The following is a 56,698-nucleotide window of genomic DNA, read 5'->3' as shown; positions in this document are numbered from 1 at the left end:
TGCCACCGTCGGCGCGTCTGGGCGCCCGGCTACGCGCCCGGTCCTCCTCAAAGCGGCGGATGCGCGTGGGCTCGTCTGGTACACCAACTATCATAGCCGAAAAGGGCGGGAACTCTCGGAAAACCCCTTTGCCGCACTACAGTTCCACTGGGTCGAGTTGGAGCGCGTAGTCCGAATCGAAGGGCGAGTGGAAAAGGTGAGTGCCGCGGAGTCGGACGCCTATTTCGCCGAACGGCCGCTCGCAAACCGCATCGGCGCGTGGGCCAGCCCACAAAGCGAACCAATCCCCAGTCGCGCGTTCCTGCTCGAACGCGCAGCCCATTTTGCGGCACAATACGGGGTGCATCCGCCCCGCCCGCCGCACTGGGGCGGGTACCGCCTGATCCCCGATTACTGGGAATTTTGGCAAGGACGTCCCAGCCGCCTGCACGACCGCATCTGCTACCGCTTGCAGCCGAACGGCACGTGGCAGCGGCAACGCTTGGCGCCGTGACACGAAAGGAGGATCACGATGGTGCAATCGGTTGAAACGCGCGAAACCCCGCTCGACCCGCTGATCCTCGATTTCGCGCGCCCAGGGCGAACGCTCTTCTGGATGGGGTTCGTACTGGTGCAAGCGGCGATTCTCGTCGCCGTCTTCTGGGTGCCGCTCGAAACCGCGTTTCGCTACAACCCGATCTTCAACGGCGTGATCGTCGCGGTGCTTGCGGTCGGCATTCTGGTCGCGATGTTTCAAGTGGCGCGCTTGAACCGGGAAATCCGCTGGCTCCAGGCCTTTTCGCGCAACGAGAGCGCTCCGCCGCCGCGACTGTTGGCGCCGTTGGCACGGCAACTCACTCCGCTCGACCACCGTTCGATGCAACTGACGCCAACCGCAGCGCGCGCGATCCTCGACGGCGTACAGATCCGCCTCGACGAGCAACGCGACCTCACCCGTTACCTGACCGGTCTTTTGGTCTTTCTGGGTCTTCTGGGCACCTTCTGGGGGCTGATCGGCACCATCCGCGCGGTGGCCGAAATCGTTGCCGGGCTCGAATTGGGTGGCGACCCGTTGCAGGTTTTCCTGGCCCTCAAATCGCGGATCGAAGAGCCGCTCGGGGCGATGGGTACCGCCTTTTCCACGTCGCTTTTCGGTCTTGCCGGCTCGCTCCTCTTGGGCCTCTTGGACCTGCAAGCCGGCCACGCCGCCAACCGCTTCACCAACCAACTGGAAGAGTGGCTGGCCGGGTGGGTTCGCCTCAAACACTTCGGTTGGAGCGAAGAGGAATCGACGCCCGCCTATCTGGCTGCACTCCTTGACCAAACCGCGGAAAGCCTCGACAAATTACGCCGCCTGATGCAAGAACAGCAGGGGGTTGAACGCGACAGCGCCGCGCAACTCGTGGAACTCAACGCCCAAGTGGGGCGGCTGGTGACGCTGCTTTCCCGTGAGTCGCGCGAAATCGAAGCCGTCAACGAACTCCACGGCGAACTGCGGGCGCTCGTGCGGCAACTGGCGCAACTGCCGACGCAACAGCGGTTGCAGCTCGACGAACTGCGCGACGAACTGCGTCTCCTGGCCAAAGGGTTGAGCGCGCACAGTAACCTGCGCGCCCCGCGGTGAGGATACTCGGATGGCCCGCCTGAGGAACCGACGCCCGTTCGACTTCTGGCCCGGCTTCGTTGACGCGGCCACTTCGCTCATCATCGCGCTCACCTTCGTGCTCCTGATCTTCACCTTCGGCCAATTCGCGCTGTCGTTCGCGATCGGTGAGCGCGACGATGTCATCGACAAGCTTCAGCAACAGCTCCAAGCATTGGCGCTGAAGTTGGGACTTGCCGAAGAGAAAGGAGAGAAGCTCGAAGCCACCGTCGCGCAACTCAAAGCGACGCTCGCCACCACTGAGCGCGAACGCGACGCCGCGCAACAACGGATATTGGAGCTCGAAGGGCGTATGACCGCGCTACAGGGGGAGATCGACGCCAACACCGTGATTCGCAAAGAACTCGAAGGGAAAATCGCGCAATTAGAAACCGAGCGCGATGTACTCGCTGCCGAAAAAACCCAACTTCAAGCCGCGGTGCGCGAAAAGGACGACGCGCTTGCCGCGGCGCGCCGGCAACTCGAATCGGCCCGGGAAGAGATCGCGCAACGTACCGCGCGGGTGAGCGAACTCGAGCGCCTCCTAGCCGAACTCAACCGTCAGCTCGACGCGCTCAATTCGGCGCTTGCCGCAGCGGAAGCGAAAGCAACGGAGAAAGAGCGCAAACTCGTGGAACTCGAAAAAACGATCAACTTGGCGCTGATCGTTCGCTTGCGTGAACTCGAACATTACCGTTCCGAACTCTTCGCGCAACTCAAAGCAGCACTCGAGAACAACCCCAACGTGCGCATCGAGGGCGAGCGCTTCTTACTGGCCGACGACATCCTCTTCCCCAGCGGCTCGGCGGAACTCACCCCCGAAGGGCGAAAACGGATCGAACAGGTGGCGCAAGTGGTCAAGGCGCTCGCGCCAAAAATCCCGCGCACGCTCCCTTGGGTGTTGCAGATCGAAGGGCACACCGACCGCCGCCCGATCAACACCCCGCAATACCCCTCCAACTGGGAGCTCTCCACCGCACGCGCGATGGCGGTGGTGCGGGTTCTGCGCGACGCCGGTATCCCGCCCGAGCACCTGGCCGCGACCGGCTACGGCGAATACCACCCGATCGACCCGCGCGACACGCCGCAAGCCTACGCGCGCAACCGCCGCATCGAACTGCGCTTGACGACGCGGTAACCGCTGCTTTCCTTTGGACCGTTGCTCTCCTCAGGATCGCCGCCGTATCCGTCGGCTTGCGCCACCGCCCGGCTTACCACTGCGCCGCCGGTCGTAGTCCTGCTGCCGCCAAATCGCTCCAAACCGCGTCGCTCTTGAGATAGGCATATTCCCAGGCCCGCGCTGCAACCAGCTGCTCGACCTGCGCAAGCGGTGCGTCGGGAATCCCAGGGTGGAGAAAAAGGAGCGGCCGCGGCCCCGCGTGGCGCAAAAATGCCTGAAATTTGGTGCGAAATGGCGGCTTCTCCGCGAAATCGTGCGCACCGGCAAAACCGTCGTTGCGCGCAATGCCGTGGTGGTCGAGAAGCGTGCGCCACCGCCGCCCCAAGCGCGACAAAAAGGCCGCTTTCCCCACCCCCACCCCACGCGCGCGGATCGCAGCGATCGGTTCCACCGTGTCGCGTGCCCAAAAGGTGGTGGGGGAATAGCGCTCGAGCAAGAGTTCCAGCAACACCTCCCGCACCCCCGGTAACAGATGGACGTGTTGATGACCATCGACGAACGCGGGCGGCGCGCCCCACCGATCCTCGAACGCATCGAGTTGCGCGGTAAGTTCATCCCGAACCGCGGCAAGCGGCAGCGTACGCGTCCAGGCACGGGCAAGAAGCGCCTTGAGGGGCGGCAACCGACCGAAACGGACCAACCGTCCGTGCGTAAATGCCGGCTGCTGTTCGGTGAGGGTCACGTGCCAACCCACCGCGGCTCGGCCCGCTGCCACCGTACGCAGCACCAATGCGCCAGTAGGCCAAAAGGGCTGCCCCGGCATCACGCTCGTCGCGGTAATCGTTCCCTGGGCAATCAGTTCTATAATCGCATCGTTCACGCCTGGGGCCAGCCCGAAATCGTCGGCACAGAGCACGATCGGACGACCGGAAGCGCGCGTTTCCCCGTTGCGAACTTTTTCCTTTTCTTGGGTCATAGGCTGGGCAAACCCCTCTTTGTTCGTGTGCTGAGTCTACCGTAAGATGACACCGCTTCTCTCTGCCATCGTCCCTGTTTACAACGAAGCAGACGGCCTACCGCTTCTCTATGAACGCCTGAGCGCCGCGCTCGACGCAGCTGTCGCTCTACTTGAAAACGCAGCGTCACAGGAACCCGAACCGGATCGCTGGGAGATCCTTTTGGTCGACGACGGGAGTCGCGACGCCAGTTGGCAGGGAATCGTCGGTCTCACCGCGCGCGATCGCCGCGTCAAAGGGATCCGTTTTGCACGCAATTTCGGCAAAGAGGCGGCGATGGCCGCCGGACTGCATGCCGCGCGCGGTCAGGCGGTCGTGATCCTCGACGCCGACCTGCAACACCCCCCGGAATTGATCCCGCAGATGGTCGCACTGTGGCAACAAGGAGCTCAGGTCGTCACCGCGGTACGCACCGACCGGGAGACCGACCCGCTGTGGCGCCGCTCGCTCACACGACTCTTCTACCGCCTCTATCAAGCGATCTCCGAGGTCGCGCTCACCCCCGGCGGCGGCGATTTCCGGCTGCTCGACCGTCGGGTGGTCGCAGCCCTTAACGCGCTTCCGGAGCGCAAACGTTTCCTCAAAGGGTTGGCGAACTGGGTTGGTTTCACCCACCAGACGCTCCCGTTTCGACCTGCAGCGCGCCACGCAGGCCGTTCCGCGTGGTCGCTGCGCAAACTGTGGCGGTACGCGATCGACGGCCTCGTCTCTTTCACCACGCTGCCGCTGCACATCTGGTCGAGCATCGGCGCGTTTGTTGCCCTACTCTCGGGAAGCTACGGGCTCTACCTCATCGTTCGTACCCTCGTCTTCGGGCGCGACGTTCCGGGATACGCCTCGATCATGGTGGCGATCCTCTTTCTCTCCGGGGTGCAACTGATCAGCCTCGGTGTCCTGGGTGAGTATCTGGGACGCGTCTTCGAAGAAGTGAAACGGCGCCCGCTCTATCTGGTGGGCGAAGTCGCGAATCTCCCCGACCCGGGCGTCGCACCCAGCGCCGGCTTTGCGGCGCAGCCGGAACAACCTGAACCCAGATGATGGGCGCGCTGAGTAACGCCTTGGGGCGCGGGGGAGCGCGCTTACAGCTCGACCACTTCTCACCCATTCGGATCGCGCGCGTTGTGCTCTGGGTGGTGGCGCTCGCCTTCGTCGTCGAAGGCTACAACCGCCATACCCCCAGCAACGACGAATGGGTACAGCACACCTACGGCGAGCTCCTCTGGGATTTCTGGCTTTCGGGCACCACCGACAAGACCTTCCTCTCGTTCAGCAATCTCTATCTCTACGGCGGGCTCTTCGACCTCATCGCTGCGGCGGGAACACGCGCGTTCGGCTGGGAATGGTGGCCGTGGCGCCACCTCCTCACCGCAACCTTTGGCCTCCTGGCGCTCTGGGGCACGGCGCGGCTGGCTCGGCTCGTTGCCGGCAAAACGGGCGAAGTGATCGCCCTTGCGCTTACCCTGCTAACCGGACCGTTCTGGGGCGCGATCTTCACCCACACCAAGGATATTCCGTTTGCTGCGGCGATGGTCTGGGCGCTCTACTACACCGTACGTCTGGCGGACCACCCGGAGCGACTGGCGCTCCGCCACGTGCTCCTCTGGGGGTTCGCCACGGGGATCGCCCTCGGCATCCGCGTCGGCGCCGTGCTCATCCCCTTCTTTCTCGCTGCCGGGCTCGTGATCAACACCCTCTGGCCACGCCCCTGCGCCGAAACCCCGCCAGCCGATGGGTTTTTCAGCGAGAACCCGCCGTGGGGCACGAGGCTGCGAACACTCGCACACCGGATCCCTGACTGGCTCGGGTCGCTGCTCCCCGGGTGTGCGGTTGCGCTGGCGATTACCGCGTTTGCCTGGCCGTGGAGCGTCATGGGCTGGGACCACCTCTGGCTGGCGCTCACCAAATTCTCCCATTTCGCGTTCGATATCTATACCTGGGAAGACGGGGAGCGCCTACTCAATAGCCAAGTCAGCCGCTTTTACCTGCTTCGCTACTTGCTGGTCCGTCTGCCTGAAGGCGTATTGCTTGGCTTGCTTCTTTGGTTTTTTGGCGTTTACGGTTGCAAAAACCTAAGCCGATTCGCAGTAAAACGGCGAGCGCGCATGCGGGTCGTGGTCTTTGCGGCGTGTTTCGTACTCGCCTATGTTATCGCCACACGTCCGCCGCTCTACAACGGTATCCGCCATTTCCTCTTCCTCGTTCCTTGGCTGCTGGTCCTTTCGGCCGCCGGGTGGGCTGCGCTAAGCGAAGCGCTTGGCAAGGCCCACGGTTCTCGCCGCGTTCTAATGGCTGGCGTAGCGCTTGTGGGGTGCGCGAACCTCTTCTGGCTCGCCTGGGTGAATGCCACCCTCCACCCTTACGAACACGTCTATTACAACACCCTTGCTGGCGGCCTCGAAAAGGCTGATATTGCATGGGAAACCGACTACTGGAGTGACGCCACGCGCGCCTTGATCCCAGCGATCGAAGCTTGGCTGGCCCAGCAACCTCCCGGTACGGTCGCCAACCTCGCCTATTGCGGCGAAGGGTTTCAGATCGAACCGTGGTTACCGCCAAACGTGGTGATCGTCGATGATTGGGACGACGCCGACCTCTTTCTCTCCACCACCCACGACAACTGCCACTATGTGCTCGACGGCAGAACGATCGCGACGGTCGCTCGTCGCGGCGTAACCCTAGCGGTCCTCAAAGCGGTGCGTCAAGACCGCCCCTTCACCACGCCAATCCCATAAGCGATGCTTCGGGTGACACGAACGGTTTCGATGATGCACAGCTTACCCCCGAACCTGAAACGCATCACCCACTTCGCCTTCGCCAGTCTGTTTGGCACCGCGGCTCACTACGCGGTATTGATCGCGCTGGTCGAATGGGCGCACCGGACGCCGACCGAAGGAACTGCGCTCGGTTTTCTCGTCGGCGCGCTCGTCAATTACCTCTTGGCTCGGTGCTGGGTCTTTCCCGAAACCCGGAGCCGCCATCGCGAAGCTGTCGCCAAATTCCTCACGGTCGCGGCAAGCGGCTGGGGACTCAATACGTTTCTGATCTTCGCGGCGACCGCATGGGCGAACCTACCCTACCTTCCGGCGCAGGTTGCGGTGACCGGAACCCTCTTTTTCTGGCACTATTTTGCCAACCGCCTCTGGACCTTTCGCCGCTGATCTGGAATTTTCATCGCTGAAACCGAGGTGCGCAGGCACACCCCTGCACCCGCTTCCTTGCTGCTTTGCTGCTGCACTGCTTCGCACCTCGGTGCCCGCTCAATAGCGCCCCATCTGCCGCGCAATCGCTTGGAGCCGCGCGATCCGCTCCTCGGTCGAGGGGTGGGTCGCGAAGAGGCGCATCACGCCACCGCCACGCAACGGGTTCGCGATCATCATCTGCGCCGTTTCCGGGTGCATCTCCGCCGTGGGTAGCGGGATGCCCTGCACGTACGCTTCGATCTTCGCGAGCGCCGACGCCAACGCCAACGGATCGCCGCTGATCGCCGCACCACCGGCGTCGGCGCCGAATTCCCGGGTACGCGAAATCGCCATCTGGATGATCATCGCTGCAATCGGCGCCAGCAGCACGACCAAGAGCAGCAGGATCGGGTTCGTCGGCTGGCCGTTTTCGTCACGGCCGCCAAAGAACATCCCGAAGTTCGCGAGCGCCGAGATCGCACCGGCCACGGTGGCGCTCATCGTCGAGATGAGGATGTCGCGGTTCTTGATATGCGCCAGCTCGTGCGCGAGCACCCCGCGCAGCTCCCGTTCGTTCAGCAGTTCGAGAATACCGGTCGTGACCGCAACGGCCGCGTGCTCAGGGTTGCGCCCGGTGGCAAACGCGTTGGGTTGCGCTTCCGGGATAATGTAGACCTTCGGCATCGGAATCCCGGCGCGCTGCGCCAATTCCCGCACCATGCGGAAGAGGTAGGGAGAGGTGAGCTCGTCCACCTCCTGCGCGTGGTACATCGAAAGGACCATTTTGTCGGAAAACCAGTAGGCCCAGAGGTTGGTGAGCCCGCCGAAAAGAAGCGCAATGAGCATCCCTTGCTGCCCGCCGATCACCGCGCCCACCACGCCGAAGAGCGCGACGATCGCCGCCATCAACAATCCGGTCTTCAACCAGTTACCGAACATCGTCATCCTCCTCATCACCCATTCCGAGCTTTTCGCCCGCTTCGACCGCCGCACCGCGCAAAAATTCCGTTGCGGGCAGCCGTTTGCCGCCCGCACGCTGCAGCTCGGTAAGCCACAAGCTCCCTTCGCCGCACGCGACCCGAACCCCACGCGCCGGATCGACCGCCACCACCGTTCCAGGGGAAACCTCCGCCGCGTCAGGCGCCACCACTGCGCGCCACACCTTGAGCGGCTGCCCCCGCCAGCGCGTCTGCGTCCCCGGGTAGGGATCGAATGCGCGGATTTTGCGTTCGAGAAGCGGGGCAGGTTGTTGCCAATCGAGTTGCCGTTCGGCGGGATCGATTTTGTGGGCGTAGGTCACGCCTACATCGGGCTGCGGCTCTGCCGCGGCCAGACGCTGCGGCAAATCGGGTAAGACGTCGAGGATCGCCTGTGCCGCAAGTACGGCCAGTTTGTCGTGCAACGACCCGCCGGTCTCATCTGGTGCGATCGCCAGTTCGTACCGTGCGATCATCGGGCCGGTATCGAGCCCCTCGTCCATCTGCATCACCGTGATGCCGGTCACGGCGTCGCCTGCTTCGATCGCACGCTGGATCGGCGCCGCCCCACGCCAACGCGGCAGCAACGACGCGTGCAAATTCACTGCGCCATACCGCGGCCATTCCAGTACTGCCCGCGGCAGAATCAACCCGTAGGCTGCCACCACCAAGACGTCGGGGGGCGGTTCGGCAACGAGCGCCCCCCACGCTTGCGGCGTTTTGAGGGTCACGGGCTGCCAAACCGGCACACCCGCTTCCTGCGCGATCCGTTTCACCGGACTCGGCGTAGGCTTCATCCCCCGTCCGGCAGGTCGGTCGGGCTGGGTAAGCACGAGCGGTACCGCATACCCGGCTGCGACGATCGCGTGCAACGCGCGCGCCGCGAATTCGGGCGTCCCGGCAAATGCCACCCGCTCGATTCGGGCACCGGAATCCCGCGTCATGCCGTGATCCGCGCGCGCTTGGCGAGCTTCGCTTTGATCCGCGACTGCTTGAGCGGAGAGAGGTAATCGACGAACACTTTGCCGTCGAGGTGGTCGATCTCGTGCTGGATGCAGACCGCGAGCAGCCCTTCGGCGTCGAATTCGACCGTCTCGCCGTCGAGCGTGAGCGCCCGCACGGTGACCCGCTCGGCACGCTTCACTTTGTCGTAGATACCCGGGACCGAAAGGCACCCCTCTTCGCTGACCACTTCGCCGTCTTTCGCAACGATCTCCGGGTTGATGAAAGTCTGCAGCTGATCGCGCGTTTCGCTGACATCGACGACGATCACCCGTTTGAGGACATTGACCTGGGTTGCCGCAAGGCCGATGCCGTTCGCTTCGTACATCGTTTCGGCCATATCGGCTGCCAGTTGCCGGATCTCCGGCGTAACATGCTCCACCGCTTCCGCTTTGCGGTGCAAGCGGGGATCGGGGTAATGGAGGATCGGTAGCAGAGCCATCGTTGGGTCTTCCTATTGTCTCAAGAAAAAATTGTTTTAGAATGAGCGCGAAAACACAGGCGCAAAGGACAGGAATGGTTGGCATTATAAAGCGTTACGCGCAGTTGGTCACCGCATTGGCGCTGGTAGCGCCACCCGCGTTCGTGCGCGCGCAGACGGCGGAGGCAGGCGCGCGCGCCGTAGCCGCCCCTACAGCCGCGCCCGCAGTCCAACAGCATCATGAGCGCCCTGCCACACCGCCCCTCACACTGCGCGCCGACGCGCCGGAACTCTATACCGTCCAGCGCGGCGATACGCTGTGGGGGATCGCCCGGCGTTACCTCGACGACCCCTGGCAGTGGCCGACGCTCTGGGGCATGAATCGGGAAGCGATCGCCAATCCCCATCTCATCTATCCGGGCCAAAAATTGTTGCTCGACCGCAGGCAATTGCGCCTGCACATCGCGCAGCCGCTGCTTTATGAAAAGCGTTTCCCGTCGCTTCGTCACGCGCCGCTCGAAGCCGCGATCCCGACGCTTCCGCTCGCTGCGGTCAATCCCTTCCTCACCCGTCCCTTGGTCGTAACACAACGCGAACTCGCAAACGCCGGGCGCGTAATCGGTTTCGAAGAGGGACGGACGCTCGCCGGGCTCTTCGACCGGGCGTTCGCCGTCGGGGTTCCCGAAGAGGCGCGCCACGTGCAACTCTTTCGCCCCGCTGAGCCGATCACCCGGCGCGACGGCAAGACCCTGCTCGGCTTCGAGGCGCGCTATTTGGGTGAAGCCGAAGTCGCGTTCGGTGACGATCCCCGCCAAGGTGCCGTGCTCACGCTCACCAAAACGGTCGCAGAGATTCGTGCGGGGGACCGCGTGCTCGTTCCCGAACCCGAACCGCTGACCAATTTCGTCCCGCACGCGCCGGACCCCGACCTCGACGCCGAAGTGGTCCGTTTTTGGCGTGAGGCGCCGGAAAGCGGCGCGTACGAGGTCGTCTTGCTCGATGCCGGTGAAAACGAAGGGCTGGAGCGCGGCCATGTCGTCTCGCTCTGGCGTGACCGGGGTGCGATTACCGACCCCGAAACGAAGCAACCGGTGCCGTTACCCCCTAAACGGTACGGCGTTGCGATGGTCTTTCGCACCTTCCCGCACTTAGCCTACGCGCTGGTGCTCGAAACCACCGATTCCGTCCGTTTGGGAGACCGCGCGCGCGCGCCATGACGTCGCTCGAAGAAGCCCGTGCCTGGCTCACCCTCACGCTCAACCCCAAGCTCACCGCGGCAAACCTGCGACTGCTGCTGGCGCGCTACGGGTTACCGGAAGAGGTGCTCGCGCAGCCGCGTTCGCGGGTAGCCGCCGAACTGGGCGAAGCGATTGCGGCAGCGCTTGCAACGCCGCCCGCGGAAGCGCTCCTTGACGCGGCGCTCGCGTGGCTGGCGCAACCCAACCACCATTTGCTCACCCTCACCTCGCCCGGGTACCCGAAAACGCTCCTCGATCTGGCTGACCCGCCGCTCGTCCTCTTTGTTGTCGGCAACCCGGCGTTGCTGAACGGCGACGCGCTTGCGATCGTCGGTGCCCGGCGGGCCACCGCAGCGGGCAAAGCCACCGCGCGCGCGTTCGCCGAAGCGCTCGCGCAAGCGGGCGTCACCGTGGTGAGTGGCCTCGCGCAGGGGATCGACGCCGCGGCGCACGAAGGGGCGATTGCCCGCACCGTTGCGGTGATCGGCACCGGCGCTGACCGTGTCTATCCCGCCGCGCATCGCCAACTGGCGCAGCGCATCGCGCAACACGGCGCGATCGTCAGCGAATTTCCACTCGGCACCCCGGCGCTGCCGCACCACTTCCCCCGGCGCAACCGGTTGATCGCGGCACTCGCCCGCGGGACGCTCGTCGTCGAAGCCGCGGTCAATAGCGGCTCGCTCATCACCGCGCGGCTTGCGGCGGAACTGGGGCGCGACGTCTTCGCGATTCCCGGCTCGATCCACAACCCTTTGGCGAAAGGGTGTCACCGCCTGATCCGGGACGGGGCGAAACTGGTCGAGTGTGTCGAAGATATCCTTGAAGAGTGGCGATGGCAAACCCCGCCGCTGCCCTTTACCGCCCATCCTTCCGACACAGCGGCTGGCAACGGCGAAGCAGTCGGGGTCGGTGCGTCTGCTCGGCAGCGCACCCAGCAACCGGAATCAACACACCGGGACGACCCCCTCTGGCAGGCGCTGGGTTTCGACCCGGTGCCGTTCGACGCGCTCGTCGCGCGAACGGGGCTTTCCAGCAGCGAAGTAAGCGCCCGGCTCCTGGAATGGGAGCTCGAAGGGCGGGTTGCGAAACTCCCGGGTGACTGCTACCAACGCCTCTCCTAAACCCAACGCGAACGAACCCATCATCAGGAAACCCATTCATCATGAACGACACCACACCCCCACACGGCAAATGGCTCATCATCGCGGAGAAACCCTCGGTGGCCCAGGACATCGCGCGGGCGCTCGGTGGGTTCCAGCGGCAAAAGGATTACTATGAGTCGGACCTTTACGTGCTCTCCTCAGCCGTTGGCCACCTCCTCGAACTCAAGGCACCGGAAGGGGTCGAACCGAAGCGGGGCAAATGGTCGTTCGCGCACCTTCCTGTTCTGCCCGACCACTTCGACCTGCAACCGATCAAAAAGAGCGAAGACCGCCTGAAACTGCTCCTGCGCCTGGCGAAGCGCAAAGACGTGGTGGGCTTGATCAACGCGTGCGACGCCGGGCGGGAAGGGGAGTTGATCTTTCACTACATCGTCACCTACGGCAAAATCAAAAAGCCGGTGAAACGGCTGTGGCTCCAGTCGATGACGCCGCAAGCGATTCGCGCCGCCTTTGCCGAACTGCGCGACCACGAAGCGCTCACCGGTTTGCGGGAAGCCGCGATTTCGCGTGCCGAGAGCGACTGGTTGATCGGGATCAACGGCACGCGTGCGCTTACGGCGTTCAACTCGAAATCGGGTGGCTTCCAACTCACGCCGGTGGGACGGGTACAGACCCCGACGCTTGCGATGGTGGTCGAACGAGAAAAGGCGATCCGCGCATTCACCCCGCGCCCCTACTGGGAGGTTGAAGCCGAATTCGCGATCGCCTCCGGCACCTACCGCGGCCGCTGGTTCCGCGAATCGTTCCAAAAGGGGGACGACCCGGACGCAACGCCCTACCGGCTGTGGAGTGAAGAAGCAGCGCAGGCGATCGTCGATCGCTGTCGCGGGCAAACCGCCACGGTAGAAGAGCGCAGCAAACCCAGCCAACAGTCGGCGCCGCTCTTGTTCGACCTCACGAGTCTACAACGCGAAGCGAACAGCCGCTTCGGTTTTTCCGCGCGGCAGACGCTGGCGCTCGCGCAAGCGCTCTACGAGCGGCACAAGGTGCTGACCTACCCCCGTACCGACGCGAAAGCGCTCCCCGAAGACATGATCGCGACGGTGCGGGAAACACTGGCTCAGCTCCCGGAGACCTACCAGCCCTTCGCCGACAAGATCCTCGCAAACGGCTGGGTGCGCCCCAACAAACGGATCTTCGACAACAGCAAAGTCTCCGACCACTTCGCGATCATCCCCACTGGCGAGCGCCCCAAACACCTCAACGACGCCGAGGCGAAACTCTTCGACCTGGTGGTGCGCCGCTTCCTTGCGATCTTCTACCCTGCCGCGGAGTACCGCATCACCACCCGCATCAGCCGCGTCGGGGAAGACGCGTTCAAAACCGAAGGCAAAGTTCTGGTGCAGCCCGGCTGGCTCGAAGTCTATGGCAAACAGGGCGAAACGGACGACGAAACCGCAACGGGGACGCTTCCGCCGTTGCTGCCTGGTGAAACTGCGAAGGTTGCGGCGATCGAAGCCAAAGCCCTCACCACGAAACCGCCCGCCCGTTTCACCGAAGCCACCCTCCTTTCCGCGATGGAGAGCGCCGGTAAGCTCGTGGAAGATGAAGCACTGCGCGCTGCGATGGCCGAACGTGGCCTGGGAACGCCTGCGACCCGCGCCCAGATCATCGAAGGGCTGATCCAGGACCACTACCTGATCCGCGACGGACGCGAGCTCATTCCCACTCCGAAGGCCTTTTCTCTGATGACGCTCCTCAAAGGGCTCGGGATCGAACTCTTACGTTCACCGGAATTGACCGGAGAGTGGGAGCACCGCCTGGCCCTCATGGAAAAGCGCGAAATCCCGCGCGACGCCTTCATGGCGTCGATCCGCGAAATGGCCGCCGAGATCGTCGAACGCGCCAGACGGTACGACGCGGAAACGATTCCGGGTGACTACGCCACCCTGAACGCGCCATGCCCGAAGTGCGGGGGCGTCGTCAAAGAGAACTACAAGAAGTTCCAGTGCGAAACGTGCGGCTGGGGTTTCTTCAAGCAGATCGCGGGGCGGGAATTGAGCGCGGACGAAGCCGAAACCCTCATCCGCAATGGACGGGTGGGTCCGCTCGAAGGGTTCCGCAGCAAGCAAGGGCGGCCGTTTACCGCAGAACTCAAACTCGACGAAAACCACGAACCGAAATTCACGTTCGCAAACGAAGAGGAACCACTCGACCCCGAAGCGCAGCGCGAAGCGCTCGCAAACGCCGAGGTGATCGGTCCCTGTCCGAAGTGTGGCGATGCCGTCGTCGTCTGGCAAAACGGCTACCGTTGTCGTAATAACCTCACGCCGCAGCCTACGTGTGACTTTCGCCTTGCGGCGACGATCCTGCAGCAACCGATCGCCCCGGAAATCGCCGCCGAACTGCTGCGGGAAAAGACCACCCGCGTACTCGAAGGGTTCGTTTCGGCGCGGACCCGTCGCCGCTTCAAAGCGCAATTGACGCTCGATCCGACGGGTAAGGTGGGATTTCGCTTTCCGGAGTCAAAAACACCACGCCGCAAGGCCGTAGAGGAGCGCGCTCCAGAGTAGCATACTCGAAACCCCCAGCCCCACGAGCCAATTCGACCAGCGCTGTTTGCGCCGACGGCGGTGCAGGTAGAGCGAAACCGCCTCGGCGATGGAAAAGAGCGACAACAACACCGCCGTGAGGGTCGCGACGATGAAAAACGCCGCTTTCGGGCCGGTGAGGTATTGGACGCAGCGCCCACTGTTGTGGGTGAGTGCCACCAGTTGATCCCAGTCGAAGACGAACCACCAGAGCCCGAACAGAAAGAAAAGCAACCCCACCACGGCAAGCGCTACAGCCGCCCCCTGCGGCGTCGCGGTGGCGGCCGCCCAACCGCGCACCTCGACCCACCAGCTGAGTAACGCCTGCGTCACTGCGAGCCACCAGCCGCGCGGACGCGTCGTCGGCATCTCGGAGCGCGCTCTGCTTACGTTACCAGACGTTACCAGACCAGACAACGAACAGACGCTCACGCCAAGAGGCTGCGCAACATCCACGCCGTCTTTTCGTGGATCTGCAACCGTTGGGTGAGGAGATCGAGCGTCGGCTCGTCGTTGGCGCGTTCCACGGTTGGCACGATCTCGCGCGCCGTCTTACACACCGCCTCGTGCCCGGCAACCAAAATCCGGACCATCTCCTCCGCTTTCGGCACACCGTGGACTTCGGAAAGGCGAGTCAATTTCAGGTACTCCGACATGCTCCCCGGCGCCGGATGACCGAGCGCGCGGATCCGCTCCGCGATCTCGTCGAGTGCGTTCCACAACTCCGTATATTGCTCCATGAACATCGTGTGCAGCGTCTGGAACATCGGGCCGGTGACGTTCCAGTGGAAATTGTGCGTCGTCAAGTAGAGCACGAAGGTATCGGCCAAAAGTTTGGAGAGCCCTTGCGCGATCGCTTGCCGATCTTCCTGCGCGATGCCGATGTCGATTTTCGGTTCCATGATCACTCCTTTTCCGTTTCCTAACGCAACACGTTTCCCAGTTTATACTATAGCAGCACCGCCCCGCAATGCGAGCACGAAAAACCTATCACGACGATAGAGAACCACAGGGTGCTGGCGCGCCGCGTGTCGAATCGTCACTCCGCTGTCGAACTGCGCGTCGTTTCCCAGCACTCTCCCTGACTGGTGAGATAACCGTCCGCCAACGTCCCTGTCCGATGCACACCCGGTAACCCTGCTTCCCAAATCGCTTCGCGCAGCAGATCGACCGCGCGGTGGCGGGGGTAGGTGACCCGCCACGCCAGCACCACCCGGCGGTAGGGTTCGGGCGGTGCGAACGGCCGCACGGCAAGTAGCGGCGACAAGCGGCTGGCGTCGTCGGCCGCCGACGCGGGCAATACCGTGATCCCCAAGCCACTGGCGACCATCAGACGGATCGTCTCCAAGGAACTGCCGGCAAACGGCTCTTCAAGCGGGGATCGACGGACACACTGCGGGCAGATCTCCAACACCTGATCGCGAAAGCAGTTGCCCGGCCCCAAGAGCAACACCGACGCTTCGGCCAACCACGACGCCGGAATCGCTTCATGCACCAACCACGGATGGTCTGCAGGCAACAGCACGCGGAACGGTTCGTCATAGAGCGGTTGCGTGACGATTCCGGGTTCTTCGAACGGCAGCGACAACACCGCGACATCCAACGTCCCGCGCTTCAACGACTCCGCCAACTGGGCCGTGTACCCTTCCTCCAGAATCAGCGGCATCTGTGGCGCTTTTTCCCGCATTTTGGGAACCAGACGGGGAAAGAGGTAGGGACCGATCGTATAGATCGCGCCCACCCGCAACGGCCCCATGAGCGGATCGCGATGCGCTTGCGCGATCTCCTCCAGGCGCTGCACCTCGAAGAGCACCTTTTCGGCCTGCGCCACGACGTCGCGCCCCACTTCGGTGAGCCTCACATCGGCAGCGGTGCGCTCGAAGAGCAACGCGTCCAGCCGTTTTTCCAACTTCTTGATCGCCAACGACAACGTGGGCTGGCTCACACCACACTGCTCCGCCGCGCGTCCGAAATGGCGCGCATGCGCCAGCGCCACCAAGTAGCGCAATTCGTTCAACGTGATGCCCGCCATCGCTTCGCGCTCCTGGAACTCTCCGTACCGAGTAGGATTCTAACCTGCTGGTATGATCACACCACGTTTGTCTGCAAAGGAACGCAATATGGATGGAATCCTGGCCCGTTATCCCCGCACGAACCTTTCCCGGCGCGCGGCAGCGCTCTGGGTCACCGCAGCCGCAGCGCTGTTGCCGCTCTATGCGCACGCTCACCCGCACGCATCCGCGGCACTCACCCCGGCCTTTTTCGGCAGCGACACCCGGCAAGCGACGCTACCCGATTTTGCCGACCTTGCCGAAGCGGTCAAACCCACCGTCGTCAACATTTCGGTGAAAACCACCGTCGAGCGAACCGGCTTTCCCGGCGCGATGCCGTTCCCGTTCGAAGAGGGGGATCCGTTTTACGAATTTTTCCGCCGCTTCGGGATTCCGATGCCGATCGTTCCCAACCCGCACGGCCCGGGGGGCGCCCCCGAAGTGCGGCGTGGCGTGGGTTCAGGCTTCATCATCAGCAGCGACGGCTATATTCTGACCAACGCCCACGTCGTCTCCGATGAAGAGGGGGGTAAGACGGAACTCACCGTGCGCCTTGCCGACGGCCGTGAATTCCCCGCAAAGGTAGTGGGAGTCGACAAACGGACCGACGTCGCAGTGGTCAAAATCGACGCGCAGAATCTCCCCACGGTCCGTTTCGGGGATCCCCAAAAAGCGCGGGTGGGCGAATGGGTGATCGCCGTGGGCGCGCCGTTTGGGCTTGACCAAACGGTCACCGCCGGAATCATCTCCGCGAAATCGCGCCGCTTGCCCGACGAGACCTACGTACCATTTATCCAAACCGACGTCGCGATCAACCCCGGGAACTCCGGTGGACCGCTCTTCAACCTCAAAGGCGAAGTGATCGGCATCAACAGCATGATCTACTCGCGCTCCGGCGGCTATATGGGGATTTCGTTCGCAATCCCCATCGACGTCGCGCTCAAGGTCAAAGACCAACTCATCCAGTACGGTCGAGTGCAGCGCGGCAAACTTGGCGTGGTGATCCAGGGGATGGACGAGGCGCTGGCGCAGAGTTTCGGTCTTGAAAAACCTATCGGCGCACTGGTGACACAAGTCGAGCCGGGGAGCCCCGCTGCCCGCGCCGGAATCGAAGTGGGTGACATCATCGTCGCGGTCGATGGCAGCGAGGTGAAGGATTCGGGTGACTTGCCGCGGATGATCGGCGAACGTCGTCCTGGGGAGAAAGTGGCGATCGGGCTCCTTCGCCAAGGCAAACGGCTCGAAAAAACGGTGACGCTCGCGGAACTCGACGACCCCGATGCGGCACCAACCGCCCAAAGCCCTCACAACGACGCCGCGTTCGGCCTCACCGTGCGCCCGCTCACCCCGCAAGAAGCGAAAAACCGCGGCGTAGAAGGCGGCGTGATCGTCACTGCGGTGAGCGGCGCCGCTGCGCAAGCGGGAATTCAGCCTGGTGACGTCATTTTGGCCGTCAATCAGAAGCGGGTCCAAACGCCAGCCGAGCTCAAAGCGGCGCTCGCCAAAGCGGGCAAACGGGTGGCGTTGCTGATCGACCGTGACGGCATGCGCCTTTTCATCGCGGTAACCCGATAACAAGAGCACCCCCTGCCCATTCGCGCCTCAAGGCAGGGGCCCGTGCCGGCTCTCGGAGCCCGGCACGACCTGAGATACCCCCTGAGCCCACCGGTGGTGGGCCTTTTTGTGGGCAAAAAGGGCTCAAGTTTTTCCGTTGGCAGCCGATAGATTCACTATAATGAGTGCAAACGGCTCTCTGGGAAAGCGCGATGAAACGCAAGATCACACCGACCCAAACCGAAGTCACTTTTTCGCTGGACGAGCAGATCGTCAGCAAAACCGACACGAAAGGGCGTATCACCTATATCAACCGCGTTTTCATGAAGGTTTCTGGTTTCACCGAAGAAGACGCACTGGGCGTACAACACAATCTGGTGCGCCACCCCGATATGCCCAGAGGCGCGTTCAAACACCTCTGGGACACGATCGCGCAGGGTCACGAGTGGTTTGGGTTCGTCAAAAACATCACCAAGGAGGGACACTTTTACTGGGTCTTCGCGAACGTCACGCCCGACTTCGAAGCGGGCCGCATCGTCGGTTACTTTTCGGTGCGTCGCCAGGCACCGCGCGCCGCGATCGCGGTGATCGAACCCCTCTACGCCGAGATGCGCCGCATCGAACAGGAAGCGGGCGCGGCAAAAGCGTGCGACGCGTCGCTTGCATGGCTCACTGCGCACCTTGCGGAAAAGGGCCACACCTATGAGTCGTTTGTCCTCAACCTCTTCCAGTCGCACCCCAATGCGTAAGGAGTCCCAACCATGAGCGAGCTTGATCTCATCGAAAAACCGACGAGTCACGTCAGCGCGCATATTCCGTTCCTGCTGCAACGGATCAAATTCACCCTGGTTGGTCTCGTGTTGTTCATCTGGGCGATGGCGGGTTACTCACTCGTGGTGAACGGTCCGAAAATTCCCAATATCGTTGCGCCGTTCGTCACTGCGCTTTTGGCGTTTTTCGCCTACCGCTCGATCGTGCAGCCTTTCGTCACCCTTGGCAAAATCGCCGCGATGCTGCACGAAGTGAAAAAAGGGCATTTCAGCCGCCGCATCACCCATACCAAGGGGCTCGGTGAGGTCGGGAAAGTGGCGTGGGAACTCAACGAGTTCCTCGATATCGTCGAAGCCTACTTCAAAGAGGTCACCATCTGTTTCCGCCGCGCGCAGCAAGAGGACTTCGCCCGCAAAGCGTTCGTGGCCGGGATGCCCGGCGAATTTGCGGTCTCGATGCACGCGATCAACGAAGCGCTCGACGCGATGCAACAAGCCGCGGAGTTTTCGCGCAAAAATCGCCTGATGAGCGAACTCCACCACCTCAACACCGGCAATCTTCTGAAAAACCTGGCAGGGAACCTGAGCGATCTGGTGGCGGTCGGCAACGAAATGGACGGCGTCTTGAAACTCGCGCAACAGAACGAAGCGGGTGCGGCACAGAGCCAACAGTCGGTACGTGCTATTGCCGAAACACTCACCGAGATCACCAACCGCATGACCGAAACCGCACAAACCGCAAAACAGCTCGAAGCCTCCAGCACCCAGATCGACAAAGCGGTGCAGTTGATCGCGGATATCACCGAGCAGACCAACCTCTTGGCGCTGAATGCCGCGATCGAAGCCGCACGCGCGGGCGAGATGGGGCGCGGCTTTGCGGTGGTTGCAGACGAAGTGCGCAAACTCGCAGAACGCACCCGCAAAGCCACCGAGGAGATCGGGCAGGTGATGAGCGGGTTACGCAGCGAAGTCGACGCGATGGTCACGCAAACGCTGGCCCTCTCAGAGGCCGCGCAACAGGTTGCGGGCAAAGTCACCGGCTTCGAGGCCCAATTCGACGAGGTGGCAAAAAGCGCGAAAGAGACGATCGCGGCGCTCACCAAAGCGAAAGACCTGGCGTTTGCAAGCCTCGTGAAGCTCGACCATGTGATCTATATGCAACGCGGCTACGTCGCGGTGGAGAGAAACAGCGAAGGGGAAGAGGCGCAAGCGGTTCTGGTCGACCACCACAACTGCCGCTTGGGCAAATGGTACTACGAAGGGCACGGCAAAGCCGCGTTTTCCCATCTGCCCGCGTACCGCGAACTCGAAGGGCCGCACCAACAGGTCCACAGTGGTGTGCGCGCGGCGATCACGCAAGCGAAGCAAGATTGGCTCCACGACGATTCGATCCTGCAGGCGATCGTCGCCGGGATGCGCCAAGCCGAAACCGGCAGCCAGCAGGTGATCCGCTTGATCGGGGAGATGATGGCGCAGAAGTACGCCGCACCCGCCAGAACGGCGCAGCGCGCTTCCACCCCGACGCGCCTGCGGGGCCGCAACGCAACCACCGCGTGAGCACACGCAGCGCCGCCAAACAGGATGCCCATACGCCGAAAAGTGTGGGCACCCCTGTGCAAAGATCGTCTATAATTACTCTCTGATTGACCAACCCGATAGGAGATGAACCATGAAACGCATCGCATGGATCACAGCGCTCACGCTCTGTACTGCTGCGGCACACGCCGACGCGCTCAAACCGGAAGACAAAGTGAAATTCCGCCAGGCCAGCTACACCACCATGGCCTGGAACATGGGCAAAATCAAAGCGATGGTCGTTGATGGCACGATGCCGTTCAGCCAGACGCAGGTCTCTGCAGCCGCGAACGTGATCGCCGCGATCGCCAATTCCGGTATGGGCGCGCTCTATTCGCCCGATACGCTGGGCGTTGTCGGCTTCAAGAAGTCGCGCCTCAAGGAGAATTTCTTCCAAGAGCAGGACGAAGTGCGGAAAATCGCGACCAATTTCGTCGAGCAAGCGAACAAACTCGCCGAAGTGGCGGCAATGGGTGACAAAGACGAAATCAAAGCGCAGTTTGGTGAAGTCGGCAAAGCCTGCAAAGCCTGCCACGAAAAATTCCGCGAAGAGGAGTAACCCACCGTTTTGGCGCGGCGGTGATCGCCCACGGGTAGAAACGAAGCGATCACCGGGTAGCGCTCACCATTCGGGCGCCGCAACCGGCGCCACTTCTGGGGCGGGGATCCAAACCCCGCTCGCCACAAGCGCGGCAGCAATCCCCACCGCAATCGCAAAGCTTGCCCGTACCCAATAGGCTTTCGTGTGCCACACCACCGCAAAGGGTAGAGTTGTTGCGTCGTGCGACGCCGCCGATGCGTCCTGCGACGCGGCGGTGGCCTCTAGTCGTGCGGCCTTGACCTCATGCGGCGTTGCCAAACGATAGCCGGTGATCATCGGCCGCACAAGGTCTTCGCGTTTGACCACGCGGTAAAAGAGGATTGCGGTGAGGTGCAGCGCGACGAGCGCGATCAGCACCGGTTCGAGTTGGCGGTGCCAACTCGTGAGCGCGAGCTGCGTCGCTTCGCTGACCAAGCGCGCGAGCGGCCCACGAAACGCGATCTCGTCATAGGAAAAGAGCCCAAGCACCGCTTGGCTTCCGAACACGGCGAGCATCGCGACCACCGAGAGCGCCCCCAACGGGTTGTGGCCGATCCCGTACCAGGCTCCTTGGAGATAGGCACGAATCGCCGCAGGCCCTTTGACGAACTGGGAAAAACGCGCGGTCTCTGGCCCAATCACCCCCCAAAGCAGGCGAAACGCGATCAACCCGCAGATCGCGACACCGAACCGACCGTGCCAAACCATCGCGTTGCCGCCCAACTTCACCGAGACGAACGCGCCGACGACGCACGCAACCAGCGCCCAGTGAAAGAGGCGCAGCAGCGGATCCCAGACGGGGATTGGGGTTTGGTTTTGCGACATACTTCTGCCTCCTACCAAGGTTATCCTGTGCTAACCGAGAGTTATCCTGAGCGGCTCCGAGTCGAAGACCGCACGGTTTCTAACCCGCCAACGCCCGCGCGCTCGGCGTCTGCGCGGCGATCACGCCATCGAGCGGGCCGGCGTAGAGGAGCCGCCCGCCATCACGCCCGCCCGCGGGTCCGAGTTCGATGAACCAGTCGGCCTCTTGCCAGACGTCGCGGTCGTGTTCGATCACCACCACGGTGTGGCCGGCATCGACCAGGCGGTGGAGCACGGGCAGAAGGAGCGCGACATCGGCAATGTGGAGCCCAACCGTCGGTTCGTCGAAGAGGTAGAGTGTTGGCCGTGCCGCTCGGTTCCCCAATTCCGCGACCAGTTTGAGGCGTTGCGCTTCGCCCCCCGAAAGGGTCGCGCTCGTCTGCCCAAGCCGCAGGTAGCCCAACCCCACTTCGGTCATCAGGCGCAACGGCTCGGCGATCTTCGGGTGGGCTGCGAAGAAGGTGGCCGCCTCTTCGGCGGTCATCATGAGCACCTCGGCGATGGTCTTGCCGCGATAGCGCACCGCAAGCGCGTCGCTGCGGTAGCGGCTGCCGCCGCACGCATCGCACGGTTCGCGCACCGTCGGCAGAAAGGCCATCTCCGCGGCGACCCAGCCGTTGCCGTTGCACACCGGGCACCGCCCTTCGCCGCTGTTGAACGAGAAGAAAGCGGCGCGGTAGCCGCGCGCTTTCGCTTCGGGCGTCGCAGCGAAGAGGGCGCGGATCGGGTCGAAACATTTGAGGTAGGTGGCGGGGCAGGAGCGGCTGGTCTTGCCGATCGGGCTTTGATCGACGACGACGAGTCGTGCCACCGCGTCGGCGTTGTCCACCGCGCGGCAGCCAACGGGGCGGCGAGCGGTGAGCGAGGCAGCAAGCACCTCATGCACCAGCGTCGATTTGCCCGACCCCGAAACGCCAGCGACCACCGTGAGGCGATTGAGCGGGATCGCGACGTCGAAACCGGTGAGGTTGTTCGCACATGCGCCGCGCACGGTGAGCCACGCGGTAGGCGGGGCGCGCGGCGGCACCAGGCGGTGGGGGATTCCGTCGCGCAGCATCCGGCCGGTGAGCGATTCGGGGTGGTTCCGGATCGCTTCTGGTGGGCCGCTCGCGACCACTTCGCCGCCGTGTTCGCCTGCCCCCGGGCCAAGGTCGATCACCCAGTCGGCGCTTTCGATCACCCGCGCGTCGTGTTCGACCACCACCACCGTCGCCCCTTGATCGCGCAGCCGTTTGAGCACAGCGATGAGGCGCGCGTCGTCTTGGGGATGGAGCCCGATCGTCGGCTCATCGAGGATGTAGGCGACACCGGTCAGTTGCACCCCCAGTTGCGCCGCGAGGCGGATCCGCTGCGCTTCGCCACCGGAGAGGGTTGGCGCGGCGCGGTCGAGCGTGAGGTAGCTGACGCCGACGTCGTCGAGCAGCTGCAGCCGCGCGCGCAACCCGGGAAGGAGCTCGGCTACGATCGCCGCAGACGCAGACGCCCGCCAATGCGCTTCTTGGGCGTCGAGCCACGCCGCCACTTCGGCGATCGTCATCCGTTCGAGCGCTTCCCAACGGAGTCCCGCCACCGTTACCGCGCGCGCCGCCGGGTTCAAGCGGCTGCCGTGGCACGCCGGGCAGGGGCGGTTCGCATCGACGTGTTTCGTCTCCCACTCCACCGCTTCGGCAAAGGAGCGGGGCTGACCGTCGTCGCTCTCGCCACGCCCCCCCACCAAGAGCCGCCCGGTTCCGAGACACTCTGGGCACCAACCAAGCGGCGAATGGTTGGAAAAGAGGCGGGGATCCAGTGGCGGCAGCGCGTCACCGCACGCGGGACAGACCGCGTGCGCGCTCACCACTTGCCACGTGCCTGCGACGCGCACCTTCGCCCAGCCGTCGGCCAACCGCCACGCGGCGGCGATCGCCCGCGCCAGTTCCGGTTCGGTGCGGGGGCGGCGCGCCACCGGCAGGTCGATCTCGTGCTCGCGGTAGCGATCGGGCCGCTGCCACGGATGGGTGGGCCGTTCCTCGCCGTCGACGAAGAGCGTTTCGTACCCGCGCGCCGCAGCCCAATCGGCGAGATCCTGATAGACCCCTTTGCGCCTGCGCACGAGCGCGGCGCAGACGACCTCGGGCGGCGCGCCACTTTGCCACAGCGCTTCCGCCCACGCTTCGGCGGAGCGAACCGCGGCCGGGACGTTACATTTCGGGCACTGGGGCACGCCCAGTTTGGTCCATAACAGGCGCAGGAATGGGGAGAGTTCGGTGAGGGTAGCGACCGTGCTTTTCCAGCCGCCGCGGCTCGTGCGCTGTTCGATCGCCGCGGTGGGGGGTAACCCCGTGAGCCGATCGACCGCGGGCGGGGGCGGCGGCTGAACGAACTGCCGCGCGTAGGCATCGAGCGCCAACAGGTAGCGGCGCTGTCCTTCGGCGAAGAGGATATCGAACGCGAGCGTCGATTTCCCCGAACCGGAGCGGCCGGTGATCACGGTGAAGCGCCCGTGCGGGATCGTGACGTCGATCCCTTTGAGGTTGTGTTCGTGCGCGCCGATCACCGCGATCGCCGAGGGGGGTGCCGAGGGTGGGAGTACCGAAACGTGTCGCGTCGTCTCATCCGCTGGTGCGGGCAGCGCAGCCGCGACGGAAGAAGGGTGTGAAACGGCGCCCGTGTACGGCGCAGGCGCTTCGGCAACGTGCCGCAGTTGGGGGTCGTTCGCCTCTTTCCCCGATGCTGCCGCCTCGATGCCAGCGGGGGTAGTGGTTCGTGTTGCCAGCGGAGATGGGGAATGGGCCGCGCCGCGCAAAGCAGCTGCGGTTGCGGTCGTTGCCGCCGCGAGTTGCGCAGGCGGCCCCGCGAAGACCAGCCGTCCACCCGCTTCACCCCCTTCGGGGCCCAATTCGATCACCCAGTCGGCCGCAGCGATCACCTCGCGATGGTGTTCGACCACCACCACCGCGTTCCCCTCTGCGGTGCGGGCGCGCAAAAAGGCCAGGAGTTGCGCTACTTCGGCTTCGTGCAGCCCTGTGGTTGGCTCGTCGAGTACGATCAAACGTCGATTATGCGCTTCGGGCGCGCGCTTCGCCGCCCCCTTTTCGGCGGCGAGCGCCGCCGCGAGTTTCAAGCGTTGCGCTTCGCCGCCCGCCAAAGTCGGCGTCGGTTGCCCGAGCCGCAGATACCCCAAACCCAACGCCGCCAGGTGCGCGAACGGCGGGACGAGCTTATTCCCCACCGGGTCGGTCGCCAAACGCGCGATCGCCTCATCGACGGTCATCGCCAACCATTCGGCGACGTTCGCCCCCAGCCAGGTCACCTGCAGCACTTCACTGCGAAAGCGCTTGCCGTCGCACACCGGACATTTGAGGTAGACGTCGGCCAAGAACTGCATCTCGATCCGGGTGTACCCCGCGCCTTGGCACGCCGGGCAGCGACCGGCACCGCTGTTGAACGAGAACGCGGCGGCGTTGAGCCCCTGTTGCCGCGCTGCGTCGCTCTGGGCAAACGCTTTGCGAAAGCCGTCCCAAACCCCGAGCACCGTGACCGGAACCGAGCGGGCGCTTTTGGCAAGCGGCGATTGGTCGACCCACAGCACTTCGGCAATCGGCAACGGAATGGCAGGGTCGGGTCCGCGTTCGGTTCGCCCGTCCCAGTCGGCGGTGAGGGTTACCCCGTCGGGAAGCGGCAACCCGGCCAACGCGGCGGTCACTGCGGGAACCAGCGCCTCCTCGACGAGCGTCGATTTACCGGAACCGGAAACCCCGGCGATCACCGTGAGACCCGTCAGAGGCAGGGTCACGGAGAAATCGCGCAGATTGTGCCGTTCGCGAACCGAAAGGGTCAGGGTCGGCGCAGCGGGTTTGGCGCGTCCATTCGGCACGGTTTGGGATTCGACAACGGCAGCAGGGGGTGCGGAAAGCTTGCCGCGCACAGGTGACTCCGCGTCAGGGACACAGGAAGGCGGTGCGGCGTGTGTTGCGGAGGCAACAGCGTTTCGATCGGCTGCCCACCGTTCGTGCCATCGGCGCAGATAGCGGCCAGTAAGTGAAGTCGGATGGGCAGCGAGCGCGCTGGGCGGCCCAGCGAAGACGAGCGAACCGCCACGTTCGCCCGATCCTGGCCCGAGGTCGACCACCCAATCGGCCGCAGCGATCACTTGCGGGTCGTGTTCGATCACCACCACGGTGTTGCCCAGCGCGACGAGCCGCCGCATCGCAGCGATCACGCGATCGACGTCGCGGGCGTGCAACCCCGCAGTGGGTTCTTCCAAGACGAACAGGGTTTGCGTCAGCTCGACGCCCAGCGCCGTGGTGAGCCGTATCCGCTGCAGTTCGCCGCCGGAAAGCGTCCGTGCGGCGCGTGCGAGCGTCAGATAGCCCAGCCCCACTTCGTCGAGGTAACGGAGCCGTTCGCGCGCCGCTTCCCACGCCAGCCGCACGCCGCGGGGCCAGGTGGCGACGGGAAGCGTTTCCCAGAACGCGCGTGCGTCACGCACCGCCCATTCGCGAAACGCCGCGATCGTCGTGCCAGCCAACCGCCAAGCGAGCGCCGCGGGGGTGAGCCGCGTGCCGTGGCACGCCGGGCAACGGCGCGGCGAACGGTAGCGCGACAGCAGCACCCGCATGGGCATCTTATAGCTGCGGCTTTCCAGCCATTCGAAATAGCGGCGCACGCCGTACCAGTGTTTCGGCCAACTGTGCTCCCAGCTGACCCACTCCGGGTCGCCCTCGATCACCCAGCGGCGCGCCGCTTCGGGAAGCGCCGCCCACGGCACATCCAAAGGGATCCCGCGGGCACGGGCAAACTGTTCCAGTTCCGTTTGGCACTGCTGCGATTCGCCGCTCTGCCACGGGCGGATCGCGCCGTCGGCCAGCGTGCGCGACGGGTCGGGAATCACTTTGTCCCAGTCGATCTCGAGGAGGTCGCCAAATCCGCGGCAGGTGGGACATGCGCCCAGCGGGTTGTTGTAGGAAAAGAGCGCCGGGGTCGCGCGCGGCGCTGCTTCGCCACACCGCGGGCAACACGCGTCGGTGAGCGAAACGAACCAGACCCCGTCACGGAGCGGCTCCCAACAGGGGGGCGGTTCCCCTTCGCTTGCGCTCAGCGCAGCAACGGCGTCCCAACGAGCGATGAGCACGACGCCCGTGCCGCTGCGCGCCGACGCGGCGGTCACCGCGGCGACGAACCGCTCTCGTTCGTCCGCATGAAAGCGCAACCGGTCGCTCACCACCCACCACACCGCCCCCTTTTCGTGTGGGGTGGCGCCCAATACGCGTGAAAAGCCCTGCGCGGCGAGCCCGCGCCATGCCGCTTCGGGCGACCAATTCGCCGGAACGAGGAGCGGCCAGGCGATCGCGACACGCTCTCCCGCCGCACGCCCATTTTTCCCTGCGTTCCCTGTTTCTTCCCCAACGTTCCCTGCGTCGGGTGTCCGAAACTGCTCGGTACACCACGACCAGACCGCGTGTGCGTCGGCGAAACGCACTGCGTCACAATCGCAACGGGGACAGCGCCACGTGGCCGCTTGCGCCCAGATCACCTTCAGGAGGTCGTCGATTTCGGTGAGCGTGCCCACCGTCGCCCGCGAAGTGCGTACCGCGCCCCCCGCTTCGATGCGCACCGCCGGCAGGATCCCTTCCACTGCATCCACGTCCGGCGGGTCGAGCCGTTCGAAAAATTGCCGCGCGTACGGGGAAAAGGTTTCGACGTAGCGCCGCTGCCCTTCGGCGTAGAGGATTTCGAGCGCCAGCGACGATTTACCCGCCCCCGAAACGCCGGTGATCGCGACCAGCCGCCCGGTGGGAACGGTGACGGTAAGCTCTTTGAGGTTGTTCTGTCGCGCCCCGATCACCCGGATCATGCGCACATCCATCCGACGATCCGCCGTGTGGTTTTGCTGAACTCCACCCCGAGTTCGATCACCCGCGTCACACCCGGCGCGGCGCGATACGCAGCGGCGTAGTCGCGCGCACGAAGCTGCGCCAGCGCCGCCCCCGTTGCGCTTTCGCCTGCCACCACCTTGAATTCGACCACCCAGACGGTCGCACCCGCCTGGATCACCAGGTCGACCCGACCATCACGGGTGTGCGCTTCGGCCAGCAACCGCACGCCAGTGCTTGCCAGAAAGCTGTAGAAAAGGCTTGCGTAGTAGGCTTCGAGGTGACCCAGCGGGTACTGCCAGTCATAGGGAATTTGCGCGAAAAGGTGGTCGAACTCGGCCCGCAGCGTCTCGCTGTCGCCTTCACGCAACGCCCGCAGCACGTTGAGCGTCGCTTCCACTTCGTGGCGGTGGGGCAGAAGCGCATCCAACAACGCTTCGTTCAACGCCACCCGCACCTCTTGGTTGGGAATGGCCAACTCGTAAAGGAGTTGCCCCGCTTCCTCCACTTTACGGGCAATCGTCAAATAGCCGGTCTGCCACAAGAGCGTCTCGCTTGGCATCGTCCCGACGTCGAAGCTACCCAGCAGCTGGTGGGTGGCGTAGGTGCGCTCCAGTTGTGGTGTGAAAAAGCCGCGCGCTGTGAGGAGCTCGATCAAAAAGGTCGGCGTTGCGGTTTCGAACCACCACGGGCGATATTCGCGCTTGGCCAAGCAAAGGAGCACGTCGAACGGGTTATAGACCCGCTCGGTGCCGCCCCACCAGTAGCCGTTGTACCATAAGCGCACCCGTTCGCGGTCGAGCGGCTTGCCGTCTGCCGCGGCGGCGGCAAACTCGGGCGCAAAGACAGTGTCGAGGTCGGCGTCGGTGTAGCCACAGATCGCCGCAAAGTCGTCATCGACCGTGATGTCGTTGAGGTTGTTGAGCCCGGAAAAGAGCGAGACTTGGCTGAATTTGGAGACCCCGGTGAGGAAGACGAAACGGAGGTTCTCTGCAGCGTCCTTGAGCACGCTATAGAGGTCGCGCAGGATCGCACGGTGCACCGCCGCTTGCTCAGGATCGTTGATCGCGTCGAGGATCGGTTTGTCGTATTCATCCACCAGCACCACCACCGGCGCGCCGTGCTGGTTCGCGGCGCGTTCGATGAGCTCCATGAGCGCAAGCCCCGGTTGCGGCCATTGCGGCGCATCACCGAGTCCTAGCTGTTGTGCGTTGCGCTTGAGTTGATAGCGGATCACCGCATCGACCGCCGCTTCGTTCGCGAACGAACCGGTCCCGAACGAAAGGCGAATCACCGGATAGCGTTTGCGCCAGTCCCAATGATCCGCAAGGTAGAGCGCTTCGCGCGGCGCGCTGCCGTCTCGCCCATCATGCGCCGCGAAGAGTTCGCGCTGCCCGGAAAAGGCGCATGCGATCGTGTCGAGCAGCAACGACTTGCCAAAGCGCCGCGGACGGGAAAGAAAATAGTACTTGCCGCCGCTTTCCACCATGCGTGCCAAAAATGGGGTCTTATCGACGTAGTAGTACCCTTCCCGGCGGATCTGCGTGAAACTCTGGATGCCGATCGGCAGTTTCTTATCCATCCTCATCTCCCGGTATAGTCGCGATACCACGCCACGAACCGCGCCACCCCTTCGGCAACCGGCGTTTGCGGCGTGTACCCCGTGAGCCGCTCGAGCAGCGAACAGTCGGCCCACGTTGCCGGGACATCGCCCTTTTGCATGGGGAGGTAGCGGCGAACCGCCTTTTTCCCGAGCGCTTTTTCGAGGGCATCGACGAAATCCAACAGCCGCACCGGTTGCGAATTGCCGATATTGACCACCCGCCATGGCGCAACCGGGCTCAGCGTATCGCCAGGAATCGGCTGCCAACCGTGTTCTTCGGTACGCGCCGAAGGGGGGGGTGGCGGCACGTCGACCAGCAAGCAGATCGCGCGCACCAGGTCGTCGATATAGGTGAAATCGCGGTACATCTCACCGTGGTTGTAGATCTCGATCGGCGTGCCGTCGAGAATGCCGCGGGTGAATTTGAAGAGCGCCATATCGGGCCGACCCCACGGACCATAGACGGTGAAGAAGCGAAAAAGGGTGGTGGGAAGCTGCCACAGGTGCGCGTAGGCGTGCGCCATCGCTTCGTTCGCCTTTTTGGTCGCGGCGTAGAGGGTGAGCGGCGTTTCGGTCGGCTGGGTTTCGACGAACGGCATCTCGCGGTTCGCGCCATAGACGCTGCTTGTAGACGCCAGCAACAGGTGCTTGGGCTGCACCCGTTTTGCCGCTTCCAAAAGGTGAAACGTGCCCACCAGGTTCGCGTCGATATACGCACGCGGATTTTCCAAGCTGTAACGCACCCCGGCCTGCGCGGCCAAATGGACGATCACCTCAGGCTGCGCCGCATCCACTGCGCGATCCAACGCCGTCTGATCCTCGAGCAGCGCTTCCACCGCGGTGAACGCCGGGTATGCGGTAAGGCGTGCGTGGCGGCGGCGTTTCAGCGCTACGTCGTAATAGTCGGTCAGTCCGTCGAAGCCGGTGACCGTATGGCCCGCTTCGAGCAACTGCTGCGCCAAGTGAAAACCGATGAAACCGGCCGTTCCGGTAATGAAAAAACGCATTTCTTCCCTTTGCCCTCAACTGCTTTCGACCAATCGACCCAACCCCTCTCGAACCGTACGCCAGGATCAGCGCGCCACGTCGTGAAAATAACGGACCTTGCACCTGGGGTCGAGCGTTTCGACCACCTCCGGCGGCAAGCGTTCCGGTGGCACCGCTTCAGCGATGGTCACGTCGGGAACCGTCGTGAGGTCGATCGCAACCAGTTCGCTGCGCGGCGTTTCGGGCTCATAGAGCAGCACCCACGGGCGCAACGGATCCCGGGGGCTATTGCGCAACACCAACCCCACCGCGTCGTTGGAAAGACGAACGAAGGTACCGGGTGGATAGACGCCGATCATCTTCACGAAGACGGCGAAGAGCGCCTCGTCCCATGCCTCCTTTTCGTGGCGGAAGAGCCACGCCACCGCTTTCGCGGGCGGCAATGGGCGAATTCCAGGAATCGGGTTGCAGAGATTGTCGAAGCGGTTCGCCAACCCGACGATCTGCGCCGCGAGCGGCACCGCATCGCCCGCCAAGCCATCGGGAAACCCTTTCCCGTCGATGCGCTCGTGGTGCGCGCGAACCCAAAGACGGATCTCGTCGGCTATTCCCGGGATTTCGGCCAACCATTCCGCCCCATACACCGGATGGAGGCGATAGAGCTGCTCTTCGGCGCGGCTGCGCTGGGTATTGTAGAGGACGCTCGTGGGAATGCGCGCTTTGCCGATATCGTGCAGCAGCGCTGCGGTGCCCACCGCCTCGATCTGTGCCTGATCGAACCCCATGCGATGCGCGAGCATCTGCGCCACCACCATCGTGTTGAGCGCATGGCCTGTTGCCCCCTCGTCGTGCGCATGCTCGGCGATGAGCTGCAATACCACCTCCGCTTGTGGGGTGAACCGCGCCGCGGCCTCGGCAGCCACAGTGCGCGCCAACCGCGCGCCGTCGGGTTGTCCGCGGTCGATTGCGGCAAGCGCCGCTCGGGTGCGTTCGGTGGTTGCCTGGTAGGCCTCTTGGCAGCGGGCCAACGTTCGGCGCATCGCCACCACCGCTTCGTGCTGTTTGCGTTTGGCGGCCCGTTGCGCCGCGATCTGCGCCCGAACCTTCTCGACATTGGCTACCGCTTGCTGCGATTCGCCAGCCGGCTGCGCGGTTCCCTTTGCTGGGGGCTGCAGCGGCGGTACCCGGCTCTTTTTGGGGTTCCACCGCACCTTCGTCAACCCCAACGCTTTGAGTTCGGCCAACTGCGCCTCGTCTTTGATCGTGAATGCGTTGAACCAGAAGGGATGGTCGAGCCACGGAAGATCGAGCTCGATATGCACCCCCGGGCGCAACTGCTCCAGCGAAACTTCGGGTAACGGATCACGACGTTCGCGCACGCGATTTCAACCTTTGTTATATACTTTGGCAAAGAAAAAAGAGGGTAACGGCTTGAGCACGAAGCATAACAAAAACGGGGCGACTGAGGAGGAGTTGCGGCCGATCATCGCCCGGCTGATCGAGCGCTTCGGCACGCGTTTGAGTGGCGATGCGCTGCGCGAAGTCTACTACGACGCGCGGGGCTTGCCTGTACCGCCAACGCCGGCAACCCCGGTACTCCTCCACGCGCTGGCAAAGCTCCTGCCTGGCGATCCCCCCGAGATCGCGCGCCACCTGAAAATCGCCCACGACGCGCTCGCCAAACGCAACTACACCGCCGCGCAACCCGCGCTCGAACGGGCGGCCGAATGGTTTCTGGCCAACGAGCCGGAACATCCCCATTCCGTTTCTGCGACCACGGCTCCAGCGCCACAGCCTGCCGCGTTCGACCGCGAATTCAACGCCCTCTTTGCTGCGGTGATCCGCGAACTCTTTCTCCCGTTCCTCAATCCCGACGGCGATCTCCACGAAATCGCGGTTTCGCTGTTGCAGCGCCTCGATGCGGAACCTTTGACTGCGGAACTCGCGCTCGAGCTGAAACTGTTCATCGAAGCCGCTGCACCGATCGCGATCGCGGTAAGCGACCATGCGCGCGACCTCACGCGGCTGGTCGAATTGATGTTGCGCCATCTCGACAATTTCGTGCTCGAAGCGGAATTGGCTCGGCAACAGGTCAAATTCATCCGCGACGCGCTTGCGCGGATGCACGAAGCGGGCATTTTGGAGGAGGCGAGCGAACGGCTCGAACAATTGATCGACGCGCAACGCCAGGTGATCGACGAACGGCGCAAAGCCGAAGTGGAGATCCGCGAACTCCTCTCCGTCGTGATCGAACGGCTTGCGTCGTTTTCGAGCGACAGCGGTCAGTACGCCGACGAACTCAAGCAAACGGTTGCCAAAGTTCAGCAGGCAAAAACCCTCACCGAACTGCGCGACGTATTGGTGCAAACGGTTGAACGCACTCAGTTCATGCACCACTCTTCTGCGCAGATTTCGCAAACGGCACAGCGCATCCAGCAAGAGCTGTTGGCGACGCGCGAACGGATGGAGCGGCTCGAACAAGAGCTGCGCGAATTGTCGCAACAGACGGTGAGCGACCCGCTCACGGGCCTGATGAACCGCCGCGGTTTGGAAAATTTCTGGCACCGCGAAAAAGCGCGTGCGCTCCGCTTACAGACGCCGCTCTCGCTCGCGGTGCTCGACCTCGACAATTTCAAGAAATTCAACGATACCTTCGGTCATCTGGCCGGAGACCGGGCGTTACAGCACCTGGCCGCGATCGCGAAACGCTATCTGCGTCCGCAGGATGGCATCGCCCGTTGGGGGGGCAAAGAGTTCGTGATCGTCTTTCCCGAAACCGATCGCTCCGTGGCCGAGCGGGTAGTCCTACGCCTGCAGCGGGAGCTGACCAAATCGCTCTTTTTTTACGACGATCGCCACCACGTGATCACCTTCAGCGCTGGCGTCGCCGAATGGCTAGGTGACGGCGAAACGCTCGAACAGCTGGTCGCCCGCGCCGACGAAGCGCTCTACACCGCGAAACGCGCGGGCAAGAACCGGGTCGTGGCCGCACGTCCATCATAAACCGTCCCTGCTCTTGCCATAAGCAGGCGGCAGGGTGTGCGACACGGCACACCCCCTGTAACGCACCCGAGACGGCTCAACCGAAACGGCCGGTGAGGTAGTCTTCGGTCTGTTTCTTTTTCGGGCGGACGAAGATCTCGTCCGTCGGGCCGAACTCGACCAGTTCCCCCAAATACATGAACGCGGTGTAATCGGAGATCCGTGCCGCTTGTTGCATGTTGTGGGTCACGATCAGAATCGTCACCCGGTCGCGCAGTTCGGTCACCAGCTCTTCGATCGACGCGGTCGCAATCGGATCGAGCGCCGACGTGGGCTCGTCGAGCAGCAAAATCTCCGGTTCCGCCGCAAGCGCCCGCGCGATGCAGAGCCGCTGCTGCTGTCCGCCGGAAAGCGACGTGCCCAACGCATCCAACCGGTCTTTCACTTCGTCCCACAATGCCGCCGCTTTGAGCGCCGCTTCCACCCGGTCCGCGATTTCGGTGCGGTTTTTCATGCCACGGACCGTCAAACCATACGCGACGTTGTCGAAGATCGATTTCGGAAACGGGTTGGGGTTCTGAAACACCATCGCCACCCGCATGCGGATCTCGATCGGGTCGACTTCGGGCGAAACCAGGTTGATGTCGTCCGGATAGAGACGGATTTCACCAACATAGCGGTTGCCCGGGTAGAGGTCGTGCATGCGGTTGAAGCTGCGCAGGAAAGTCGATTTCCCGCACCCCGAAGGGCCGATCAGCGCCGTCACCCGTTTTTCCGCAACGGGCATGTTGAGGTCTTTGAGCGCATGGTGCGCGCCGTAGTAGAAGTGGAACCCTTTGGCTTGCGCTTTCACCGGCGCGTCGAGTGTTACCCGGGTGGCTTCATGAACGATGCGTTGTGGTTGATCCATGGTGCTTTACCAAGTGAGATTGCGACGAATACGGTACCGGAGCCAGATCGCCAGACCATTCATCAGGAGCGTGGCGACGATGATCACGATCCCCACCCCAGCCGCAAGCGAATGGAACTCAGACTGTGGTCGGGAAAGCCAGTTGAACATCTGGATGGGCAGTACAGTAAATGGGGAAAAGAGCCAGTCGAAAGGCCCTGCGGGAGGATCGCCAGCGAAGGGCATCGGCGGCAGGAACGCGATGAAGGTGAGTGCCCCGATCGTGATCACCGGCGCCGTTTCGCCGATCGCGCGCGCCATTCCGATGATCACCCCGGTCAGGATCCCGCCCGACGCGTACGGGACCAAATGGTCGGAAACCACCTGCCACCGGGTAGCGCCCAACGCGTACGCCGCCTCTTTGATGTGCTGGGGAATCGCGCGCAACGCTTCACGCGTCGCGACGATTACCACCGGCAGGATCATCAACGCGAGCGTCAGCCCCGCGGTGAGAATGCTTTGCCCGAAGTCGAGGATATAGACGAAGAGACCCAGCGCGAGTAACCCATAGACGATCGACGGCACTGCGGCCAAATTGGTGACGTTGATCTCGATGAGCTCCGTGAGCCAGTTCTTCGGCGCGTACTCTTCGAGATAGACTGCAGCGGCAACCCCCAGCGGTGCTGCGGCCAGGAAGGTCACGATCATCACCAACGCCGTTCCCACCCACGCGGAATAGATCCCGGCGCGCTCCGGCCGCCGCGACGGGAAGTTGAAATAGAACTCTTCCTGCACCACGTGGCGGTACCCATCGAGCACCAGGTCCGTAAAGAGCGCGAACAGCACGATCACTCCGATGAGCGTCGCCCCCAAGCCGATCAATCCGAAAATCACGTCCCAGCGGCGGCGCTTCGCAATATCGCGCCGCAGCGCAGTAAGTTCGTTTTTTTCGCTCTGCTGCATGATCAGTAGGCCTCCCGCCAGCGCCGGCGCACGTATTGGCCGATCACGTTGAAAAAGAGGGTGATCACCACGAGCACCAACCCGACTGCGAAGATACTCTGATAACCGATCGACCCGTGCGGCAGATCCCCCATCGCCACCTGCACGATGTAGGCAGTGATCGTCGCGGCGGGCTCACGCGGATCGAAGGTGAAATTGGGCTGTTGCCCCGCAGCGATCGCAACCACCATCGTCTCCCCGACCGCTCGGGAAATACCCAGGATGAACGCGGCGACCACACCGGAGATCGCGGCGGGCAACACCACTTTCATTGCCGTTTGGAAGCGTGTCGCCCCCATCGCGTACGAGGCCTCGCGCATCGCCATCGGCACCGCGCGGATCGCGTCTTCAGATACCGACGCCACATACGGCGTGATCATGATCCCGATCACGATCCCGGGGCTCAGCATGTTGAAACCGGGCAACCCAGGAATGATCTTCTGCAAGAGCGGCGTGACGAAGAGCAATGCAAAGTAACCGTAGATGATCGTCGGAACTCCGGCAAGCATCTCCATGATCGGTTTCACCACCTCCCGGGTTCGGAACGACGCGAATTCCGAAAGGTAGATCGCCACCAACAACCCTAACGGCGCAGCCACCAGCACCGCAATCGCCGAAATGGTGAATGTGCCGGCAATAAGCGGCAAGACCCCATACTCCGCTTTTTCGAAGAGCGGTGTCCATTGCGTATGGGTGAGGAATTCCACGAGTGAGACGTGCTGGAAAAAGCTCCACCCTTCATAGAGGAGGATCGCGACGATCGCCACGGTTGTCGCCACCGCAGAAAATGCGGCAAGGAACAGCGCCGTTTCGATCAGCCGCTCTTTGACGTTGCGGGCACGGGTATGGGTGACATGCCCTTCAGGAAGCGATGCGCAATGGCTTGGCTCAGCGGTCACGACAGGGTTTCCTTGTCGGTGATGCAGGGTAGACAAAAAAAACGGCTGTACGCACCCTTGCCCACAGCCGTTTTCTCTAAAACCATTTACTCCTTGGTTTCGCGCGCAAGCAGTTCTTCGACGCTCACACCCACTTCGGCATGGCCACCGAAAGCGGTACCCGTCTTCATCGCTTGGAAATTCTTCATCGCCAGCTCATACGCACGGTCGGGCAAATCGACGTACCCCACCTCTTTGGCCAACTTTCCAGCGTGCTTGAGGTAGAACGCGACGAATTCACGCACTTCCGGTTTCTCTTTGGCCGCTTTGGCATTGACGTAGATGAAGATCGGGCGCGAAAGCGGTTGATAGGTACCGTTATTCACCGTTTCGACGCTGGGCGCGACCGCTGGCGAATTTTCGTCCTTCTTGATCTTCACCGCTTTCAGTTTGTCTTGGTTCTCAAGATAGTACGCCAGGCCGAAGTAACCGAGCGCGTTCTCATCCGAGCTCACGAACTGCACGACCACGTTGTCGTCCTCAGACGCCAGGTAGTCGCCACGGCTCGACTTGGCTTTACCCACGATCGCTTCGGTGAAATAGTCGAACGTTCCCGAATCCGACCCAGCACCCGCGAGTTTGAGCGGCCGATCCGGAAAACGGGGAGAGACCTGCTTCCAGTTGGTGATCACCCCTTGCGCTTCGGGCGCCCACATCTTCTTGAGTTCGACAACCGTCATCTCTTCGGCCCAGGTGTTTTTCGGGTGGATCACCACGGTGAGCGCGTCGAACGCCACAGGGAGTTCGATGTACTGGATGCCGTTTTCGGCACACAACTTCATCTCTTTTTCGAGAATCGGGCGCGACGCGTTGGAAATATCGGTCTCGCCACGGCAGAACTTCTTGAAACCGCCACCGGTTCCCGAAATGCCGACGGTGACTTTCACCTTACCGCGCTGCGCGGTCTGGAACTCCTCCGCAACGGCTTCGGTGACGGGATAGACGGTGCTCGAACCGTCGATCTTCACTATTTTTTCCGCCGCGAAGGTCACCGCCGGGGTTGTGACGACACCCGCTACGGCAAGCGTGGCGACCAGGGAAAGGGTGTTGCGAAGTTTCATCGGACTGCTCCTTTGGGTTGCTGAGGATGACGGGGCGCAGTCTACCGAGCGAATGTGACAATTTGATGACACGCATTGTACCGCAACGGGCGCGTTCGTGATCCGTACCACGCACTCTTTGCAGTGGGTTCGGGGTCGATGGAATTGTTGACTTTGATTTTTCTTGTAAGAGATTCTGTAAACAATGCGCGCCGTTGTTCTGTGGATAACTCTGTTAACAATAGACTTCGTCCAGCAATGTGCTGTCGGTAATCTTGGGGATCGACTTGGATTTTGGCGGGGATCGTTTGGGGGCGAAAAAGCAGTCACCGTGCCATTTTTCTTTTATCGACAAATCATTGCATGATCTGTGCGTCAACTTTTCCCCAATGCGACCCACTCCGATCGGTTGCAGGATGGTTACCTGTAATGCAGGTTTCGGCTTGTGGATAATTTTGTGAATGAACGTGCACGACGCCGCCCACGCCGCGGCTTCCTGCGCAGGCATCGGCTTCGCGATCCCGTATCCTTGCGCACAATCCCGTAGTGGAGATTGACCGCCGCGAATTCGTCGAGGTCGAGCACCCCCAACACGACGAAGCTTGGTTTTTTTTCTGCGACGCAGCGTGCGATCGCTTGCTCGGCCCAGCGACAAGCCCGTTGCGGTTGGCCAATCCGGTGAGCGGATCGTGGTACGCGATCCGTTCGAGCGCTTCGGTCAAGTGCATCTCTTTGGTGACGTCGTGGACCAACCCGTGGATTTCGCTGACGCGGCCGTCGGCCAAGCGGTGGGGAAAGACGAAATCGTTGCGGTTTTCGGCCTTTGCCGCGCCGTTCGCGTCTACGATGGTGCCGTCCGTAGGGTCGATGAGGAGCGTCGGCATGACGTGGCTCTGCAACCACTGGAGCAGCAGTCCCGCCCAAGCGGTGGGTGCGAATGCGATACCCAGTAGCAGGTGTAGCAGAAACGCCACAGTGGACAAGCTGGGGATGGCGCGGGAACGGTTGACGAACCATCGTCTCTTTCTCAGCATGCACCGCAAACGGTACGTCAACGTTCCAAGCGCCGTACCGGCGTTGTGTACAGGAGTATCCCCAGGGTTTTGGCGCATGTCTTGGCGGCTTTCAGGGGGTTATCCCCACGATTGGGCAGAGTGTAGACTTCTTTTAGAGATATTTATAGAAAAACCAAACCATAATAACAGAACTGCCCTCTGAGGGGGATGCCGCGCGGCTTCGCGCCCGTTTGACGGCGAAGGGGTTCGTTCGCTACAGTGGCGATGGGTGACGTGTGCGCGACGCGTGGGTGAGGTACCATGTTGTTGGAGGTTTGTCATACCCTGCCGCTTGCGGTATCGGTGCCGCTATCACGGGACACGGTGTGGCAGCGTTTGTGGGAGCGCGTCACGTTCCCACAGCGGTGGATCGACGGGGTGACGGCGTGTGATGTGCTTTGGTACGCGCCCAAAGAAGCAGCGCTGACGCGGCGGATCGCGTTCGGTGACCGGACGTTCGAAGAGCGTGTGACGTGGCAAACGGGGGAATGGCTGCGGTTCGTCACTCAGGCAACCCCGGAATACCCCGGGAGTCTTTTGACCATCACCTTGGTGGAACGCGACGCGATGCGCTGGTCTTTGACCTTTTCCTATCGGCGGTTCGTGCGGGACGGTGACGCCACATTGCCGGACGGATCTGACCTCTCCGCCTGGTTGGCGGCGGCTTACCGCAGCGCAGACGAAGCGTATGTCGTTGCGCTTGCGCGGGCGTTACAAGCGGAGCAAGAGAGACGATGAGTTTGTGGCACGCATTGGGGATTCACGACTACGGCGCGTTCGTTTTGGGAACGGTTTTGGTGGTTTTGTTGCCAGGACCCAATTCGCTCTATACGTTCGTCACCGCGTCGCGCCAGGGCCCCGCTGCGGGGTTTCGCGCGGCACTCGGGATTTTGACCGGGGACGCGATCCTGATGAGCGCCGCGGTGTTGGGCGCGGCGTCGCTACTGCGCTATCTGCCGACGCTCTTTGCCCTGTTGCAATTCGCAGGGGCCGCGTACCTGGCGTGGATGGGCGGCAAACTCGTCTGGGAAGCAGTGCGGCACGGGTGGGGTAAGCAAACGGCCACCGCGAACGAGGATGATCGGGCAGCCGCCCCCGAACCGGAACCGCGCCGGGTAGCGATCCACCCGTTTCGGCGGGCGTTGGTGATCAGCCTGTTGAACCCGAAAGCGATCCTCTTTTTCTTCTCGTTTTTCGTGCTCTTCGTCGATGCGGATGCGCCCCACCCCTATTGGGCGTTCGTCTTGTTGGGCGCGACGTTGCAGGGGATCAGCGCTACCTATCTCACCGTTCTGATCCTGGTTGGCGCGCGGCTCCACCGCTGGAGCCAAACCCGGCCGCGGGTCCAGGCGTGGGGGCTAGCGGCTACCGGCAGCGCTTTTCTGGTGTTCAGTACGAAATTGCTGCGCGACGCGTTCGCTCGCGTGGGGGGGTAAATCGATGGTGTCAACTTCGCCACTCTCAATCGTGATCATCGGCAGCGGCGCCGCCGCTACCGCCGCTGCGCTCAAAGCCACGGAGCAGGGCGCGCGCGTGACTCTGATCGAGCGCGGGGTCATCGGGGGGACATGCGTCAATGTGGGGTGCGTGCCGTCCAAAATCCTGATCCGTGCCGCGCAGGTCGCTCAGTTACGGCGAAACAGTCCTTTCGACAGTGGAATCTCAGCCACGCCACCGACCATCGATCGCGCTGCTTTGTTCGCGATGCAACAGGCGCGTGTCGAGTCATTACGGCAAGCGAAGTATATCGAGACGCTACGCAGCAACCCGGCGATCACCTGGGTAGCGGGTGAAGCGCGCTTGCGCGATGCGTCTCATGTGGCGGTTCGCACCGCGGCAGGAGCGGAGACGGTGATCGGGTTCGATCGCTGTCTGATCGCAACTGGGGCGCGCCCAGCCGTTCCTCCGATTCCGGGGTTGGCCGAAACGCCCTATTGGACATCGACCGAAGCGCTGGCAAGTCCAACCATTCCTGAGCGGTTGGTGGTAATCGGCGGCTCCGTGGTCGCGGTGGAGTTGGCGCAGGCTTTTGCACGCTTGGGAAGCCGTGTGACGGTTTTGGCGCGCAGTCGCCTCCTTTCCCAGGAAGATCCCGTAATTGGCGCGACGTTGACCGAGGCGTTTCGCGCCGAAGGGATCACGGTATGGGAGCGAACGACCTTCGAAGCGGTTCGCTATCGGGATGAGCGCTTTACCGTGACCACCAACCACGGCGCGTTTGAGGCAGAGCGGGTGTTGGTGGCCACGGGGCGTGTACCCAATACGGAGCGGCTGGGGCTTGCGGAGGTCGGGATTAGGACGACGCGCACCGGCGCGATTGTGGTCGACAACGAGCTGCGCACGAACGTGGCGACGATTTTCGCCGCGGGGGATTGCACCCAACTGCCGCAGTTGGTTTATGTGGCTGCCGCAGCGGGTACACGGGCCGCAATCAATATGACCGGCGGTTCGGCGACGCTCGATCTGACGGTGGTGCCGTCCGTGGTCTTTACCGATCCGCAAGTGGCCACGGTCGGGCTTTCAGAACAGGACGCGCAGCAGCAAGGGCTAACGGTCGCGTCGCGCACGTTGTCGTTGGCAAACGTGCCCCGGGCACTGGTCAATTTCGAGACGCGCGGCTGTATCAAATTGGTCGCGGAAGCGGGATCGGGGCGCCTCTTGGGCGCCCAGGTGGTGGCACCGGAGGCAGGAGAGGTAATCCAAACCGCGGCACTGGCGATTCGCCACCGCATGACGGTCGCTGACCTCGCCGAGCAACTTTTCCCCTACTTGACGATGGTGGAAGGGTTGAAGCTCGCCGCGCAGACCTTTACCCAGGATGTGAAGCGGCTTTCGTGCTGCGCCGGTTGAACTTGCTCGCTCACACATCCAAATTACGCACGAAGAGCGCGTTCGCCTCGATGAACTCGCGCCGCGGTTCGACCGCATCGCCCATCAGGGTCGAGAAGATTTCGTCGGCGGCGATCGCGTCTTCGATCTGCACTTTGAGCAGCCGCCGGGTTGCCGGATCCATCGTCGTCTCCCAGAGCTGTTCTGGGTTCATTTCGCCCAACCCTTTGTAGCGTTGTTTGACGATCTGGCGTTCTACTTCGGCCATCAGCCAAGCGACCGCATCGGCGAAATGGCGGACCGTCTGCCGTTTTTCGCCGCGCCGCACTTCCCCTTCACCTTGTACGAGCGTCGCAGTGGTTTCGGCAACGTGCATCACGGTTTGCCAATCCCCAGATTCCAGGAGTTCGGCATCGAGCAGGCTGCGCTTGATGAGCCCGTGTTCGGTGCGTTCGATGCGTAAGCTCCATTGATCGCGCTCTTCGTCGAATGCGGCGAGGACGCGGAGTTGGTCGCCCAGCACCGCCTGCAACCGTTGGGCGCTTGCGACGGCGTTTTCTTGGTTGCTGAGGTCGATCGCAATCGCGTGGTTCAGAATCGTTTGCAGAATGGTGGGGTCGATGAGGGCGCTATGGCGGTCGATGATCCGTTGCGCGCGTTGCCATTGGCGCAACAGCCCCAAGAGTGTTTCGTCGCGAATCGGTGCGGCGTCTGGCGCCGGGAGGAGTTCGGCCTCTTGCGCCGCCAGTTCGATGAGAAATTGCTGTAATTCCGCGTCGTCTTTGAGGTAGCGCTCGGTCTTACCCAGTTTCACCTTGTAGAGCGGGGGTTGCGCGATATAGACGTGGCCGCGTTCGATCAGCTCCGGCATCTGGCGGTAGAAGAAGGTGAGCAGCAGTGTTCGGATATGGGCGCCGTCGACGTCGGCGTCGCTCATCAGGATGATGCGGTGGTAGCGCAGCTTCTCCGGTTTGTAGTCCGCTTTGCCGATCCCGGTGCCGAGCGCGGTGATCAGCGTGGCGATCTCCTGGCTTTGCAGGAGTTTGTCGAAACGCGCTTTTTCGACGTTGAGGATTTTGCCTTTGAGCGGCAAGATCGCTTGGAAGCGGCGGTCGCGCCCTTGCTTCGCGGAGCCACCGGCGGAGTCGCCCTCGACAATGAAGAGTTCCGATTTTGCCGGGTCTTTCTCTTGGCAGTCGGCAAGTTTTCCCGGCAGCCCCACGCCGTCGAGTACCCCTTTGCGGCGCGTGATTTCGCGCGCTTTGCGCGCCGCTTCGCGGGCGCGTGCTGCTTCGACGATTTTGCCGACGATCGCTTTCGCTTCGTTGGGGTGTTCGAGCAGGAAGGTTTCGAGCGCTTTGCCCACTACCTCTTCCACCGCGGTGCGCGCTTCCGAACTCACCAGTTTCATTTTGGTTTGGCTGGCGAATTTCGGGTCGGGCATCTTCACGGATAGGACGCAGGTGAGCCCTTCACGCATGTCGTCGCCGGTGATCTCGACTTTCGCTTTTTTTGCGATTTCGTTCGCTTCCAGGTATTTATTGATCACCCGCGTCATCGCGCTGCGCAACCCGGTGAGGTGGGTGCCGCCGTCGGGTTGCGGAATGTTGTTGGTGTAGCAAAGCACCTGTTCGGCGAAGCTGTCGTTCCACTGCATCGCCACTTCGATGCTGATTTCCGCTTCGTGCCCGACGTCTTGCGGGACGGTGACCGCGCCGCTCGCGTGGAAGATGGTGGGGTGGAGCGGCTGCTTGTTGCGGTTGAGGTATTGGACGAAGCCCTTGACGCCGCCCGAGAAGGCGAAGTCCTCTTCTTTGCCGGTGCGTTGGTCGATGAAGCGGATCTTGACGCCGTTGTTGAGAAACGAAAGTTCGCGCAGGCGTTTCGTGATCTGGTCGGCATGGTATTCGATCGTGCCGAAGATCTCTTCGTCCGCAAGCCAATGGACTTCGGTGCCGCGCTTTTGCGTCGCACCCACCACCTTCATCTTGCGCACGTGCACCGGTTCCCCGCCGCCGGGTGGGGTTTCCCAGGTTTCGTCGAAGAGGGTGGGCACGCCACGAGAAAATTCGAGGACGTGTTTGTACCCGTCACGCCAGATGGTGAGTTTGAGCCATTTGGAGAGTGCGTTCACACACGAGACGCCGACACCGTGAAGCCCGCCGGAGACTTTGTAACTGTTCTGGTTGAATTTGCCACCGGCGTGCAGCACGCACATCACGATCTCTGCGGCGGAGCGTTTCGGTTCGTTTTTGTCGTCCCATTTGATGCCAGTGGGGATCCCGCGGCCGTTGTCGCGCACCGAAACCGAGTTGTCGGCGTGGACCGTCACGACGATGTCGTCGCAGTAGCCAGCCAGCGCTTCGTCGATCGCGTTGTCGACCACTTCGAAGATCATATGGTGGAGCCCCGTTCCATCGGAGGTATCGCCGATGTACATGCCGGGGCGTTTGCGGACCGCTTCGAGCCCTTCGAGTTGTTGAATCGCGCTTTCGTCGTAGGTTTGGGTCATTGCGTTTTCCTGGACCATCGGTTTGATTCGCTGCGTTCGTTCGGTGGTGTGCGTTGTTTCACAGCCGCATCGGCATCACGACGTAATGGAAGTGTTCGTCGTCCGGTGTGGTGATGAGCGCTGCGGCCATGCTGTCTTTGAGTTGGATGTGGATCACTTCGTTGGTGAGCGCAGTGAGCACGTCGATGAGGTAGCTGACGTTGAAGCCGATCTCGAGTGGCGCCCCTTCGTAGTGGATCTCGATCTCTTCGACCGCTTCTTCGCGTTCGACGTTGTGCCCGGAGATGCGCACGAGCCCCGTTTCGAACGTGAGTTTGATCGGCCGCAATTTGTCTTCGGCAAGCACCGCAACCCGTTGCAGTGCGCGCAGGAGTTCAACCCGGTCGAAGACGATCCGCACGGGGTGGTTCATGGGGATTACCCGACGGTAATCGGGGAACTTCCCTTCGATGATTTTGCTGGTGAATTGCACCGCACCGGTGGTGAAGACCACTTGCCGTTCGGCGATGGTGATCGCCACCGGCTGGTCGCTGTCGGAGAGCAGACGCTGCAGTTCGAGGACCGTTTTGCGCGGCAGGATCGCTTCCCGTTCGTCGCGAAATTCCGGCATCGCCTCTTCGACGTGGGCGAGGCGATGCCCGTCGGTAGCGACCACGTGCAAATTCTGGTCGTGGAGGTGGAAAAAGAGCCCGTTCAGATAGTAGCGGACGTCTTGTTGGGCCATCGCAAACGCTGTGAGCGCCACCAAGCGGCGCAAGGTGTGTTGCGTGAGCGTCAGTTGGTCGCCTTCGCTGGGGGGGGTAAGGCGCGGGAAGTCGTGCGCCGGCAGCGTGTGCAACGTGAAGCGTGACCGTCCGCTCGTTATCTTGAGGGTGTTCTCTTCGGCAAGGAGCTGCACTTCGGCCCCGTCGGGCAAGCTCTTCAGAATATCGAGGAGCTTCTTCGCTGGCACCGCGCAGGCGCCGTTTTCCCCAGCCAATTCGCCAAGCGGTTGCCGAACGACGATTTGCGCTTCGAGGTCGGTAGCGGTGACGGTAAGACCGTCGTCGCTGCGCTCCAGCAGGAAACAGCCGAGGATCGGCTTGGTTTGCCGCTTTTCCACGATACCGGCCGCGGCAGCGAGCGGTGTGAGCAGCGTATCACGGGGGGCTCGAATCAGCATGGCGTCTCCTTGTTATCCGCGTAGCACTTGCAGTAGGACATGAACGTCGTGGTTGAGCTGTGGGTCTTGGTTGCGCAGTTCGGTGATCGTTCGGCAGGCGTGGATCACCGTGGTGTGGTCGCGGCCGCCGAAGGCTTCGCCGATCGCGGGCAGCGACAAAGGGGTGAGCTCTTTGGCGAGATACATCGCGACCTGCCGGGGGCGCGCGACCGCGCGGGTGCGTTTCTTAGAGTGCATCTCGGCCACTTTGATTTTGTAGTAGTCGGCCACCGTTTTTTGGATCTGCTCGACGGTAAGTTGCCGGTTGAAGGCGTTGAGCAGGTCCTTGAGCGCCTCTTTCGCCAGTTCCAACGTGATCGGGCGGGCCAGGAAATTGGCGTACGCAACCACTTTGTTGAGCGCCCCTTCGAGTTCACGCACGTTCGATTTGAGGTGCTTGGCAATGAGGAACGCGACGTCGTCAGCGAGGTCGATCGCCATCAGTTCCGCTTTTTTCTTGAGGATCGCCACCCGCATTTCGAGCTCTGGGGGTTCGATCTGGACGGTGAGGCCCCAGTCGAAGCGCGAGATCAAGCGGTCTTCCAACCCTTGGATGTCTTTGGGGTAGGTGTCACAGGTGATCACGATCTGTTTGCGCGCTTCGGTGAGCGCGTTGAACGCGTGGAAGAACTCCTCTTGCGTGCGGGTTTTGTTCTGGAAGAACTGGATGTCGTCGATCAACAGCACGTCGAGCGAGCGGTAGAACCGTTTGAACGCGTCGAAGCTCTTCTGTTGATAGGCGCGTACCACGTCGGCGTAATAGTCTTCGGCGTGGACGTACCGAATCACCGCGCGTGGGTTGTTTTGGAAGATCGCGTTGCCGATTGCGTGGATGAGGTGGGTTTTGCCCAGACCGACACCCCCATAGATGAAGAGGGGGTTGTAGGAGTTACCGGGGTGGTGCGCGACTTGCATCGCAGCGGCGCGCGCCAGATCGTTCGCGCGACCAGTGACCAGCGTCTCGAAAGTGGCGTTGGGGTTGAGCCGGGTTCGTTCGTAGAGCGCTTCGAGCGTCGGCGCGTGGGTCGGGTCGGCGTCATTTACCGCAGGCGGCTTGCGCCGAGCCCGTAACCGCGCAGTGGGGGGTGGGGAAACAGCGGCGGTGTTCGCAACTGCGGTGTCGGCAGATGGGACGGCGGCAGGCGCCGCAGGGCTGGTGGTCTTCTCTTCTTCTCCAGCGGAATCTTCTCCAGCCGAAACCGGTGCGGGTTCCACTGAAGGGGCTTCTGGTTCGGCGTGCGGGCGCGACGAAGCAACCGCATGCGCGGTTGGCGCCGTTTGCGGTTCGGTTGCGCCGGTTTGGGGGGCAGCAGCTGCATTGTCACGACGCGGCGGTTCTCCCAATGTCAATTCCGCGCGTTCGATGCCGAGTGCCGCGAGTTCGTCGGTGATGATGCCCCAGTAGCGTTCGCGTACCCACTGCAAAATGAAGCGGTTGGGCGCAAAGACGCGCAGTTCGGCACCCGCACCGTCCACTGCGACGCCTGCAAGCGGTCGAATCCAGGTTTTGTATTGTTGTACCGGGATCTTGCTCTGCAAGCGCGCGCAGCAGGTGTGCCAGAGGTCGTCGGATGGGGAAGGGTTCGTTTCGCTCATCGTTGCGAATTGTAGCGTGAAAGGGGATGAGCGAGAAGTTATCCACAGCGGTTGTGCAGTGACGGCCTGTCCGGGTCGGAGTGTGGGAAGGTGAGGAGAAAACGGGTCAGGCCCTCTCGCGACGTAACCGAAATCGACCCGCCATGTGCGACGACGATCGCTCGGACGATCGCCAACCCCAAACCCAATCCGGTGATCGATTCGGACGGGGTTTCTGAGGCGACGCGGTAGAAGGGATCGAAAAGATAAGGAAGGTGCTCAGGCGCGATCGGTTCCCCGACATTGGTGACGGACAAGGTTCGTTGCCCATTCGTTTCGCCGATTTCCAGCGTAACCGATGTTCCCGGATCGGCGTGGCGAATCGCGTTGGAGAGCAGGTTGCTGACAGCGCGGCGAAGCTGCATTCGGTCGGCCACGATCGCTCCCTTTCCCGCTACGATCAAGCTGATTCCTTTCTCTTCGGCAAGGGGTTCGAAAAATTCGACCAAATTGCCCAGTTCGATTTCGAGCAGAAAGCGCTCCTTGGCGAGGGTCGTTTCGGAATAACCCAGTTTGGCCAAATAGAGCATCTCGCTGACCATTCGGCTCAATCGGTCGATCTCTTCGACATTCGAGGCCAAGATCTCGCGGTAGGTTTCGGGATCGCGCTCACTGTGCAGCGCAACCTGTGTTTGGGTGAGGAGGTTGCTGAGCGGGGTGCGCATTTCGTGCGCCAAATGGGCAGAGAACGTTTCGAGGCGAACGAACGCAGTTTGCAGCCGATCGAGCATGCGATTGAGCTCTTGGGCAACCGTTGCGATCTCCTCAGGCATCGCAGAATCATCGAGCCGCCGATCGAGATGGTTTTGGGAGATCATCGTGGCGTGCTGGCGAATCGTCCGTAACGAAGCCAAACCGCGATAGACGACCCACCAACCGATTCCGACGGAAAGGGCGCTGGCGAGCAACGCATAGAAGAGGATTTGCTGATGAAACGTCTGCAAAAACCGGGTGTGGGTCTCGGTATCGACCGCGATCTGGATGGTCCATGCGGTGTTCGGTGCAAAGTGGGGCGAAACGGTGAATGAGAAAGCGCGATAAATTTTTCCCGCGCTGTGCCACTCTTCCCACCCTTTCCTGTCTTTGGTCACGGTTTGATCCCATGAGAACTGGCGGTTGTTGGCGAAGAGGAGTCTGCCGTTTTCGGTTCTGACTGCGACCACCAGTCCAGGGTGGTGATTCAGTGCCTCTTGGAGTAACCACAGCGCGTCGTCGGTCGAGTTGGCGCGCTGCAAGAGCTCCAAGATCAACGCCCGTTTGTCGTTGAGGGTTTGTTGATCGAGACGGACGAAATGTTCGTCGCTCAGAAGCGTGACCAAACCCGCCAGTCCGAAAATCGCGCTGATCGTGATGAGTGCAAAGAGCAAGACGAGTTTGGCGGTGAGCGATCGGCGAATTTTCACGATCTGTCTCGCCTATCGCGCTTCCAAGACGTAACCCATCCCGCGAACGGTGTGAATCAATTTCGGCGTGCGCCCCTCGTCGATCTTTTGACGCAGCCGTCGGATCGCAACTTCGATCACGTTGCTGTCGCATTCAAAGTCGATTTCCCAAACTTGCGACGCGATCAGTGAGCGCGGTAGAACCTCTCCCTGCCGACGCAGGAGCAGTTCGAGCAAAGCGAACTCCTTTGCGGTGAGCGCGATGGTCTCCCCTCCGCGGCACACGCGACGGCGCAACAGATCGAGTTCCAGGTCCGCAGCGCGCAAAATCGTGGAGGAAAGGCTCTGACCGCCCCGTCTGAGGATCGTTCGGACACGGGCGAGCAATTCGGCGAACGAAAAAGGTTTGACGAGGTAGTCGTCAGCGCCCATTTCCAACCCTTTGACCCGATCTTCGACCCGGTCTCGTGCCGTGAGGTAGAGCGTTGGGGTGGTGATCCCTTCTGACCGAAGTCTGGCCAGCACTTGCCAACCGTCGAGGCCAGGGAGCATCACGTCGAGGATGATGAGATCGAAAGGGATTTCGCGAGCCAAATGAAGGCCATCGATGCCGTCTTGTACCCATTCCACATTGTAGCCAGCTTCGTGCAGCCCTTTTTTGAGATAGGCGCCGGTTTTGGGTTCGTCTTCGATCAAAAGGAGTTTTCTGACCATTTTGTCATCTTCCTGTCACGTGCGCGCAAGGAGCGAACGATTACGATCGCGTTGCCTTTTCCCTTTTGCCATAAAGTGGAGGATTGGATGAGAAACGATCGAGATCGGTTCCCGCAAGTCGCGATCGCATTGCCGAACGCGGGGCGGCGCCGTTTCGTCCGAGGTTTGGTCGCAGGGGGCGTGATCGCAAGCCTGTCACCGTGGGGGCGAGCCGCGGTGCAAGGAGTGACCGAGACGCGCACGGGTGCGGCGCCCGTGCTCAGCGGCACGAACATCGACCTGGTGGTTGCCGAGTCGCCGGTCAACTTCACCGGCAGGCCAAGGATGGCGACCACGATCAACGGCTCCATCCCGGCGCCAACGCTCAAACTTCGGGAAGGCGACACGGTCACCATCCGCGTCACCAACCGCCTGCGCGAGGCCACCTCGATCCACTGGCACGGGATCATCCTGCCCTACCAGATGGACGGGGTGCCTGGGGTCAGTTTCCCGGGCATCGCCCCTGGCGAAACCTTCACCTACCAGTTTCGCCTCGAACAAACCGGCACCTACTGGTATCACTCGCACTCCGGCATGCAGGAGCAGACCGGCATGTACGGGGCCTTGATCGTCGAGCCGCGTGAGGCAGACCCCATCCGCGCCGACCGCGACCATGTCGTGCTGCTGTCCGACTGGACCGACGAAGACCCCATGCGGGTGCTCGCCAAGCTCAAGGCGCAAAGCGACTACTACAACTTCAATCAGCCGACGGCGATCGATTTTTTCCGTGACGTCGCCGAGATGGGGCTCTCCCGCGCACTGGACAAACGTGCGATGTGGAACCAGATGCGGATGAACCCGACCGACCTGGCCGATCTCTCGGGGGCGACATTGACCTACCTGATGAACGGCGTCACCCCTGCCGGCAATTGGACTGGCCTGTTCCGGCCGGGCGAGCGCGTGCGTCTGCGGTTCATCAACGGCGCGGCCAACACCTTCTACGACGTGCGCATCCCGGGGCTCAAGATGACGGTGGTGCAAAGCGACGGGCAGAACGTCGAACCTGTCACCGTCGATGAGTTCCGCTTCGGGCCGGGCGAAACCTACGACGTCGTGGTAACACCAAAGGACGAGGCCTACACGATCTTCGCGCAAGCGATGGATCGTTCTGGATTTGCCCGTGGCACGCTCGCAGTTCGCGAAGGACTCGAAGCCCCGGTTCCTGCACTCGACCCTGTCGAATGGCTCACCATGGCCGACATGATGGGCGCGATGGACCACGGCGCGATGGGGCATGGCGGCTCGGCCATGGGCGCGATGGACCACGGCGCGATGGGCCACGACATGCCGGGCATGAAGCACGACATGTCCGGCATGAACCATGGCGCGATGGCCATGGATCACGGCCAGCACGCGATGCATGGCATGGCCGGCGGCGCGCTGGCCAAGCCCAGCGCCACGGTCCGTCACGCACGCACGGAATACGGCCCAAGCACGGATATGCGGGTGGACATGCCGCGCACCAATCTTGACGATCCGGGCATTGGCCTGCGCAACAACGGCCGGCGCGTGCTGACGCTGGCCGACCTCAAAACGATCGGCGGCCCTCTCGATCCTCGCGGGGCCGAGCGCGAGATCGAGCTGCACCTCACCGGCAACATGGAGCGCTATACCTGGTCGCTCGACGGCCTCGAGTTCGGCAAGAGCACGCCGGTGCACCTGAAGTACGGCGAGCGGGTGCGCGTCATCCTGCACAACGACACGATGATGACCCACCCGATGCATTTGCACGGGCTGTGGAGCGAGGTGGAAACGCCCGACGGGCAGTTCCTGGTGCGTCGCCACACCATCCCGGTGCAGCCCGCGCAGCGCGTCAGCTTCCTCGTGACCGCCGACGCCCTGGGTCGCTGGGCCTGGCACTGCCACCTGATGTTGCACATGGACATGGGCATGTTCCGCGTGGTGGTCGTGTCATGAAACTGATCAAAAGAAGATTCGCCATGAAACCCTGTTCTCTCTTCACTGCGGCGCTGGTGCTGCTCGGTGCGGCACCCGTCTGGGCGCAAACAACGATGGAAGGCGGCGGCCATGCCGGGCACCCGGGCACGGCTCCAGCCCCAACGCGAGCCGAATCGCCCGCGAGCGCCACCATGGACCACGGCAGCATGAACATGCAGGGCGGCCCCGCCCCCGCCGATGCCCGTGATCCGCACGCGTATGCCAATGGCTTGACTTTAGAGTCGGGCCCTTACGCACTCCCAGGGCCACGGCAACTTCGGCTGTCCGATGAACATGCGTTCGGCAGCGTGCTCCTCGATCGCCTGGAGCGCGTTTACACGAAGGACGGGAACGCGACCGCCTATGACGCGCAAGCCTGGTTCGGCGGCACCTACGACCGCCTGGTCCTCAAGGCCGAAGGGGACGTCGCCAAAGGCAAACTGGAGGAGGCACGCACCGAGGTCCTTTGGGGCCACGCGGTGGCTCCGTTCTGGGACACCCAACTCGGGGTGCGGCAGGACAGCGGCACGGGGCCTGACCGGACCTGGCTCGCTTTCGGTTTTCAAGGGTTAGCGCCCTATTGGTTCGAGGTTGACGCAACTGCGTACCTAGGTACTTCGGGACAGACCTCACTTCGGCTTTCGAGTGAGTACGAACTGCTTGTGACGCAACGTTGGATTGTGCAACCTCGGCTGGAAGCCAACTTTTATGGCGAAACGGAGGTAAACCGGGGGATAGGGAGCGGTTTGTCCGATCTCACGTTCGGCATCCGTCTTCGTTATGAGATCAACCGTCAATTTGCTCCCTATCTTGGGATCGAATGGAAGGCAAAATATGGCAAAACGGCCAGCCTTGCTCGACGGGAAGGTTTGGAGGCCAGGCAGACGCGTGTTGTCGCCGGTTTACGGTTTTGGTTTTAAGTCAATATTGGAAAAGGAGTCGATGAAATGAAAACGTTCGTTACCGTTGCGGTTTTGTTCCTCAGCGCTGGGCTTGCTTCGGCGCACGATCCCAGTCAGCATCACTCTGGTGCGAATCGAGCAGAACCGGATTGTTCGATGATGCAGCAAATGCACTCCGGGAGTGACCGTGACGACCCAGTGGTGCAGGCGATGATCGCACGTTGTGCGGAGATGATGAAAGAGGAGCATAGGAAGATGATGATGCCGCATGGGATGCAAGGAGCGATGCCGCAAAATGGGATGATGGATGGCGAGATAACGCAACCGCATGGTCACCAATGAGGGGGGGAGTGATGCAGCGCTGCTTGCGTGGGTTCGGTTTCGCACTCGTCGTGGTGGCTGTGGTGGCAGGATGGGTGCTCTACTCTGGCAGGGTATCGGTGGCGGCCGATGAGCCCCATGCTCAGTGGCTCTACCACCTGCTGGAGTGGGTGCGGGAACGCTCGATCGCACAGGCTTCACGTACGATCGAGGTACCCAAGGATCTCGATGCACCCCAGCGGTTGCTGGCGGGGGGAGCCGATTACGATGCGATGTGTGTCGGTTGTCACCTTGCGCCTGGTATCGCGGAAAGCGACTTCACGTTGGGACTCTATCCAACCCCTCCCAAATTGACGGAACCCCGAGCAACCTTGCAGGGTCTGAGCGAGGAAGCAGCAGCGCGACGGGATTTTTGGATCATCAAACACGGAATCAAGGCATCTGGTATGCCAGCGTGGGGAAAAACGCACGATGACGAACGGATTTGGAACATGGTGGCTTTCCTCAAACGGTTGCCGGATCTCAATGAGAATCAATATCGAATTTTGACCAATCGTCAAGGAGACCGATGATGATACGGCGTGTCTTTATGGGTTTGGCGCTTTCCTTTCTTGCTACTTCTTCTTTCGCTTCCGGGAAAGAGTTTGCTGAGGAGTCGCCGCTCGTCAAGGTGTGGAAAAGCCCGTATTGCGGTTGCTGCAAAGAGTGGATTGCCCATATGCAGGCCAACGGGTTCCAGGTTCAAACGTTCGAAGTGGGCAATAGTGAGGTTCGGAGTCGTCTCGGTATGCCCATGCGTTATGGTTCGTGTCACACCGCCGTCGTTCAGGGTTATGTGATCGAGGGCCATGTTCCTGCTGCCGACGTCAAACGGCTGCTCGCGGAGAAGCCGAACGCGCTGGGTTTGGCGGTTCCGGGGATGGTGATCGGTTCTCCGGGGATGGATGGTCCGGCGTATGAGGGACGCAAGGACCCTTACGACGTCCTTTTGATCCAGCGCAATGGCGAAGCAGAGGTCTATCACGCGTATCGTTGATCTTGGCGTAGTGTAGCGTGGTTCGCGTGCGGTAGCGCTCCTTGGTTTTTGTTTTCCTGGTATAATTCGCGATTTTGATCGGTCTCGGGGAAAGAAGATGAAGCGCACCTATCAACCTTCCAAAGTTCGCCGTAAGCGGACCCATGGTTTTCTGGTCCGGATGCGAAGCCGCGGCGGTCGTTCCGTGATCCGCGCCCGCCGCGCCAAAGGGCGTAAGCGCCTCGCCGTATGAGTGCGCCAGGCGCGCGTTTTCCGCGTGCCGCGCGTCTGACGAAACCGTCCCACTTTGCCGCGGTCTTCGCTGCGCGGCAGAAATTGTGCGGACGGTTTTTTTGTGTGCATTGGCGGGAAAACGGTTTGCCACATGCCCGTCTGGGCTTGGTGGTGGCAAAGCGCGTGGCGAAGCGAGCGGTGCGTCGTAATTGGTTGAAGCGGCAAATTCGGGAAATTTTCCGTGTGTGGCCGGGTCGATCGGTCGGGGTCGATCTGGTGGTTCGTGTGACGCGGCCTACCCATGACGCGACGCGGCGGATGTTGCGTGCGGAACTCGAGGTGTTGTTCGTGCGCTTGCTGATGCGGTTGCTGCACTCGGAACCCGCGGCACGCCCCAGTACGGTCGATTCCCGTGGATAAGGGTTTGCGTCGATGAATCCGCTTGCGCGGGTGTTGGTCGTGTTGGTGCGTGGTTACCAGTACCTCATCAGCCCCTGGTTGGGGCAAAATTGCCGCTTTACACCCACCTGTTCGCAATATCTCATCGAAGCGGTCGAGCGTCATGGTGTGGTGCGCGGGTTGTGGTTGGGTGTGAAACGTGTGGGCCGCTGCCACCCGTGGCATCCCGGCGGTGATGATCCGGTCCCGTAACGAAAGGAAAGCTGCACGATGGAACAACGGCGTTTGATTTTGTTGGTGGTGTTTCTTTTTTCTTTGTTCATGCTGTGGGAAGGGTGGGTGCGTCAAAACACCCCAGTGCCCCCGCCTGCTCCTGCTGCGTCACCGGCAGCGTCGCCTTCCGCGACCCGTGACGAGGTGCCGGTTACCGAGTCGCAGCAGATCGCAAGCGATGCCAAAGCGCTACGTTCTTCTGATGCACTCCCTGCCAAAACCTTGCGGGTGGAGACCGATCGCTATCTGGTCGAGATTTCGGAGCAAGGTGGAGATATCGTTTTTCTGGCGCTGAAAGACCACCGCGATCGTGAACGCCAAGATCAACCGTTCATCCTCTTCGAGGATGGCCGTCTGAAGCATACTTATCGGGTGCAGTCTGGTGTGGTAGGAGATGGGATGCCCAACCACCACAGCCGTTGGCAATTGCCCGCTGAAGCGATGCATTTGCAGGAGGGGCAATCGGCTTTGACCGTGACATTGACTGCTTCGACTGCCGACGGGCGCACGGTTCGGAAGACTTTGCGCTTCGCGCGTGGCTCCTATTTGATCGACGTCCGTCACGAGATCGACGGTGGCGGCCCTCTGACCACCTACTATCACTTCTTGCGTGACGATAAACCCGCCGAAGAGCAGCAAGTTTTCGGCGTACATACGTATACGGGTCCCGCGATCTATACCGAAGCGACGAAGTACCGGAAGATCGATTTCAAAGCGATCGCGGAAGGCAAAGCGGAATATCCGAGCCAAGCGCAGGATGGGTGGCTCGCGATGATCCAGCACTATTTCGTCGCCGCTTGGTTACCGCCCGAGGGTGTCGCACGGGAATACTATCTCCGCCGCCTATCGAATGGACTCTATCAAGCCGGTGTGCTCTTGACCGGGGACGGTACCACTTCGACCCGGCTCTATGCCGGGCCGCAGGATCAGAAGGTGTTGGGCAGCATCGCGCCCGGTTTCGATCTGGTGGTCGATTACGGCTGGTTGACGTTCATTGCTGCGCCCCTTTTCTGGGTATTGTCGTGGCTACACGGTCTTACGGGCAACTGGGGGTGGGCGATCATCCTGGTGACGGTACTGATCAAGGCCCTCTTCTATCCCCTGTCCGCAGCGAGTTATCGGTCGATGGCCAAGATGCGGTTGGTGATGCCGCGGTTGCAGAAGATCAAGGAGGCGTATGGGGACGACAAGGTTCGGCTGCAGCAGGAGATGATGCGCCTCTATCAAGAGGAGAAAATCAACCCATTGGGTGGCTGCTTGCCGATCTTGGTCCAGATTCCGGTGTTCATCGCGCTCTATTGGGTACTGCTCGCGAGTGTCGAGATGCGTCACGCGCCGTGGCTCGGGTGGGTGACCGACCTCTCTTCGCGCGACCCCTACTTTATTCTGCCGCTCTTGATGGGAGCGACGATGTTCATCCAAATGCGGCTCAACCCGCAACCGGCAGATCCGTTACAGGCGAAATTGATGATGGGGATGCCGATCGTCTTTACTTTCATGTTCCTCTGGTTCCCGTCCGGGTTGGTGCTCTACTGGTTGACCAACAACCTGCTTTCGATTGCGCAACAGTGGTGGATCAACCGCCAGCTGGAGCGGATGGGGTTAGGCCACAAAGCGATCAAAGCGGCCAACGATTAGGTTTCACGTGAAACCCGTTTCCGATACGATCGCAGCAGTTGCGACGCCACCGGGCCGCGGTGCGGTGGCGATCATCCGCATCTCGGGGCCCGACGCGCATCGCATCGGGTGTGTGCTGGCAGGAAAAACCGAATTGCCCGCGCGCCGCCCGGTTCGCGCATGGCTCACCGATCAGGATGGGTCGCTGCTCGACGATGGGCTGCTGCTCTTTTTTCCCGAACCGAATTCGTTTACCGGCGAATCGGTGGTGGAGATCCACGGTCACGGGGGGCCGGTCGTCGTCGATGCGGTGCTTTCCCGTGTTTTGTCGTTGGGTGCGCGGTTGGCGCGGCCTGGCGAATTCAGCGAACGCGCTTTTCTCAATGGCAAAATCGATCTGGCGCAAGCCGAATCGATCGCCGATTTGATCGACGCGACGCATCGCGCAGCGGCGCGTGCTGCTGCGCAAGGGTTGCAGGGGGCTTTTTCGCACGCGGTCGCGGCGCTCGATCGTCAACTGACCGAACTCCGAGTCTGGGTGGAAGCGGCGATCGATTTCGTCGACGAAGCGATCGATTTCATCGCCGAAGGGGATGTCGCGGCGCGGATCACAGCGGTACGGCAAGCGCTCGCCCATTGGCTCGAAGTAGGCCGCCAAGGTTTGCTGCTGCGTCACGGTGTCCGGGTGGCGGTCGTCGGAGCGCCGAACGTCGGCAAGTCGTCGTTGCTCAACGCGCTCGTTGGTGAGGAGCGGGCGATCGTCACGGAGATACCGGGAACGACGCGGGATGTGATCCGGGAATCGATCGATCTCGACGGCCTTCTGGTCCATCTCCTGGATACCGCGGGCGTCCGAGAAACCGACGATCCGGTAGAACGGATCGGGGTCGAGCGCAGTTGGCAGGCAATCGCAGGCGCCGATCTGATCTTATGGATTCGCGCACCCGATATCGACGACCGCGCGTTGGCCGAGGCGTTGCAGGAACGCGGCATTGCGCCGCAAGCGATCCTCGAGGTGTGGAACAAAGCGGATCGGTTCCCGGAACGTGTCGCTGAGACTGCGGTATGGATCTCGGCCAAGACGGGATCGGGGTTGGACCGTTTGCGCGCCACCATTCGCGATCGGGTAGGATTTCGCGGTGTCGAGGAATCGGTTTGGCTGGCACGCGAACGGCATTTAGAGGCGTTGCGCCGAGCCGACCACCATTTGGCGCAGGCGCTTTCCATGCTCGTCCAATGGGAGTTTTTGGCGGAGGAGCTCCGCTTGGCGCACGATGCGCTGGGGGAAATTACCGGACGTATCGACGCCGACGCGCTTCTGGGTGTGATCTTTTCGCAATTTTGCATCGGGAAGTGAGGGATCGAATTGGATGCGTGGGATTGGCTCACGTGGCTTGCGATGGGGGTCGCCGCATTCGCTGCTGGGAGCATCGATGCCGCGGTCGGCGGCGGCGGTCTGATCCAGGTTCCGGCGCTCCTACTGGGATTTCCCAATCAACCCCTCCCCAATCTTTTTGGAACCAACAAAATCGCGTCGGTTTTCGGTACCTCGGTTGCCGCATTTCGCTATTTGCGGCGTGTTGCGATCCCGGTGACGCTCCTTACCGGTGTCGTGATCGCAGCGGCGGTAGGGTCTGTGTTAGGCGCTTCCGCCGTGACGCTGCTTCCTCAGGC

49 protein-coding genes and 1 pseudogene (2 of these 50 cut by a window edge) are annotated in these 56,698 nt (G+C 62.2%); 28 read left to right on the top strand and 22 right to left on the bottom strand.

Annotated elements, in window-relative coordinates; genetic code table 11:
- The 3 genes in view from pdxH to ACYQ4Z_RS09975 are tightly spaced (at most 18 nt apart) and all read left to right on the top strand, a layout consistent with a single transcriptional unit that may run on beyond the window.
- Nucleotides 1-493 carry the 3' portion of a pyridoxamine 5'-phosphate oxidase gene (gene pdxH / locus ACYQ4Z_RS09985; protein ID WP_219972595.1) on the top strand. Its footprint begins 173 nt before the window's first position, so 493 of the gene's 666 nt are visible here — the last part of the coding sequence; its start codon lies beyond the left edge, outside the window; it ends in the stop codon at nucleotides 491-493.
- An 18-nt stretch (nucleotides 494-511) separates the two neighbouring features.
- The gene (locus tag ACYQ4Z_RS09980) at nucleotides 512-1,603 is read left to right on the top strand and encodes a hypothetical protein (RefSeq protein ID WP_219972596.1); all 1,092 of its coding nucleotides are present in this window, start codon (nucleotides 512-514) and stop codon (nucleotides 1,601-1,603) included.
- Between the two features lie 10 nt (nucleotides 1,604-1,613).
- Nucleotides 1,614-2,759 (top strand): peptidoglycan -binding protein, encoded by a 1,146-nt coding sequence (locus tag ACYQ4Z_RS09975; RefSeq protein ID WP_459860927.1) that lies wholly within the window; start codon nucleotides 1,614-1,616, stop codon nucleotides 2,757-2,759.
- A 73-nt stretch (nucleotides 2,760-2,832) separates the two neighbouring features.
- On the opposite strand, the gene ACYQ4Z_RS09970 is transcribed toward ACYQ4Z_RS09975, so the two are convergent.
- Nucleotides 2,833-3,717 (bottom strand): ChbG/HpnK family deacetylase, encoded by an 885-nt coding sequence (locus ACYQ4Z_RS09970; protein WP_459860926.1) that lies wholly within the window; start codon nucleotides 3,715-3,717, stop codon nucleotides 2,833-2,835.
- 46 nt (nucleotides 3,718-3,763) lie between these two features.
- Between ACYQ4Z_RS09970 and ACYQ4Z_RS09965 the strand changes: the two genes are divergently transcribed.
- From ACYQ4Z_RS09965 to ACYQ4Z_RS09955, 3 genes are read left to right on the top strand one after another with little or no spacing between them, the layout of a single operon-like run.
- Entirely contained in the window at nucleotides 3,764-4,795 is a 1,032-nt protein-coding gene (locus tag ACYQ4Z_RS09965; RefSeq protein WP_179949080.1) for a glycosyltransferase family 2 protein, read from the top strand.
- The gene (locus ACYQ4Z_RS09960) at nucleotides 4,792-6,489 is read left to right on the top strand and encodes a glycosyltransferase family 39 protein (RefSeq protein WP_459860925.1); all 1,698 of its coding nucleotides are present in this window, start codon (nucleotides 4,792-4,794) and stop codon (nucleotides 6,487-6,489) included. Before ACYQ4Z_RS09965 ends, ACYQ4Z_RS09960 begins: the two co-directional genes overlap by 4 nt.
- 30 nt (nucleotides 6,490-6,519) lie before the next feature.
- Entirely contained in the window at nucleotides 6,520-6,915 is a 396-nt protein-coding gene (locus ACYQ4Z_RS09955) for a GtrA family protein (protein WP_459860924.1), read from the top strand.
- A gap of 99 nt (nucleotides 6,916-7,014) precedes the next feature.
- Here the strand turns inward: ACYQ4Z_RS09955 and htpX are convergent, their stop codons facing one another.
- Genes htpX through def form a run of 3 tightly spaced genes read right to left on the bottom strand, consistent with a single transcriptional unit; the run spans nucleotide 7,015 to nucleotide 9,357 of the window.
- Entirely contained in the window at nucleotides 7,015-7,875 is an 861-nt protein-coding gene (gene htpX / locus ACYQ4Z_RS09950) for a zinc metalloprotease HtpX (protein WP_219972604.1), read from the bottom strand.
- Entirely contained in the window at nucleotides 7,865-8,857 is a 993-nt protein-coding gene (fmt, locus tag ACYQ4Z_RS09945) for a methionyl-tRNA formyltransferase (RefSeq protein WP_219972605.1), read from the bottom strand. The genes htpX and fmt overlap by 11 nt, the downstream gene beginning before the upstream one ends.
- Complete coding sequence (def, locus tag ACYQ4Z_RS09940) at nucleotides 8,854-9,357, bottom strand: peptide deformylase (protein WP_119334162.1); 504 nt, start codon at nucleotides 9,355-9,357, stop codon at nucleotides 8,854-8,856. The genes fmt and def overlap by 4 nt, the downstream gene beginning before the upstream one ends.
- A gap of 74 nt (nucleotides 9,358-9,431) precedes the next feature.
- Here def and ACYQ4Z_RS09935 point away from each other — a divergent pair, with 74 nt between their 5' ends.
- Genes ACYQ4Z_RS09935 through ACYQ4Z_RS09925 form a run of 3 tightly spaced genes read left to right on the top strand, consistent with a single transcriptional unit; the run spans nucleotide 9,432 to nucleotide 14,250 of the window.
- Nucleotides 9,432-10,553 carry a LysM peptidoglycan-binding domain-containing protein gene (locus ACYQ4Z_RS09935; protein ID WP_459860922.1) on the top strand — a complete coding sequence of 374 codons (1,122 nt, stop codon included), beginning with the start codon at nucleotides 9,432-9,434 and terminating at the stop codon, nucleotides 10,551-10,553.
- A complete protein-coding gene (dprA, locus tag ACYQ4Z_RS09930) occupies nucleotides 10,550-11,695 on the top strand; it encodes a DNA-processing protein DprA (RefSeq protein WP_119334160.1) in 1,146 nt (381 codons plus the stop codon). The genes ACYQ4Z_RS09935 and dprA overlap by 4 nt, the downstream gene beginning before the upstream one ends.
- Before the next feature lie 41 nt (nucleotides 11,696-11,736).
- The gene (locus ACYQ4Z_RS09925) at nucleotides 11,737-14,250 is read left to right on the top strand and encodes a DNA topoisomerase III (protein WP_438438462.1); all 2,514 of its coding nucleotides are present in this window, start codon (nucleotides 11,737-11,739) and stop codon (nucleotides 14,248-14,250) included.
- On the opposite strand, the gene ACYQ4Z_RS09920 is transcribed toward ACYQ4Z_RS09925, so the two are convergent.
- From ACYQ4Z_RS09920 to ACYQ4Z_RS09910, 3 genes are all read right to left on the bottom strand, one after another.
- A complete protein-coding gene (locus tag ACYQ4Z_RS09920) occupies nucleotides 14,203-14,637 on the bottom strand; it encodes a hypothetical protein (RefSeq protein WP_459860921.1) in 435 nt (144 codons plus the stop codon). The genes ACYQ4Z_RS09925 and ACYQ4Z_RS09920 overlap by 48 nt on opposite strands.
- 59 nt (nucleotides 14,638-14,696) lie before the next feature.
- Nucleotides 14,697-15,170, bottom strand: coding sequence for a Dps family protein (locus ACYQ4Z_RS09915; RefSeq protein ID WP_119334157.1), 474 nt, complete (start codon nucleotides 15,168-15,170; stop codon nucleotides 14,697-14,699).
- A 137-nt stretch (nucleotides 15,171-15,307) separates the two neighbouring features.
- A complete protein-coding gene (locus tag ACYQ4Z_RS09910) occupies nucleotides 15,308-16,291 on the bottom strand; it encodes a hydrogen peroxide-inducible genes activator (RefSeq protein WP_459861022.1) in 984 nt (327 codons plus the stop codon).
- Nucleotides 16,292-16,388: 97 nt separating this feature from the next.
- Between ACYQ4Z_RS09910 and ACYQ4Z_RS09905 the strand changes: the two genes are divergently transcribed.
- The 4 genes from ACYQ4Z_RS09905 (at nucleotide 16,389) to ACYQ4Z_RS09890 (ending at nucleotide 20,777) form a co-directional block, all read left to right on the top strand.
- Nucleotides 16,389-17,894 (top strand): DegQ family serine endoprotease, encoded by a 1,506-nt coding sequence (locus tag ACYQ4Z_RS09905; RefSeq protein WP_459860919.1) that lies wholly within the window; start codon nucleotides 16,389-16,391, stop codon nucleotides 17,892-17,894.
- 191 nt (nucleotides 17,895-18,085) lie between these two features.
- Nucleotides 18,086-18,622: a PAS domain-containing protein gene (locus ACYQ4Z_RS09900; protein WP_459860918.1), complete on the top strand. Its 537-nt coding sequence runs from the start codon at nucleotides 18,086-18,088 to the stop codon at nucleotides 18,620-18,622.
- Between the two features lie 12 nt (nucleotides 18,623-18,634).
- On the top strand, nucleotides 18,635-20,200 hold the full coding sequence (locus ACYQ4Z_RS09895; RefSeq protein WP_459860917.1) for a methyl-accepting chemotaxis protein: 1,566 nt from the start codon (nucleotides 18,635-18,637) through the stop codon (nucleotides 20,198-20,200).
- A 112-nt stretch (nucleotides 20,201-20,312) separates the two neighbouring features.
- Entirely contained in the window at nucleotides 20,313-20,777 is a 465-nt protein-coding gene (locus ACYQ4Z_RS09890) for a c-type cytochrome (protein WP_459860916.1), read from the top strand.
- A gap of 63 nt (nucleotides 20,778-20,840) precedes the next feature.
- On the opposite strand, the gene ACYQ4Z_RS09885 is transcribed toward ACYQ4Z_RS09890, so the two are convergent.
- From ACYQ4Z_RS09885 to ACYQ4Z_RS09865, 5 genes are all read right to left on the bottom strand, one after another.
- Nucleotides 20,841-21,623, bottom strand: a complete 783-nt coding sequence (locus ACYQ4Z_RS09885) for a cytochrome b/b6 domain-containing protein (protein WP_219972613.1) — start codon at nucleotides 21,621-21,623, stop codon at nucleotides 20,841-20,843.
- A 79-nt stretch (nucleotides 21,624-21,702) separates the two neighbouring features.
- The gene (locus ACYQ4Z_RS09880; RefSeq protein WP_459860915.1) at nucleotides 21,703-27,498 is read right to left on the bottom strand and encodes an excinuclease ABC subunit UvrA; all 5,796 of its coding nucleotides are present in this window, start codon (nucleotides 27,496-27,498) and stop codon (nucleotides 21,703-21,705) included.
- Nucleotides 27,495-29,099 carry an ATP-binding protein gene (locus ACYQ4Z_RS09875; RefSeq protein ID WP_197713701.1) on the bottom strand — a complete coding sequence of 535 codons (1,605 nt, stop codon included), beginning with the start codon at nucleotides 29,097-29,099 and terminating at the stop codon, nucleotides 27,495-27,497. Before ACYQ4Z_RS09875 ends, ACYQ4Z_RS09880 begins: the two co-directional genes overlap by 4 nt.
- Before the next feature lie 2 nt (nucleotides 29,100-29,101).
- Nucleotides 29,102-30,127 (bottom strand): NAD-dependent epimerase, encoded by a 1,026-nt coding sequence (locus ACYQ4Z_RS09870; RefSeq protein WP_219972615.1) that lies wholly within the window; start codon nucleotides 30,125-30,127, stop codon nucleotides 29,102-29,104.
- A gap of 66 nt (nucleotides 30,128-30,193) precedes the next feature.
- Nucleotides 30,194-31,486, bottom strand: a complete 1,293-nt coding sequence (locus ACYQ4Z_RS09865) for a cyclic di-GMP phosphodiesterase (RefSeq protein WP_459860914.1) — start codon at nucleotides 31,484-31,486, stop codon at nucleotides 30,194-30,196.
- A 52-nt stretch (nucleotides 31,487-31,538) separates the two neighbouring features.
- Between ACYQ4Z_RS09865 and ACYQ4Z_RS09860 the strand changes: the two genes are divergently transcribed.
- On the top strand, nucleotides 31,539-33,110 hold the full coding sequence (locus ACYQ4Z_RS09860; RefSeq protein WP_459860913.1) for a GGDEF domain-containing protein: 1,572 nt from the start codon (nucleotides 31,539-31,541) through the stop codon (nucleotides 33,108-33,110).
- A 76-nt stretch (nucleotides 33,111-33,186) separates the two neighbouring features.
- Here ACYQ4Z_RS09860 and pstB read toward each other — a convergent pair whose 3' ends face one another.
- The 5 genes from pstB to ACYQ4Z_RS09835 form a co-directional block, all read right to left on the bottom strand.
- Nucleotides 33,187-33,999, bottom strand: coding sequence for a phosphate ABC transporter ATP-binding protein PstB (pstB, locus tag ACYQ4Z_RS09855; RefSeq protein ID WP_459860912.1), 813 nt, complete (start codon nucleotides 33,997-33,999; stop codon nucleotides 33,187-33,189).
- Nucleotides 34,000-34,005: 6 nt separating this feature from the next.
- Nucleotides 34,006-34,941, bottom strand: coding sequence for a phosphate ABC transporter permease PstA (gene pstA, locus ACYQ4Z_RS09850; RefSeq protein ID WP_119334144.1), 936 nt, complete (start codon nucleotides 34,939-34,941; stop codon nucleotides 34,006-34,008).
- Between the two features lie 2 nt (nucleotides 34,942-34,943).
- Complete coding sequence (gene pstC, locus ACYQ4Z_RS09845; protein WP_459860911.1) at nucleotides 34,944-35,879, bottom strand: phosphate ABC transporter permease subunit PstC; 936 nt, start codon at nucleotides 35,877-35,879, stop codon at nucleotides 34,944-34,946.
- Nucleotides 35,880-35,965: 86 nt separating this feature from the next.
- Nucleotides 35,966-36,979: a PstS family phosphate ABC transporter substrate-binding protein gene (locus ACYQ4Z_RS09840; RefSeq protein ID WP_459860909.1), complete on the bottom strand. Its 1,014-nt coding sequence runs from the start codon at nucleotides 36,977-36,979 to the stop codon at nucleotides 35,966-35,968.
- Between the two features lie 335 nt (nucleotides 36,980-37,314).
- Entirely contained in the window at nucleotides 37,315-37,932 is a 618-nt protein-coding gene (locus ACYQ4Z_RS09835) for a diguanylate cyclase (RefSeq protein WP_219972621.1), read from the bottom strand.
- Between the two features lie 342 nt (nucleotides 37,933-38,274).
- Between ACYQ4Z_RS09835 and ACYQ4Z_RS09830 the strand changes: the two genes are divergently transcribed.
- From ACYQ4Z_RS09830 to merA, 3 genes and pseudogenes are all read left to right on the top strand, one after another.
- Nucleotides 38,275-38,751 (top strand): AtaL-like protein, encoded by a 477-nt coding sequence (locus tag ACYQ4Z_RS09830; RefSeq protein ID WP_219972622.1) that lies wholly within the window; start codon nucleotides 38,275-38,277, stop codon nucleotides 38,749-38,751.
- Nucleotides 38,748-39,449 carry a leucine efflux protein LeuE gene (gene leuE / locus ACYQ4Z_RS09825; protein WP_459860907.1) on the top strand — a complete coding sequence of 234 codons (702 nt, stop codon included), beginning with the start codon at nucleotides 38,748-38,750 and terminating at the stop codon, nucleotides 39,447-39,449. The genes ACYQ4Z_RS09830 and leuE overlap by 4 nt, the downstream gene beginning before the upstream one ends.
- A 10-nt stretch (nucleotides 39,450-39,459) precedes the next feature.
- Nucleotides 39,460-40,863, top strand: a pseudogene (gene merA / locus ACYQ4Z_RS09820) (mercury(II) reductase); the annotation flags it as partial.
- Between the two features lie 10 nt (nucleotides 40,864-40,873).
- On the opposite strand, the gene gyrB reads toward merA, so the two are convergent.
- From gyrB to ACYQ4Z_RS09795, 5 genes are read right to left on the bottom strand one after another with little or no spacing between them, the layout of a single operon-like run.
- Nucleotides 40,874-43,372: a DNA topoisomerase (ATP-hydrolyzing) subunit B gene (gene gyrB, locus ACYQ4Z_RS09815; protein WP_459860905.1), complete on the bottom strand. Its 2,499-nt coding sequence runs from the start codon at nucleotides 43,370-43,372 to the stop codon at nucleotides 40,874-40,876.
- 40 nt (nucleotides 43,373-43,412) lie between these two features.
- Entirely contained in the window at nucleotides 43,413-44,516 is a 1,104-nt protein-coding gene (gene dnaN, locus ACYQ4Z_RS09810) for a DNA polymerase III subunit beta (RefSeq protein WP_119334136.1), read from the bottom strand.
- A 12-nt stretch (nucleotides 44,517-44,528) separates the two neighbouring features.
- Complete coding sequence (gene dnaA, locus ACYQ4Z_RS09805) at nucleotides 44,529-46,151, bottom strand: chromosomal replication initiator protein DnaA (protein WP_285614843.1); 1,623 nt, start codon at nucleotides 46,149-46,151, stop codon at nucleotides 44,529-44,531.
- A 38-nt stretch (nucleotides 46,152-46,189) separates the two neighbouring features.
- Complete coding sequence (locus ACYQ4Z_RS09800) at nucleotides 46,190-47,593, bottom strand: heavy metal sensor histidine kinase (protein ID WP_170141355.1); 1,404 nt, start codon at nucleotides 47,591-47,593, stop codon at nucleotides 46,190-46,192.
- Between the two features lie 12 nt (nucleotides 47,594-47,605).
- The gene (locus tag ACYQ4Z_RS09795) at nucleotides 47,606-48,286 is read right to left on the bottom strand and encodes a heavy metal response regulator transcription factor (RefSeq protein WP_119335985.1); all 681 of its coding nucleotides are present in this window, start codon (nucleotides 48,284-48,286) and stop codon (nucleotides 47,606-47,608) included.
- Between the two features lie 87 nt (nucleotides 48,287-48,373).
- Between ACYQ4Z_RS09795 and ACYQ4Z_RS09790 the strand changes: the two genes are divergently transcribed.
- The 11 genes from ACYQ4Z_RS09790 to ACYQ4Z_RS09740 form a co-directional block, all read left to right on the top strand.
- Complete coding sequence (locus tag ACYQ4Z_RS09790) at nucleotides 48,374-50,242, top strand: copper resistance system multicopper oxidase (RefSeq protein ID WP_459860904.1); 1,869 nt, start codon at nucleotides 48,374-48,376, stop codon at nucleotides 50,240-50,242.
- Between the two features lie 23 nt (nucleotides 50,243-50,265).
- Nucleotides 50,266-51,183 carry a copper resistance protein B gene (locus tag ACYQ4Z_RS09785; RefSeq protein ID WP_459861020.1) on the top strand — a complete coding sequence of 306 codons (918 nt, stop codon included), beginning with the start codon at nucleotides 50,266-50,268 and terminating at the stop codon, nucleotides 51,181-51,183.
- Between the two features lie 27 nt (nucleotides 51,184-51,210).
- Nucleotides 51,211-51,507, top strand: a complete 297-nt coding sequence (locus tag ACYQ4Z_RS09780) for a hypothetical protein (RefSeq protein ID WP_055424222.1) — start codon at nucleotides 51,211-51,213, stop codon at nucleotides 51,505-51,507.
- An 11-nt stretch (nucleotides 51,508-51,518) separates the two neighbouring features.
- Nucleotides 51,519-52,058, top strand: coding sequence for a c-type cytochrome (locus ACYQ4Z_RS09775; RefSeq protein WP_219972629.1), 540 nt, complete (start codon nucleotides 51,519-51,521; stop codon nucleotides 52,056-52,058).
- 17 nt (nucleotides 52,059-52,075) lie between these two features.
- Complete coding sequence (locus tag ACYQ4Z_RS09770) at nucleotides 52,076-52,522, top strand: DUF411 domain-containing protein (RefSeq protein WP_346731653.1); 447 nt, start codon at nucleotides 52,076-52,078, stop codon at nucleotides 52,520-52,522.
- Nucleotides 52,523-52,619: 97 nt separating this feature from the next.
- Nucleotides 52,620-52,754, top strand: a complete 135-nt coding sequence (gene rpmH, locus ACYQ4Z_RS09765) for a 50S ribosomal protein L34 (protein WP_119335979.1) — start codon at nucleotides 52,620-52,622, stop codon at nucleotides 52,752-52,754.
- Nucleotides 52,751-53,155, top strand: a complete 405-nt coding sequence (gene rnpA / locus ACYQ4Z_RS09760; protein WP_459860902.1) for a ribonuclease P protein component — start codon at nucleotides 52,751-52,753, stop codon at nucleotides 53,153-53,155. Before rpmH ends, rnpA begins: the two co-directional genes overlap by 4 nt.
- 12 nt (nucleotides 53,156-53,167) lie before the next feature.
- Nucleotides 53,168-53,386 carry a membrane protein insertion efficiency factor YidD gene (gene yidD / locus ACYQ4Z_RS09755; RefSeq protein ID WP_459860901.1) on the top strand — a complete coding sequence of 73 codons (219 nt, stop codon included), beginning with the start codon at nucleotides 53,168-53,170 and terminating at the stop codon, nucleotides 53,384-53,386.
- An 18-nt stretch (nucleotides 53,387-53,404) separates the two neighbouring features.
- The gene (gene yidC, locus ACYQ4Z_RS09750; RefSeq protein ID WP_459860899.1) at nucleotides 53,405-55,045 is read left to right on the top strand and encodes a membrane protein insertase YidC; all 1,641 of its coding nucleotides are present in this window, start codon (nucleotides 53,405-53,407) and stop codon (nucleotides 55,043-55,045) included.
- A 7-nt stretch (nucleotides 55,046-55,052) separates the two neighbouring features.
- Complete coding sequence (gene mnmE, locus ACYQ4Z_RS09745; protein WP_119335975.1) at nucleotides 55,053-56,381, top strand: tRNA uridine-5-carboxymethylaminomethyl(34) synthesis GTPase MnmE; 1,329 nt, start codon at nucleotides 55,053-55,055, stop codon at nucleotides 56,379-56,381.
- Between the two features lie 9 nt (nucleotides 56,382-56,390).
- Nucleotides 56,391-56,698 carry the 5' portion of a sulfite exporter TauE/SafE family protein gene (locus ACYQ4Z_RS09740; protein WP_459860898.1) on the top strand. It continues 469 nt past the right edge of the window, so 308 of the gene's 777 nt are visible here — the first part of the coding sequence; the start codon lies at nucleotides 56,391-56,393; the stop codon falls past the right edge of the window.

The sequence above is a fragment of the Hydrogenophilus hirschii genome, from assembly GCF_054656675.1.
Note: the sequence above shows the minus strand (reverse complement) of the source record. Positions and strands in the feature narration are given on the sequence as shown.

What these genes read in the sequence shown, in the direction of transcription:
- ACYQ4Z_RS09980 (WP_219972596.1), top strand. Translation starts at nt 512, where the DNA reads ATGGTGCAATCGGTTGAAACGCGCGAAACCCCGCTCGACCCGCTGATC.
- ACYQ4Z_RS09975 (WP_459860927.1), top strand. Translation starts at nt 1,614, where the DNA reads ATGGCCCGCCTGAGGAACCGACGCCCGTTCGACTTCTGGCCCGGCTTC.
- ACYQ4Z_RS09970 (WP_459860926.1), bottom strand. Translation starts at nt 3,717, where the DNA reads ATGACCCAAGAAAAGGAAAAAGTTCGCAACGGGGAAACGCGCGCTTCC.
- ACYQ4Z_RS09965 (WP_179949080.1), top strand. Translation starts at nt 3,764, where the DNA reads ATGACACCGCTTCTCTCTGCCATCGTCCCTGTTTACAACGAAGCAGAC.
- ACYQ4Z_RS09960 (WP_459860925.1), top strand. Translation starts at nt 4,792, where the DNA reads ATGATGGGCGCGCTGAGTAACGCCTTGGGGCGCGGGGGAGCGCGCTTA.
- ACYQ4Z_RS09955 (WP_459860924.1), top strand. Translation starts at nt 6,520, where the DNA reads ATGATGCACAGCTTACCCCCGAACCTGAAACGCATCACCCACTTCGCC.
- htpX (WP_219972604.1), bottom strand. Translation starts at nt 7,875, where the DNA reads ATGTTCGGTAACTGGTTGAAGACCGGATTGTTGATGGCGGCGATCGTC.
- fmt (WP_219972605.1), bottom strand. Translation starts at nt 8,857, where the DNA reads ATGACGCGGGATTCCGGTGCCCGAATCGAGCGGGTGGCATTTGCCGGG.
- def (WP_119334162.1), bottom strand. Translation starts at nt 9,357, where the DNA reads ATGGCTCTGCTACCGATCCTCCATTACCCCGATCCCCGCTTGCACCGC.
- ACYQ4Z_RS09935 (WP_459860922.1), top strand. Translation starts at nt 9,432, where the DNA reads ATGGTTGGCATTATAAAGCGTTACGCGCAGTTGGTCACCGCATTGGCG.
- dprA (WP_119334160.1), top strand. Translation starts at nt 10,550, where the DNA reads ATGACGTCGCTCGAAGAAGCCCGTGCCTGGCTCACCCTCACGCTCAAC.
- ACYQ4Z_RS09925 (WP_438438462.1), top strand. Translation starts at nt 11,737, where the DNA reads ATGAACGACACCACACCCCCACACGGCAAATGGCTCATCATCGCGGAG.
- ACYQ4Z_RS09920 (WP_459860921.1), bottom strand. Translation starts at nt 14,637, where the DNA reads ATGCCGACGACGCGTCCGCGCGGCTGGTGGCTCGCAGTGACGCAGGCG.
- ACYQ4Z_RS09915 (WP_119334157.1), bottom strand. Translation starts at nt 15,170, where the DNA reads ATGGAACCGAAAATCGACATCGGCATCGCGCAGGAAGATCGGCAAGCG.
- ACYQ4Z_RS09905 (WP_459860919.1), top strand. Translation starts at nt 16,389, where the DNA reads ATGGATGGAATCCTGGCCCGTTATCCCCGCACGAACCTTTCCCGGCGC.
- ACYQ4Z_RS09900 (WP_459860918.1), top strand. Translation starts at nt 18,086, where the DNA reads ATGAAACGCAAGATCACACCGACCCAAACCGAAGTCACTTTTTCGCTG.
- ACYQ4Z_RS09895 (WP_459860917.1), top strand. Translation starts at nt 18,635, where the DNA reads ATGAGCGAGCTTGATCTCATCGAAAAACCGACGAGTCACGTCAGCGCG.
- ACYQ4Z_RS09890 (WP_459860916.1), top strand. Translation starts at nt 20,313, where the DNA reads ATGAAACGCATCGCATGGATCACAGCGCTCACGCTCTGTACTGCTGCG.
- ACYQ4Z_RS09885 (WP_219972613.1), bottom strand. Translation starts at nt 21,623, where the DNA reads ATGTCGCAAAACCAAACCCCAATCCCCGTCTGGGATCCGCTGCTGCGC.
- ACYQ4Z_RS09880 (WP_459860915.1), bottom strand. Translation starts at nt 27,498, where the DNA reads ATGATCCGGGTGATCGGGGCGCGACAGAACAACCTCAAAGAGCTTACC.
- ACYQ4Z_RS09875 (WP_197713701.1), bottom strand. Translation starts at nt 29,099, where the DNA reads ATGGATAAGAAACTGCCGATCGGCATCCAGAGTTTCACGCAGATCCGC.
- ACYQ4Z_RS09870 (WP_219972615.1), bottom strand. Translation starts at nt 30,127, where the DNA reads ATGCGTTTTTTCATTACCGGAACGGCCGGTTTCATCGGTTTTCACTTG.
- pstB (WP_459860912.1), bottom strand. Translation starts at nt 33,999, where the DNA reads ATGGATCAACCACAACGCATCGTTCATGAAGCCACCCGGGTAACACTC.
- pstA (WP_119334144.1), bottom strand. Translation starts at nt 34,941, where the DNA reads ATGCAGCAGAGCGAAAAAAACGAACTTACTGCGCTGCGGCGCGATATT.
- ACYQ4Z_RS09840 (WP_459860909.1), bottom strand. Translation starts at nt 36,979, where the DNA reads ATGAAACTTCGCAACACCCTTTCCCTGGTCGCCACGCTTGCCGTAGCG.
- ACYQ4Z_RS09830 (WP_219972622.1), top strand. Translation starts at nt 38,275, where the DNA reads ATGTTGTTGGAGGTTTGTCATACCCTGCCGCTTGCGGTATCGGTGCCG.
- leuE (WP_459860907.1), top strand. Translation starts at nt 38,748, where the DNA reads ATGAGTTTGTGGCACGCATTGGGGATTCACGACTACGGCGCGTTCGTT.
- gyrB (WP_459860905.1), bottom strand. Translation starts at nt 43,372, where the DNA reads ATGGTCCAGGAAAACGCAATGACCCAAACCTACGACGAAAGCGCGATT.
- dnaN (WP_119334136.1), bottom strand. Translation starts at nt 44,516, where the DNA reads ATGCTGATTCGAGCCCCCCGTGATACGCTGCTCACACCGCTCGCTGCC.
- dnaA (WP_285614843.1), bottom strand. Translation starts at nt 46,151, where the DNA reads ATGAGCGAAACGAACCCTTCCCCATCCGACGACCTCTGGCACACCTGC.
- ACYQ4Z_RS09795 (WP_119335985.1), bottom strand. Translation starts at nt 48,286, where the DNA reads ATGGTCAGAAAACTCCTTTTGATCGAAGACGAACCCAAAACCGGCGCC.
- ACYQ4Z_RS09790 (WP_459860904.1), top strand. Translation starts at nt 48,374, where the DNA reads ATGAGAAACGATCGAGATCGGTTCCCGCAAGTCGCGATCGCATTGCCG.
- ACYQ4Z_RS09785 (WP_459861020.1), top strand. Translation starts at nt 50,266, where the DNA reads ATGAAACCCTGTTCTCTCTTCACTGCGGCGCTGGTGCTGCTCGGTGCG.
- ACYQ4Z_RS09780 (WP_055424222.1), top strand. Translation starts at nt 51,211, where the DNA reads ATGAAAACGTTCGTTACCGTTGCGGTTTTGTTCCTCAGCGCTGGGCTT.
- ACYQ4Z_RS09775 (WP_219972629.1), top strand. Translation starts at nt 51,519, where the DNA reads ATGCAGCGCTGCTTGCGTGGGTTCGGTTTCGCACTCGTCGTGGTGGCT.
- ACYQ4Z_RS09770 (WP_346731653.1), top strand. Translation starts at nt 52,076, where the DNA reads ATGGGTTTGGCGCTTTCCTTTCTTGCTACTTCTTCTTTCGCTTCCGGG.
- rpmH (WP_119335979.1), top strand. Translation starts at nt 52,620, where the DNA reads ATGAAGCGCACCTATCAACCTTCCAAAGTTCGCCGTAAGCGGACCCAT.
- rnpA (WP_459860902.1), top strand. Translation starts at nt 52,751, where the DNA reads ATGAGTGCGCCAGGCGCGCGTTTTCCGCGTGCCGCGCGTCTGACGAAA.
- yidD (WP_459860901.1), top strand. Translation starts at nt 53,168, where the DNA reads ATGAATCCGCTTGCGCGGGTGTTGGTCGTGTTGGTGCGTGGTTACCAG.
- yidC (WP_459860899.1), top strand. Translation starts at nt 53,405, where the DNA reads ATGGAACAACGGCGTTTGATTTTGTTGGTGGTGTTTCTTTTTTCTTTG.